We start from the raw sequence: 54,626 nt of genomic DNA on the forward strand, positions 1-54,626 counted from the left end.
CGCGGTCGATGGTCAGCGTGAGGCGCATGTGGTGGATGGCGCCGCCCGGCGGCACCGTCTTGAACAGCAGGTCCGTGCCGGTGGGCGTGATGTCCTGCATCTCGCCTTCGATGTCGATCAGGCCGTCGTCGCGCAGGAAGCCGGAGCAGGTGACCGTGCGGGTGTGGAGCGGGCGGCGGTGGATGGTGGGGGCGGTCGTCATGGTGTCTCCGGGCCGGCGGCGCGCGTGGTCGCGCTGGCCGGGTGGTTCAGGGTCGCGGGATGGGCCGGCTGCAGTGCCAGTCCCGCCCAGTTGCGGACGGAACGGGTCGCGATCATGCGGCGGTGCGCCGCCCAGAACAGCACGCGCAGCCCGAAGCCGAGGCCGCCGCTCATGGCCTGCCGGCACTGTTCGGCGGGCAGATCCACGGGCACGCCCAGCTCGGCGGCCGAGGCGTAGCAGACGATGCGCCCGTGCGGATCGTCGTCCTGCATGCGGCGGTGGACCAGGCTGTGGAGCGTCTCGCGGTAGGTATTCGGCCCGCAAGCCGGCGCGGCGCGGCGGGCGGACTGCTGGAGGTCGCGGCTGAACTGGCGGACTTCGTGCAGGAGATCCATCAATCCTTCCATCGGGGGGGCGGTGTGCTGCGGCATGGGGACGGCTACCTGCAATGGATCAGCTATCGGTGAGCAGCGCATTGCGCACGCCGCGCAGCACCGTCAGATAGGCTTCCTGGTTCTTCTTCATGCGCTCGGCGGGCCCGGCCAGCGACAGTCCCACCGGCTGGTCGCCCAGCCAGCCCGAGACGGCCAGGCCGTAGACCCCCTCGCTGCCTTCCTCGCGCGACTCCCACCAGCCACGCCCGCGGCCTTCGGCGACCTGGGCCATCAGTGCGTCCACGTCGAGCACGGTGTGCGAGGTCAGCGGGCGCAGCGCGTGCCGGGCCAGGCGGGCGCGGGCTTCGTCCTCGGGCAGCAGCGCCAGCAGCGCCTTGCCCAGCGCCGATGCGTGAAAGCTGGCGCGCGCGCCCACGTCGAGGATGTAGCGCAGGGGGAGCCGGCTCGGCTGCGTGGCGACCACCTTGACGCAGGTCGGGTCCGGCACGCCGACGAAGGCGCTCTCGTCGCTGCGGGCCCCGAGCTGCTCTGCCGCTTCCTGCGCGGCGATGGTCAGCGGGTCGTTCTCGGCGATCTGGCGAACGGTCTCCAGCATCCGACCGGTCGGATAGAAGCGGCGCGTGCGCGTCGTCCGCATCAGGTAGCCCAGCGAATGCAGGGTATGCAGCAGGTCGGAGGTGCTGCTTTCGGCCACCTGGAGCAGGCGGGCCATGTCCGAATTCGAAAGTTCGCGCTTTTCGCGCGCAAACACTTCGAAAACCGCCATGGCGCGGCTTGCGGCGGGGATCAGGGTGGGCATCGCGGTGCGGTCTCCGGAAGGGCGGAAATGGTTGCAAGGTGCGCGGTGCTGCACCTTCATCGTGTTCGGGGTGCGTCCCTGCGAAAGGGATCTGCCAATCGTCTGTCAATCGACCTGTGAATCGATCTGTGAATCGATCTGTCAATCAACTACGAAATATAGTAGCATTATCCTAGATTTCGTAGTCAAGGGAATTCGCGCAAACCGCGCCTCCCTTGAGGAGAGGGGCTGATCGGCCCCCAGAACGCCAGGAGACCGAAGAGATGTCGCAACCCACCGGAACGGCTGCCGCCGCTTCCCCTGCCGCCATGCCCCGCTACCGCGAAGCCGCCCTGCGCGTGTCGCCCGTTGCCCATGAGGTCCGGGCCGACGGCACCGTGCTCGTGCGCCCGGTGCAGGCGCCTGTGCCCGTGCCATACCTGACGTTCAGCGCCTGGGCCCGCCGCTGGGCCGACGAGCGCGGCAGGCAGACCGCGCTGGGCCAGCGCGATGCGTCCGGCGCCTGGCGCCTCGTCACCTGGGCGCAGTTCTACGAGCGCATGCGCAGCGTGGCGGCGGGCCTGCTGGAGATGGGCCTGTCGCGCGAACGGCCGCTGATGATCCTGTCGGGCAACTCGATCGAGCACGCCCTGCTGGTGGCGGCCGCCGAGTACGCGGGGATTCCCACGGCGGCGGTGTCGCCGGCCTATTCGCTGCAAAGCCAGGACTTCGCCCGCCTGCGCGGCATCCACGCGCTGCTGCGTCCGGCCGCGGTGTTCGTGCAGGCGGCCGAGCCGTTTGCGCGGGCCATCGAAGCGCTGGGCCTCCCGGCCGCAGCGGTGATCGTGGCCGAAGGGGCGACGGCAGGGCAGGTCGACTGGATGGCGCTGCAGGACGCGCCGCTCACGCCCGCGCGCGAGGACCGCGTGGAGTCGGCGCACGCCGGCATTTCTGCCGCGGATACGGCGCGCTACTTCTTCACCTCGGGCTCCACCGGCGCGCCCAAGGGCGTGACCATCACCTACGACAGCATCCAGGCGCTGATGGGCCAGTTCCTGTTCGCCCATGGCGCGCCGGAGTACCAGGGGACCGTGGTGCTCGACTGGCTGCCGTGGAATCACGTCTTCGGCGGCATCGGCAACCTCGGCCGCGCCTTCGTGCTGGGCGCCTCGTTCTATATCGACGACGGCCGCCCCACGCCGGCGCTGTTCGCCCGCACCGTGAAGAACCTGCGCGAGATCTCCCCGACCATGTTCGCCACCGTGCCGGCGGCGTGGGGCATGCTCGTGACCGAACTGGAGCGCGACGAGGCGCTGGCGCAGGCGTTCTTCTCGCGCCTGATGTTCGTCAGCTACGGCGGCGCCAGCCTGCCGGGCGACGTGCTGGCGCGCTTCCAGCGCGTGGCCGAGCGCGTGGCCGGCGCCCGCATTCTCTTTACCAGCGGCTTTGGCGCCACCGAAACCACGGCGATGGGCCTGAACTTCAGCCAGCCCGCCGACGACACCGGCAACCTCGGCATGCCGGTGCCGGGCGTGGAACTGAAGCTGGTGCCGCTCGATGGCGGCGACGGCCGCTACGAAGTGCGCATGCGCGGCCGCAACATCTTCTCCGGCTACCTGCAGCAGCCGGAACTGAGCGCCGCCGCCTTCGACGACGAAGGCTTCTACTGCATGGGCGACGCCGCCCGCATGGTCGACCCGGCGGTGCCGGGCGCCGGCTTGCGCTACGCCGGCCGCTGCGTGGAAGACTTCAAGCTCAGCAACGGCACCTGGGTGCGGACCGGCGCCGTGCGCGTGGCCCTGCTGGAGCAATGCGCGCCGCTGCTGGCCGATGCGGTCATCTGCGGCCATGACAGGGACTTCGTGGCCGCGCTGGCGTGGCCCAACGCGGTGGCTTGCCAGCGCCTGGCGTCGGAACTGACCGGATTGCCGGTCGAGCAGCTGGTGTCGCATCCCATCGTGGTGGCGGCCCTGTCCGAACGCCTGCGGGCGGTGACGGGCGCCGCGAGCCAGCACGCGCGGCGCGTGCTGCTGATGGCCGAGCCGCCGTCCATCGATGCCGGCGAGATCGCCGACAAGGGCTACATCAACCAGGCCACCACGCGCGAGCGCCGCGCCGGCCTGATCGGCGAACTGTACGCGGAGCCGCCCGCCGCGGTGGTCGCAAGGGCGGCCTGAGCGTGCGCCAGGGCGCCTGCCGCGCCCTGGCCATATACCGGAGCCGCCGGAGCCGCCGAAGCCGTCTTCCCGATCCGTCAACCCGAGGATCCATCATGCGCATTGCCCCACAAATTCTCCTGTCCGACCACGAGCGCGCCGACCTGCAAGCCGCCGCTGCCGCCGGTGCAACCCATCCGCGGCTTGCCCTGCGTGCCCGCATCATCCTGCTGGCTGCGGAGGGCATCCAGAACAAGGCGATCGCGGCCCATCTTGGCGTGGGCCGCGTGCAGGTGGCGCGCTGGCGCGACCGCTATGCGCAGGCGCGGCTGGCCGGCATCGAACACGACCTCCCGCGCGGCGCGCCGCCGGTCCGGATGGATGTGGGGCGGCTCGTGGAACTGGCCAGCGAGCCAGCCACCGCGCAGCTGAGCACCCGCAGCCTGGCGGTGGAGCTTGGGGTCAGCGCATCCAGCGTGTCGCGCCACTGGCGCTCGACGGGTTTGCCGGCACGGCAGGAGAACCAGGCCTTGCCGGGTCTCGATCTGGATGGCCGCGCAGTCGACGTCGTCGGCCTGTATGTGGCCCCGCGCGAGCACGCGCTGGTTGTGGCCTGCGGCATGGGGGGAAGGGAGGCGCAACCGGGGGCGCAACCCGCGCGGCCGGGCACGGCCATGCAGCGCCACCTCGCGACCTCGTTCATGACGGCGCTGCAACTGGTCGACGCCGATGCCTCCGATCTGCCGGCAGCCATGCCCGCGCCAGACGCGGCCCGGCCGGCCGACTGGCTCGACTTCCTCCGCGAGCTGGAAACCGGCACGCCGGATGGCATCACACTGCACCTCATCGCGGACAACCATGTCACCCAGCAGCATCCGGACGTCCGCGAATGGCTGGCCCGCCACCCGCGCCTCGTGGTGCATCCCGTGGCAGGCGCGGCGGCCTGGCGCCGCGCGGTGCAGCAGTTGCTGCGGGATGCGCCCTGGGGCTTTGCTGCCGGCATTCCCCAGGTGCTGGCGTTCCTGAGCGAGCCCGTCCGCTGGCCGTTGCGCTGGCTGCGTCAGGGCGACGCCGGACAGCCGGGCACCTTCCTGTCGCCAGTGACGCCGCGCCAGGCGGCACCGTGGGCGCGGGACCCGGCCCCTGACGAGCATAACGAACGTACCGGGTCTGTGTCCGCGTTCCTGCCGCGCTCCGCGGCCATCCCGTCGGCGGGCGTCATGGCGGGCCTGGAATGCGTGCGCGAGGCAGCGCAGCCGGTGGACAGCGCGAAGCTGTTGCCGCCGCGCCAGGGCGGACAGGCGATTGTCCGCGAGGCATTGATGGCGCGGCTGCAGGAGGCGCGGCGGCGCCGCTGCGTCGTCGTGCAGGGGCAGGCGGGCAGCGGCAAGACCAGTACGCTGGCGGCCTGGCGCAAGAGCCTGATCTCGCTCGGCTTCGATGTCTGCTGGCTGGCGCTTGGCGCCGAGGACAACGCGCCGGACCGCTTCTTCGATTGCCTGTCGGCCAGCCTCGACGCCGTCGATCCGTCCCTGACACGCGATGCCACGGCGCCAGGCGGCGAGTGCGATGCCCCGGCCATCGAGCACTGGGTCATCCAGCTGGTGCAGGCGCTCGGCCAGCGCCAGCGCGACCTGGTGCTGATCCTGGACGATCTCCACCACGTGACCTCGCCGCACATCGTCCAGGCGCTGCAGCGGCTGATCGACTATGCGCCGGCGCAGCTGCATCTCGCCTTCGCTTCGCGCAGCGCCCTGCCGCTGGCGCTCGAATGCCTGCGCGCCCAGGGCCTGGTCGCCGAGTTCGACATGCGCGACCTGTGCTTCACGGCCGAGGAGTCCGAGCGGTTCCTGCGCCAGCAACTGGGCGCCATCGATCCGCGCGACGCCGCTGCCATCCACGACCTGACCGACGGCTGGGTGGCCGGCCTGCAACTGTTCGCCGTCGACCTGCGCGCCCGGCGCGGCGCGGGCTATCCGGTCGTGCCGGTGCGCGATGCGCGCAGCTTCGTCGCGTACTTCGAGCGCGAGGTGGTGGTCCGGCTGGCCCCGGACGACCTCGACATGCTGGTGCGCATGGCGACCTGCCAGTCCTTCTGCGTGGCGCTGTGCGCGTCGATGCTCGGGAAGCACGAAGCCGACATCGGCGCGCGCCTGGCGCGGCTGGAGGCGGACAACCTCTTCCTGGCGCAGGTGGGCAGTCCCAATCACAGTTCCAATCGCGAGCCCTGGTATCGCATCCATCCGCTGCTGCGCGAGACGCTGCTGGAGCGGCACGGCCGGTTGCCGGAACCCGACCGCCAGGCGATGCATGCCGCTGCGTGGCGCTGGTTCGACGCGCGCGGGCGGCTCGACGATGCTGTATTCCACGCCGTGCGTGCGGGCGACGAAGCCGCGGCGGCGGCCATGGTCGAAGCCTGCGGCCAGGCCCTGCTGGCGCGCGGCGAGCTGAGCCAGCTTGCGGCCCTGCTGCGGCTGCTGCCGTCCGCGCAGGTGCGGCAGCGCCACGGCCTGCTGGTGGTGAACGGCTACCTGCAGCTCTATGCCCGCAATGTGGATGGGCTGCGGCACACCCTGGACGAACTCGCCGCGCATGACGCTGCCGACCCGCTTCGCACCTACACGCTCGGCCTGCTGCGCGCGGGCCTCGCGCTGCAACTCGACGATCCCGACACCGTGCTCGGCATGCTCCCGCAGTTGTGGGACATTCCGCCCGGCGCCGACGATCTCGCATGGTCGTCGCGCGGCAACGTGCTGTCGTGGCTGTTCCTGCAACGGGGCGAGTACGACGAGGTACGCCGCCTGCAGGACGACATCACCCTGCGCACCGGCGCGCCGCGCAGTTCGCTGTTCGGGCGCTACATCCGGGCCACCAGCCTCGCGCTGGAAGGGCAGGTGGAGCGCGCCGGCCAGCACGTGCGCGACGTGCTGCGCGAAGCCGAGCGGCAGGGGCCGGCCTTTGTCGGGCTCGCCTGCCTGGCCGCCGGGCTGCTGGCCGACATCCTCTATGAGGCCAACGATCCCGAGGCCGCCTGCCGGCTGCTGGAGCCGCGCATTGCCGGGCTGGAGCGCGTCTCGCTGCCGGATGTCGTGCTGCGCGTGCTGATGGTGCTGTCCAACGCGCACTGGCTGGCGGGCCGGCGCGTGCAGGCCAATGCCTGCCTGGACCGGCTGGAAGCCTATGCCGTGCGCTTCGGGCTGGACCGCGTGCTGGCCGAGGCGCTGGTGCTGCGCCTGCGCCGCCATCTGCAGGAAGGCGAGACCGAGCGCGCCAACACGGTATTGCAGTGCCTGGCCGCGCTGGCGGAGAAGCATCCCGGCGGGACACGGGGCGACCGGATCCGGCAGGCGGCCGCGCTCGGCCGCATCGAGATGGCGATGTCCACCCAGGACTTTGCCGGCGCCGCCGCCATGATCGACGCATTGCTGGCGTCGGCCGCAGCCGGCGGGTCCGGCGCGGCCAGCCTGACCCTGCAGCGCGCGATGGCGCAGCAGGCCCTGCATAACGAAGGCGCTGCGCGCGACGCCTTTGGCCGCGCCATCCGCATGGGCCACGGCGCCAGCCTGCTGCGTTCGCTGCTGGATGCGACGGCCAGCGCGCCCGAGGCGTTCGCCGCCCTCGCGCGAACGCCGCAGCACGAGCCGGTACTGGCGTTCTATGTCAAGCGCTTGCTCGCGGCGGCCGGGACCCGCGCGAGCGGCGTGTCGGCCGACGGCGCGGGCGGGCCGTCTTCCATGTCCGTGCTCAGCGAGCGCGAAGGCGAAATCCTCGGCCTGCTTGCGCAGGCGATGTCGAACAAGAAGATCGCGTCGGTGCTGAACCTGTCGCCGGAAACGGTGAAATGGCACCTGAAGAACATCTACGCCAAGCTCGGCGTCAACGGCCGCGGCAAGGCGGCGGCCCGGCTGCGCGATCTCGCGGCCGGCGAACTGGTCGCGCGGGCCGCCTGATGTGCGCCGCCGGTGCCGCGCGATGGACGCATAAGTTCCACCACCATCCTGCGCATAAGTTCCCTCCACGCGCTTCCACCCGCGTCGGGGAGTACCCCCCCGGCGGGCTGCCCGCGATGATGGCAATCATCCCGGCAGTCCTCCGCTCGCAGTCGCCATGTCATCCCCATCTTCTCCGACCTTTGCAAACTGGCCAGAAGGCATTCCGACTTGCGCGGACCTTGCCGGCGAGGCGCTGTTTGCCCGGCTCGCGGCGCGCGCGGCGGCGACGCCCGATGCCTGTGCATTTCCGGCGGGCGGCATGTCCTACGGTGAACTGCTCGACGCCTGCCAGATGCTCGCCGGCTACATGCAGCAGCGGCTGGGCGTGCGCAGTGGCGCCAGCGTGCTGTTGTCGCTGGATGACTGCCCGCAACGGGCGGTGGCCGTGTTCGCCATCGACCGGTGCGCCGCGCGGGCCGTCCCGCTCGAGCCGCTCGAGCCGCTCGATTCGCTCGATTCGCTCGATCCGGCCGCGCGCGTGCCCACTACCGCCGCGCGCGCAGCCATTGTCGCGCCTGCATCGCTGCCGGAACTCGCGCCGTTGCTCGACGACGGCACGCTCTACGGTTGCATTGTCTGCGGCAACGCGCCCGCGCGTCCGGGCCTGCACGACTTTGCCGGCGCGCTGTCGGCGGGCATCGCGCCGCTGCCCCTCATTCACCCCCTCGACACATGGAGTACGAAGCATGAGCTTGCTTGAAGGAAAGGTTGTCATCGTCACCGGCGCCGGTGCCGGCGTTGGCAAGGGCATCGCCCTGGAAGCCGCCCGCCAGGGCGCGCGCGTGATCGTCAACGATCTCGGCGTGAACATCGACGGTTCCGGCGGCAGCGCCGGTCCCGCCCAGCAGGCCGTCGACGAGATCAAGGCCTTCGGCGGCGAAGCCGCGGCCAACACCGACAGCGTGGCGGACTGGGGCTCGGCCCAGAAGATCATCCAGCAAGCCCTGGACCTGTACGGCCGCGTGGACGGCGTGGTCAACAACGCCGGCAACCTGCGCGACATCATCTTCCACAAGATGAGCGAGGACGACTTCGACGCCGTGATCCGCGTGCACCTGAAGGGCACCTGGAACATGTCGCGTGCGGCCGCGCCGCATTTCAAGGCCCAGGAAGGCGGCGCCTTCGTGCACATGACTTCCACCTCCGGCCTGATCGGCAACTTCGGCCAGGCCAACTACGCGGCGGCCAAGCTGGGCATCGTCGGGCTGTCGAAGTCCATCGCGGTCGACATGCAGAAGTTCAACGTGCGCTCGAACTGCATCGCGCCGTTCGCCTTCACGCGCATGGTCGGCAGCATCCCGACCAACACGCCGGAAGCCGCCGAACGCATGAAGATCAACATGCGCCTCGAAGCCGGCAAGATCGCCCCGTTCACGCTGGCGCTGCTGGCCGACAAGGCGAAGCACGTCACCGGCCAGATCTTCGGCGTGCGCAACAACGAGATCTACCTGTTCTCGCAGCCGCGCCCGATCCGCACCGCGCACAACTCCGATGGCTGGACCGTGGAGTCGTGCCTGGAGCGTGCCATCCCGATGTTCCAGCCGTCGCTCATCCCGCTCGAACTGTCGCGCGACGTGTTCGGCTGGGACCCGGTCTGACGCGGCCCTGGCAGCAGAGAAAGCCGGCGGGGCAGTATCCCGCCGGCATCAAGGAGACAAGACATGGATTTTCAGCCAGACCTCAGTCTGGAGGCATTCCGGGAGCAAGTGCGCGGGTTCCTGCGCGCAAAGCTGCCGGCCGGCCTGGCCGGGCGCCTGCGTATCGGCACGCGCTCGCCGCGCGAGGAACTCGCGCCGTGGCAGCGCATCCTGAACGAGAACGGCTGGGGCGCGCCGTACTGGCCCGAGGCCCATGGCGGCACCGGCTGGAATGTGCTGCAGCGGCTGGTCTTCGACGAGGAATGCACCGCCGCCGGCACGCCCACGCAGGACACCGGCGCGCAGAAGCTGCTCGGCCCCGTGCTGAACGCATTCGCCACGCCGGAGCAGAAGGCCGAACACCTGCCGCACATCTTCAACGGCACGCGCTTCTGGTGCCAGGGCTTCTCGGAACCGGGCTCGGGCTCGGACCTGGCCTCGCTGCGCACGCAGGCCGTGCGCGACGGTGACGCGTACGTCGTCAATGGCCAGAAGATCTGGACCAGCCACGCCCATCGCGCCGACTGGATCTTCCTGCTGGTGCGCACTGACACCGAGGTCAAGAAGCAGGCCGGCATCAGCTTCCTGCTGGTGGACATGAAGACGCCCGGCATCACCGTGCGCCCGATCCACACCATCGACGGCTGCCACCACCTGAACGAGACCTTCTTCGACAACGTCCGCGTGCCGGTTGCCAACCGCATCGGCGCCGAGGGCGACGGCTGGAAGATCACCAAGTTCCTGCTGAACAACGAGCACGCCACGGCCGCCGACCTGCCAATGCTGCGCAAGTACATGCGCCAGATCCGCATGCTCGCGCAACAGCGCGACGGCGAAGGCCGCGCGCTGATCGCGTGCCCGCAGTTCGCCCAGCAGGTCGCCCGCTTCGAGGCCGACCTGTCCGCCATCGCCATGCTGGTACAGCGCGTGGCCGCGCTGGAGCAGGCGCAGGACCACAGCGCCGCCGCGCATGCGCTCGGATCGATCCTGAAGGTGCGCGGCACGGAACTGCAGCAGCGCATGAGCAGCTTCATCGTGGAATCGCTGGGCGACTTCGGCCCGGTGGCCTTCGCGCCGCCTGAAGCCGACGCCGGCGATGCGCTGCCGATGGAGGACATCGCGCGCGGCCTGGCCAACGAGATGTTCTTCCGCCGCGCCTCCACCATCTACGGCGGTACCAGTGAGGTGCAGCGCGGCATCATCGCGCGCGCGCTGTTCCAGCTCTGAAGCCCCCCACGTCACACTGAGTCACACAGACCATGAACTTCAATCTCGACTCCGAGCAGCAGATGCTGCAGGACAGCGTGCGCCGCTTTGTCGACCGCGACTACGACTTCGAAGCGCGCACCGCGCTGATCAAGTCCGGCTCGCGCTGCAGCGCGAAGCACTGGGACACCTTCGCCAGCAACGGCTGGCTTGCCGCCGCGCTGCCGGAAGAGCAGGGCGGCCTGGGCGGCACGCTGCTCGACACCGTGCTGATCGCCGGCCAGCTTGGCCGCGGCCTGGTCATCGAGCCATACCTCGGCTGCGCCGTGCTTGCCGCGCAGACGCTGCTGGCCGCCGCCACGCCTGCCCAGCGCGACGCGCTGCTGCCGGCGCTGGCCGACGGCTCGCGCAAGCTCGCGCTCGCCTACAGCGAAGCCGGTGCGCGCGGCCTGCCGGCACCCATCGCCACGCATGCCGACGCCGCGCCCGGCGGCTACGTGCTGCGCGGCGTGAAGACGCTCGTGCTCGGCGGCACCGAAGCCGACGCCTTCCTCGTCACCGCCATGACCCCCATCGCGCAGCCGGTCAGCGCGCACGACGGCGCCGAACTGCGCCTGTTCGTGGTGCCGGCCGATGCGCCGGGCCTGTCGCGCCGCGCGCTGCCGCTGCACGACGGCAGCTGGGCGGCCGAAGTCACGCTCGACGGCGTATTCGTTCCCGCCGACGCCCTGCTGGGCGAGCCGGGCACCGGCCTGGCCGCGCTGGACCACGGCCTGCTGCATGGCACCGCGGCACTGTGCGCGGAACTGGTCGGCGCGATGGAGAAGACCATCGAGGTCACCGCCGAGTACCTGAAGGTGCGCAAGCAGTTCGGCGTGGCCATCGGCAGCTTCCAGTCGCTCCAGCACCGCATGTCTGACATGGCCGCCGAACTGGAAGTAGCGCGCTCGATGCTGTACGCGCTGCTGGCGACGGTGGAAAGCGGGTCGCCGGAGGAAGTGCGCAGCGTGGTGTCCCAGGCCAAGGCGCTGATCGGCCGCGCGGCCAAGTACGTCTGTGGGCAAGGCATCCAGCTTCACGGCGGCATTGGCATGACCGAGGAATACACGGTCGGCCACTACTTCAAGCGCGCCGTGGTGGCCGATGCCATCTTCGGCAACGCCGACCTGCACGAATCGCTGGTCGCGCGTTCATTGCAGCAATCCCTGTCCGAAACCGTAGTGGAGTGAATACGAGCATGAAAGTCTACGAAAAGATCAGCGATCTCCAGCCGCTCGTCGGCGAGATCATCGGCACCAGCGAGTGGGTGAGCATCGAGCAGGGCCGCATCAACCAGTTCGCCGACGCCACCGGCGACCACCAGTGGATTCACGTCGATCCCGTGCGTGCCAAGGACGGTCCCTTCGGCACGCCCATCGCCCACGGCTTCCTGACGCTGAGCCTGCTGCCGGAGTTCTCGAACGCGGCCTATCGCGTGGCGGAAAGCCGCACCGGTGTGAACTACGGCCTCGACAAGGTGCGCTTCCCGGCGCCGGTGCCGGTATGCAGCAAGCTGCGCGCGCACTTCAAGCTGCTGTCGTACGAGGCGCTGGAAGGCGGCGGCGCACAGACCAAGGTGGAGATGATCGTCGAGCGGGAAGGCGGCACCAAGCCGGTGTGCATCGCCGAGTCGATCACGCGTCGCTACCCCTGAGCATGGCGCGGAAGCCCTGCACACAAAGAAAAGGGGTACCGCGCGACACCGAAGTTGCAGGAACCAGCCGCGCCGGCATCGGCGCGGCTTTCTGACTTTGAGGAGACAAGCAATGAAGCACAGCCAACCGACGCGCCGGCGCGTCCTGCTCGCCGTCGCCTGCGGCGCACTGCTGGCCGGCGCCGGACCCGCGCACGCGGACAAGTATCCGGAGCGCCCGGTCCGTATCGTGTCCGTGGCGAGCCCCGGCACCGGCATCGACGACTACACCCGCCTGCTGGCAAAGTTCCTGGGCGAGCGGCTCGGCCAAAACGTGGTGGTGGAGAACCGGCCCGGCGCCAACATGATCCTGGCGAACGACGCGGTCGCCAAGTCGGCGCCGGACGGGTACACGCTGCTGCTCACGGCGTCCAGCGCGATGTCGGCCAATCCGTTCCTGTACCGCAAGCTGCCCTACAACCCCAACAAGGACTTTGTGCCGGTGGCGCGCATGTCCACGCTGCCGGTCGCGCTGGTGGTGCCGGAACAGTCGCCGTACAAGTCGATCTCGGACCTGGTGGCTGCCGCGCGGGCGAAGCCGGGTGCCATCAATGGCGGCTCCAGCAGCACGGGCTACCGCCTGATGTCGGCGGCCTTCAACGAGGCCGCGGGGATCAGGACGACGGACGTGCCCTACAAGTCCACGGCCGGCCTGCTGCCGGACCTCGCCGGCGGCCAGGTGGACTACAGCATGGTGGAGTTTGGCGGGGCCTATGCGCTGGTGCAGTCGAAAAAGCTGCGGGCGCTGGCGGTGCTCAGCCCGAAGCGGCTGCCGTTGCTGCCCGACGTGCCCACGCTGTCGGAAGCCGGGATGCTGAATCCGCAACTGATGGAGGCGGTGTCGCGCACCAACTGGAGCGGCCTGTTCGCCCCCGCCGGCACGCCCGCGCCGATGGTCGACCGGATCGGCAAGCTGACCATCGAATTCGTCAACTCGCCGGAGGCGCAGAAGCACTATGCGGCGCGAGGCAGCCTGGCGAATCCGGGGACGGGCGCGGAGCTGGGTGCGGCGGTGCGGGCCGACCAGCAGATCTGGCAGAAGATCATCGGCGTGGCGGGGATCCAGCCGGAGTAAGCCGCGACGCCGGCTGCCTGCTCCCCGCTCCCGTTGGCACGGGAGCGGGGAGCGGCCTCGTCAGAACCCGAACAGCGATTTCGCCACGATGCCGCGCTGGATCTCGCTGGTCCCGCCGTAGATCGTGGTGGCGCGCCGGAAGAACATCTCGGCGGCGATGTCGCGCATCACGTCCTGGCGCGGCAGCGGCTCGTGCCGGGGGCCGTCATGGCTGGACGGATAGGAGACGGGGGCGTAGTCGCCCAGGCTCTCCACGAGGAACTGCCCCATCTGCTGCTGCAGCTCGGTGCCACGGATCTTGAGCATCGAACCCATCGCATGTGCCGCCGGGCTGTGGTCTTCCTCCAGCGCGGCCACCCGCTGCACCATCACCGAGATGGCCTGCAGTTCGGCCTCGCAGCGCGCCAGGCGCAGCGAGAACTGGTGGTGGTCCCCCAGCGTGCGCTTGCCCGCGGACGATGCCGCCATGGCGCGCAACTGGCGTTGCAGGCGGCGCAGCGTGGGCAGGTCGGCGGTGGTGGCGTGCTCGTTGTTCAGCAGGAACTTGGTCACCTTCCAGCCGCTGCCTTCCTCGCTGACGAGGTTGGCAACCGGCACGCGGACGTTGTCGAAGAAGGTCTCGTTCAGGTGGTGGCAGCCGTCGATGCTGATGATCGGGCGCACGGTGATGCCGGGCGTCTTCATGTCCACCAGCAGGAAGCTGATGCCGGCCTGCTTCTTCGCCGACGTATCGGTGCGTACCAGCAGGAAGATCCAGTCGGCGTGGTGGGCATAGCTGGTCCAGATCTTCTGGCCATTGATGACGTACGCGTCGCCGTCGCGCACGGCCTGCGTGCGCAGCGAGGCGAGATCGGAGCCCGAGCCGGGTTCCGAGAAGCCCTGGCACCACAGGCGCTCGCCGCGCAGGATGGCGCCGACGTGCTCCGCCTTCTGCGCGGGCGTGCCGAAGTGGTTGATCACCGGGCCGACCAGCTTCTGCGCGAACGCATCCTGCGACGGCACGCCGGCGGCGGCGCACTCCTCGTCGAAGGCCAGGCGTTGCGACACCGTCCAGCCGGTGCCGCCGTGTTCCTTCTGCCAGTAGGGGGCGCCCCAGCCGTGCGCGTTCAGCACGCGTTGCCACTGCATGACGGTCTCGCGGGGCGAGCGCATGCCGTGCGCGCGGTGGGGCAGGTCCGCGGGAACCTGGTGTTTCAGGAAGTGGCGCACTTCCTGGCGGAATTCGTCAAGGGTGGGGTCGGGGCGGAAGTCCATCTGAATGCTCTCCATGTCACGGCCGCGCGGGCCGCCGCTGCGGACCGTCGCGATGCTGACATCTTGGCGCAGAGCCGGGCGTGCATCGCCCCCCACCACTGGTGGTCATACCACCCGATAAGCACCTTCATGACCGGGACAGGCGCCTCGTTGCGGACCATCCGGCTCTTGTGCGGGATCCCGCAACCCCGCACCCCGCCTTGTCCCCCCATGTCGAGTGGGACCGCTGCCGCCCCCGGGACGGGACACTGTGTCACGCAGTGACAGAGCAGTGGAAGTCGACGTTGCAGAAGCCGGACCGTTCCCATCTTCGAAGGAAGGACCATGCACTCCAGGCAATACCCGCTACGCCATGCCACCCTCGCCATCTCGGAGGGCATTGCCGAATTTACCCACCAGCGGCCGCAGGCGCGCAACGCGCTCTCGCTGGAACTGCGGCAGGACTATGCCGACATGATCGACATCGTCGAGGCCGAGCGCGAGGTGCGGGCGCTGATCCTCACCGGCTCGGGGGGCAGCTTCTGCGCGGGCGGCGACCTGCGGTCCGTCCGCGACCTGCTGGAGGACCCTGACCCCAGCGTGCGCGAGCCCGCCGCCATGCGCCGCCGGCTGACCGGGATCCACGGCTGGCTGCGCCGCCTGCACGACCTCGAATTGCCCGTGATCGCGGCCGTCGATGGCGCCGCCGCGGGTGCCGGCTTCTCGCTGGCGCTGGCGGCGGATTTCGTGCTGGCGTCGGAGCGCGCCTCGTTCTCGATGGCCTTCGTCAAGATCGGGCTGGTGCCCGACATGGGTGCGATGTATTCGCTGCCGCGCGCGGTCGGCATGGGACTGGCGAAGGAACTGATGTACACGGGCCGGCGCATGGATGCGCAGGAGGCGCGCGAGCGCGGCATCGTCCAGGCGATCCACGGTACAGACGCGTTGCCAGCAGCGGCGCGCCAGTTCGCCGCGCGCTTCCTCGACGCCCCGCGCGACGCGGTGGCCCTGACCAAGCGCGCGCTCAACAGCACCTTCGAGTCGTCCTACGAGACCATGTTCGCGCTGGAGGGGCAGGCGCAGGGCCTGGCCGCCTCGACGCAGTTCTACCGGGATGCCATCGGGGGCTTCCTGCGCGGCGAAGGGCTGCGGTTCGACTGGGACCGCGCGGCGCGCGAAGTGTAAGGGCTGCTTGCGGATGCCGACCCTGCTCCCGATAAGTTCGCCCAGGCCTGCAACAGCCGGCTCCGGCCCTGCACCGATGGGCCGCAGGACGCACGCGCGAAGGCGTTCGATCGCTTCCGTTGCACACCTCGTTGCGCACCTGACGGGACATGGGCATCGGGGTTGCGCGGGATCTCGCGAAATCTCCACCTCGCAGTCCGCTCTGGCTGCGGGTCTCTCTGCTCCGGCCCCGTGCCGGAGCATTTTTTTTACACGTGTTGCCTGCGCCTGCATGCCCCCCGACCCGGGTGGCCATGTGGGTAGGCACAACGCCTCGGGACAGGTAGGGATGAGACTGCCCGCCCCGTGGTCTGCTTCCGTCTGCGCATGCCCGGAGGAGTGTGCGTGCTGGAAAACCTTCACCTGCCGGCCGCATCGGGGGTGGAGCCAATAATCATATGGAGAAGACAGGAAATGAAGAAATCGCTTTTTGCGCTGGCTGCACTGCTGGCCGTGGCAGGCACTGCCCAGGCCCAGACCAGCGTGACGCTGTATGGCGTGATTGACGGGAGCATCGAGTATGTGAACCGCGTGGGAACGGCGCCGGCCAATCCGGTCGCGTCCGGCACGCCGACCGCGCCGGTCGGCCCGCGCTTCGACATGCCGCGCGCCGGCGGCCTGTCGGCCTCGCGCTGGGGTTTGCGTGGCACGGAGGACCTGGGCACCGGCTGGTCGGCCCTGTTCAACCTGGAGTCGGGCTTCGACTGGGACACCGGCAACCTGACCACCGCGCCGCTGTTCAACCGGACCGCGATCGTCGGCCTCAGCAACGCGGAATACGGCAAGGTGACGTTTGGTCGCCAGTACACGGCGATGACCGACGGCCTGATCAACTTCTCGCCGCTGCGCTTCGCGGCCACCTACGAACCGGGCGTCTGGTGGCTGGGTGTCAACTACCGCCAGTCGAACATGGCCAAGTACACGGGCAACTTCGGTGGGCTGCAAGCCGTTGCACACTATTCCTTCGGCACGGCATCGTCGGTGCAGGCGGCAGGTACCGGGCAGGCGCTGGGAGGCGGCGAGACGCCTGGCAGCATCAAGGACAACAATGCCTGGGGCGCCTCGCTGGCGTACTTCGGCAGCGGGGTTGGCGTGGGCATCGCCTATGACGAGTGGCATCCGGCCCCGTCCACGACGCCGGGCAACACCGGCCGCGAGCGCAAGGCGGGCATCGGCGTGAGCTACACGACCGGCCCGCTGAAGGTGATGGGCGGCTACCGCTACCGCGACAGCGCGTTCAACACCGGCGCCACGCTGATCCGCGACGACTACTGGTTCGCGGGCGTGAACTACCAGGCCACTGCCGCGCTCGGCCTGCAACTGGGCTACTACTACTCGAACGTCAAGCAGTTCCGCCAGACCCCGACGGGCGTGTCGACCAATCCGGCGAACCCGCAGCAGGTGGCGTTCGTGGCCGACTACAACCTGAGCAAGCGCACCGACGTCTACATCGCCACCGGCTTCGCCCACAACGGCAGCCTGATCAACGACGGCCAGTTCACGGCCTTCCTGTTCGGCTATCCGCAGGCGCCGGGCCAGAAGAACATGGTCGGCGTGACCACGGGCATCCGCCACATCTTCTGATCGACGCCGTACTGGCGTCCATACTGACGTCCGTATTGGCGTCCGTATTGGCGGGACCCGTCCCCGGATAAGTTCCGCCAATACAGCCGGTGTATCGCTCGACATACCGAAAGTATTTTTCCGATGTCTCCCCGAAACGTACGATGGCTTCACACGTTTCGAGGAGACAGCATGAGCCCCGCAGCACTGCAGCAACAGGGATGCCGAGCATGACAGGCCCCCTGCAAGGCGTTCGCATCATCGACATGACCACGGTCCTGATGGGACCGTACGCCACCCAGATCCTCGGCGACCTTGGCGCCGACGTCGTCAAGGTCGAGCCGCCCACCGGCGACACCGTGCGCGACGTGGGCCCGCGCCGCCACGACGGCATGGCCGGCATCTTCCTGCACGTCAACCGCAGCAAGCGCAGCGTCGTGCTGGACCTGAAGAAGCCCGCCGGGCGCGAGGCGCTGCTGCGCCTCGCCGCCGATGCCGACGTGCTGATCTACAACGTCCGCCCGCAGGCAATGGCGCGGCTGAACCTCGGCTACGAGGAAATCGCCAGGGTCAATCCGCGCATCCTGTACGTGGGCGTGTACGGCTACGGCCAGGGCGGCCCGTACGCCGCCAAGTCCGCCTATGACGACCTGATCCAGGGCGCGGTGGCCATCCCGTCGCTGGCCAAGACGGCCGGGGCCGACGTGCCACGCTACGCACCGAGCGCCATCGCCGACCGCATCGTCGCGCTCGCCGCCGCCAATGCCGTGACGGCCGGGCTGTTCCACCGCCTGCGCACCGGCGAGGGCCAGGCCATCGACGTGCCGATGTTCGAGACCATGGCGCAGTTCGTGCTGGGCGACCACATGGGCGGCCTGACCTTCGACCCGCCGATCGGCCCGAGCGGCTATGCGCGCATTCTCGACCATAACCGCCGCCCGTACCGCACGAAGGACGGCTATGTCTGCGTGCTCGTCTACAACGACAAGCAGTGGCGCAAGTTCTTCGACATGATCGGCAGGCCGGGCCTGATGGACAACGACCCGCGCTTCGCCACGATCGGCGAGCGCACCAGGCACATCAACGAGCTCTACCAGATGGTGGCCGAGGTGATGCCCACGCGCACCTCCGCCGAGTGGATCGCATTGCTCGAAGCCGCCGACATGCCGGTGATGCAGCTCCACACCATCGACTCGCTGCTGGCCGACCCGCACCTCGGTGCCGTGGGTTTCTTCGATGTGGTGGAGCACCCCACCGAAGGCGCGATCCGCTCGATGGCGATCCCGTCGCAATGGTCGAAGACGCCGCCGCAGGTCGCACGCCAGGCCCCGCGCCTGGGCGAGCACAGCGCCGAAGTGCTGGCCGAGGCCGGCTATAGCGCCGCCGACATCCACAAGCTGGCCGAAGAGGGCGCCACCGTGCTCGCTCCGGCCGCGCAGTAACGTCATATCCGGAGCTTTACCTTGACCACAAGCCTCGAATCCCTGCCGCTCGTCGCCATTCCGCCCACGGATGAGGCGCTGCGCGCCCCCATCCGCGCGTTCCTCGAAGAGAAGCTGGCCAACGTGCCGACGCATGTCCGCGCCCGCACCTGGATGGGCTACGACGCCGACTTCAGCCGCGCCCTCGCGCAACAGGGCTGGCTCGGCCTCGCCCTCCCGAAAGAATACGGCGGCGCCGGCCGCAGCGCCTTCGCCCGCTTCGTGCTGGTGGAGGAACTGATCGCCGCCGGCGCGCCGGTGTCGGCCCACTGGTTCGCCGACCGCCAGACCGCGCCGCTGATCCTCAAGTTCGGCACGCCCGCGCAGCGCGCGTACTTCGTCCCGCGCATGGTGCGCGGCGAGATCTTCATGTGCATCGGCATGAGCGAGCCCGACACCGGCTCCGACCTCTCCAGCGTGCGCACCCGCGCCGTGCGCACCGGAACTGGTCCCAGCAGTGGCTGGCGCCTGAACGGCCGCAAGATCTGGACGACCAACGCGCACCGCACCCAGTACATGTGCGCGCTGGTGCGCACCTCCGGCCAGCACGGCGACCGCCACAAGGGCCTGTCGCAGGTGCTGATCGACCTGAGCCTGCCGGGCATCAGCTACCGCCCCATCAAGGACCTGGCCGGCGACGCGCACTTCTGCGAAGTGGTCTTCGAGGACGTGGACCTGCCGGCCGACGCCATCGTCGGCGAGGAAGGCTCCGGCTGGAAGCAGGTGACCGCCGAGCTGGCCTTCGAGCGCAGCGGCCCGGAACGCATCCTGACCAGCCTGCTGCTGGCCGAGACCTGGCTCGCCGAAGTGCGCGCCTCGGGCCTCCCTGTGCCGGAGGCGGTGACAGCCATCGCCGGCCGCATCGCCGGCCGCCTTGCCGCGCTGCGTGCCATGTCGCTCGCCGTGGCCGACCTGCTCGACAAGGGGCAGAACCCCGAGACCGATGCGGCCTACGTCAAGGACCTCGGCACCGAGTTCGAGCAGACCGTACCGGGCTGGATCGCCTCGGCCATCGAGCAGATGCCGGACTTCCAGCCGTCGGAGCCGCTGCAGCGCGCTATCGCCTATATCACGCAGCTTTGCCCGAGCTTTTCGCTGCGCGGCGGCACGCGCCAGATCCTGCGCGGCATCATCGCCCGCTCGCTCGGGCTTCGCTAAGACATATCCGGATACCTGCCATGACTGATTCCCTCCTGGAAGGCTTCGAGCGCGCGCTCGCCGACCTGTGTGCCGACGACGCGGTGCGCCGCAGCGAAGCGGGCGAAGGCGCCGCCGCGCAGTGGGCCGCGATCGACGCCCTCGGCTACACCGACGCCCTCGTGCCCGCCGAATGCGGCGGCGCCGGGCTCTCGCTCGCAGAAGCTTTTCCTCTCTTCCTCGCCGCCGGCCGCGCCGGCCTGAGCCACCCGTTCGCCGAGACCGCCATGGCCCGCGCCTTGCTGGCGAAGGCGGGGCGCGAGAGCAGGGGCGAATGCATTGCCATCGCTCCCGCCGCCGCTGGCGGCCAGCGCATCGTCTGCCGCAACGTGCCGGGCGCCGCGCTCGCCGATCTGGTGCTGACGCAGTGGCGCGGCGAATGGCTGCTGTTGCCGGTGAGCGCCGCGATGCGCACGCCGGGCATCTACCGCCCGCAGGCATCGGCCTCGCTGCAATGGCAGTCGGCGGAGGCGGCCGTGTTCCGCTTCCGTGAAGACGGTGCCGACATCGTCGCCCTGTGCAACGCCGCCCACGCCACCGGCATGGCCGGCGCGATGCAGCGCGTGCTGGCGATGAGCGTCGCCTACGTCAACGACCGCCAGCAGTTCGGCCGCGCCATCAGCCAGTTCCAGGCCATGCAGCAGGAACTGAGCGTGATGGCCGAGCAGGCCAGTTCGGCGGTGTTCGCCGCCCGCCTGGGCTGCGCGGCCGACGGCTATCTCCCCGATCCGCTGCGCGCGGCGTCGGCCAAGCTGCGCGCCTGCGAGGCGGGCGAGCGCGTGGCGGCCATCGCCCATGCGGTGCATGGCGCCATCGGCATCACCGAGGAACTGGCGCTGGGCCTCTTTACCCGCCGCCTGCACGAGGGGCGCAGCGTGGCCGGCGGCGAGTCGTATTGCGCGACGCTGCTGGGCAACGCGCTGTTCGCGCAGGACGGTGCGTCGAGCCAGGTCATTCTCGATTTCGCGCGCAAGCAGCTTGCCTTTAACGCCTGAAGACACCATGCAGAACACCAAGGAATCCATCGTCATCGTCGGCGCGAAGCGCACGCCCATCGGGGCGTTCAACGGCTCGCTGGCAGCGTTCAGGGCGCCGGAGCTGGGCGCCATCGCCATCCGTGCCGCCGTGGCGCAGGCGGGCGTCGATCCGGCGTCGGTCGACGAAGCCATCATGGGCCTGTGCCTGTTCGCCAACGTGGGCCAGGCGCCGGCGCGGCAGGCCGTGCTCGGCGCGGGTCTGCCCGCGTCGACGCCGGCGACCACCATCAGCAAGATGTGCGGCTCCGGCATGAAGTCGGTGATGCTGGCGCATGACCTGCTGCTCGCCGGCACCTGCAATGTGGCGGTGGCGGGGGGCATGGAGTCGATGACCAACGCGCCGTATGTCGTGCCGCGCGGCCGCCAGGGGTACCGCCTCGGGCACGGCCAGTTCCTCGACCACATGTACTGCGACGGACTGGAGGATGCCTACGAGGGCCACCTCATGGGCTACTACGCCGACCTCGCCGCCGAAGCGCGCGGCATCGGCCGCGAAGCCCAGGACGCCTATGCGCGCGAGAGCCTGCTGCGGGCGCAGGCTGCAGTGGCCGAAGGCCGCTTCCGCGACGAGATCGCGCCGGTCGCCCTCAAGCGCGGCGGCGAGTTCGCCGCGGACGAGACGCCGGGCCAGTGCGACGCCGCCAGGCTGCCGAAGCTCAAGGCCGTCTTCCGCGACGGCGGCTCGGTGACGGCCGGCAACGCCTCGTCGATCTCCGACGGCGCCGCCGCGCTCGTGCTGATGCGCGAGAGCGACGCGATCCGCCAGGGCCGCACGCCGCTGGCCCGCATCGTCGCCCACGCCACCCACGCCAACCCGCCGCAGCAGTTCGCCGACGCCCCCGTGCTGGCCGCGCGCCGCGTGTTCGACAAGGCCGGCTGGACCGCGCGCGACGTCGATCTCTACGAAGTCAACGAGGCCTTCGCCGTGGTGACGATGATCGCGCTGGACGAACTGGGCATCGGCCACGACCGGCTGAACGTCAACGGCGGCGCCTGCGCGCTCGGCCATCCGGTCGGGGCCACCGGCGCCCGCCTGCTGGTGACGCTGGTCCATGCGCTGCAGCGGCGCGGCCTGAAGCGCGGTCTCGCCAGCCTGTGCCTGGGCGGCGGCGAGGCGACCGCCGTTGGCCTGGAACTGTGCTGAGGAGGGTGGCATGAGTCTTCAGCATCGCATCGAGAACGCGGTCGGCTGGCTGGTCATGGACCGCGCGGCCGCCATGAACAGCCTGAACCGCGAGATGGCCGCCGCCATGACCGCGCAGCTCAATGCGTGGCGCGACGATCCCGCCGTGCGCGTGGTGGTGCTGACCGGCAGCGGCCGCGCCTTCTGCGCCGGGGCCGACCTGAAGGAAGTGGCCGAGCCTCCTGTCACCGGCGAGCCCGACTTCCTCGACCTGGTCGTCGGCTTCGTCGATACGCTGCGCGCCTTCCCGAAGCCGGTGATCGCCGCCGTGAACGGGCTGGCGCTGGCGGGCGGGCTCGAAACGGTAATGGCCTGCGACCTCGTCCTCGCCGCCGAGAGCGCGAAGCTGGGCGACGCCCATTCCAACTTCGGCGTCTTCCCCGGCGCGGGCGGCGCGGCCGTGCTGCCGCGCAAGCTGCCGGTCAACGTGGCGCGCTGGCTGCTGTTCACCGGCGCCAGTTTCACCGCCGCGCAAATGGAGCATTACGGGCTGGTCAACGAAGTCGTGGCCGACGCCGGACTCGCGGCCCGCGCGCAGGCCGTGGGCGAACTGCTCGCGGCCAAGAGCCCGCTGGTGCTGGCCCGCATGAAGCGCGTGGCCGCCGAGGCCGCCGACAAGACCCTGGCCGATGCCCTGCGCCACGAACTGCTGGAACTGCGCCATCACCAGCGCTCCCACGACATGAAGGAAGGCCTGCGGGCCTTCGCCGAGAAGCGGCAGCCCGCCTTCAAGGGCTGCTGAACGAAAGAGAACTGACATGGACCTGTTTTACTCCGAGGCGCACAAGGCGTTCCGGCAGGAAGTGCGCGACTTCATCGCCGCCAACCTGCCCGACGACATGCGCCAGCGCCTGCGCGCCGGCGGTTTCGCCTCCAAGGCCGACACCGAACTCTGGCAACGCGCGCTGAACCGGCGCGGCTGGGGCGCGCCCGCCTGGCCGAAGGCCTTCGGCGGCGCTGGCTGGGATGCCGCCGAACAGCAGATCTTCGCCGACGAGTGTGCCGCCGCCCCGGCGCCGCCGCCGCACATCTTCAACATCACGATGCTCGGGCCGGTCATCATCCATTTCGGCTCCGATGCCCAGCGCGAGTACTTCCTGCCGAAGCTGCTGAACGCCGACATCCAGGTCTGCCAGGGTTTTTCGGAACCGGGCTCCGGCTCCGATCTCGCCTCGCTCAAGACCGCCGCCGTGCGCGAGGGCGACGCGTACGTGGTCAACGGCCAGAAGATCTGGACCAGCCAGGCGCATTACTCCGACTGGGTGTTCTGCCTGGTCCGCACCGATCCCAACGCGGTGAAGAAGCAGGCCGGCATCTCGTTCCTGCTGATCGACCTGAAGACGCCGGGCGTGACCGTGCGCCCGATCATCAGCATCGACGGCCGCCACAGCCTGAACGAAGTGTTTTTCGACAACGTGCGGGTGCCCGCCGCCAACCTCGTCGGCGAAGAGAACAAGGGCTGGGACTACGCCAAGTTCCTGCTCGGCCACGAGCGCGCGTACATCGCCGGCATCGGCCGCAACAAGGAGCGCGTGGCCTGCGCGAAGGCCCTGCTGGCGAAGCTGGCAGGGGAAGGGCATCCGGCGTCGACGCTGGCGGCGTACCGGGGCCAGATCGCGCTGATCGAGGCCGATCTGCACGCGCTGGAGGTCACGCAGTTCCGCATGCACGGCGGCCACGCCGACATGAAGCTGTCGCCGATGCTCAAGGCGCGCGGCAGCGAGATCTTCCAGGCCATCACCGACGTGATCTGCCGCATGACCGCCCCGGCCTCGCTGCGGGCGGACACCGGATCGCTCACCAAGTCATACCTGTACTCGCGCGCCGTCTCCATCTTCGGCGGCAGCACCGAAGTGCAGAAGAACATCCTTTCCGCCACCGTGCTCGACCTGTCATGAACCTGCAACTGAACGACGTCCAGCAGCAACTGCAGGACAGCCTGGCGCGGCTGCTGGCCCGCGAATACGATTTCGGCCATCGCCAGCAATACGTGGCGGCCGAAGCCGGCCACTCGCCCGAGGTGTGGGCGCAACTGGCCGAACTCGGCGTGACCGCCGCCGCGACGCCCGAGGCGCATGGCGGCTTCGGCGGCGATGCCGTGGACCACATGGTGGTCTCCGAGGCGCTGGGCAAGTGCCTGTCGCTGGAGCCGTATCACGGCACCGTGGTCATGGCGGCCACGGCCATTGAACGGCTCGGCTCGCCGACGCAGCAGTCCAGCCTGTTGCCACGGATCGCGCGGGGCGAACTGCAGGTGGCGTGGGCGCATGGCGAAGCGGTGCCCGGCCGCGTCGCCACGCATTCCGCCCATGGCATCGATGGCTGGCGCCTGTATGGCACCAAGCCCTGCGTGCTGCATGGGTCCGGAGCGGATTACTTCCTGGTGACCGCGCTGGCACCGAATGAAGGCGTCCAGCTGTTCCTGGTCAATGCCCGCACCACGGGCGTGGCCATTGCCGGCGGCCGCCTGATCGACGGTACGTCAGCGGCGGACGTGACGCTGGACGACGCCGAGGGCGAGCGGCTTGGCACGCTCACCCCGGCGCTGCTGCAACGCGTGCTTGACACCGGCATCAGCGCGGCCTGTGCCGAGATGGTCGGCGCGATGGACGCGGCGTACACCCTGACCGTCGCCTACCTGAAGACCCGCAAGCAGTTCGGCCGCCTGATCGGCGCGAACCAGGCGCTCCAGCACCGTGCCGTCGACATGCTGGTGGCGCTGGAGCAAAGCCGCAGCCTGTCGGTTTCCCTGGCCCTCGCGCTGGCCGGCCGCAACGACCTGACCGGTGCCGACGTGCCCGCGCACGCCGCCAAGGTGTTCATCACCCGCCATGCGCGACAGGTCTGCCAGGAAGCCATCCAGATGCATGGCGGCATCGGCATGACCGAAGAGTACGCGGTGGGCCACTACCTGCGCCGCATCCTCGTGCTCGACCAGCTGCATGGCGACATGCAATACCACCTGGGTCGCCTCGAAGGGCGTCCCGAATAGCCCCTGCATAACCCCCGCGAAACCCGCGAAACCCGCGCAACCTACGAATAACTCGACAACTTCGAGAGGAGATCCACCATGTCCGACAACAACCTCATGTCCCTGGCCGGCAAGGTCATCATCGTCACCGGCGCCGCGCAGGGCGTGGGCCGTGCCACCGCCGAACTCGCGCTCAATTTGGGCGCCAAGGTCTGCGTGGTGGACCTGAAGGGCGAGCCCCTCCAGGCCCTCGCCGCCGAGCATCCCGACCACGTGCAGGCGTACGTGGGCAACGTGGCCGACCCCGACTTCGTCTCGGCCTCGGTCGAGCACGCCGTGTCGCGCTTCGGCAAGGTGGACGGACTCGTCAACTGCGCCGGCATCGTGCGCGCCGCGATGATCGAGAACATGACGCTGAAGACCTGGAACGAAGTGATCGACTGCCACCTGACCGGCGCCTTCCTGTGGCTCCAGGCAGTGGGCTCGCGCCTCGTCGAGCGCGCGAAGAACGGCGAGAAGGTCAGCGGCTCGATCGTCAACATCTCGTCCGAGGCGGGCCGTCGCGGCTCCATCGGCCAGATCAACTACGCCTCGGCCAAGGCCGGCATGCTGGGCATGACCATGGCCGCCGCCCGCGAGTGGGGCAAGTACGGCGTGCGCACCAACACCATCTGCCTGGGCATGGTCGAGACGCCGATGACCGAGACCATCCGCAGCGACCGCTTCCGCGACCAGTACCTGGCCATGATCCCGATGGGCCGCTGGGCACAGCCGGAAGAAGTGGCGAGCCCGATCGCCTTCCTGCTGTCGGACGCTGCCGGCTACGTGCTCGGCCAGCACCTCGGCGTGAACGGCGGCTTCCACCTGGCGAGCTGAGGCGGGCATGTCGTCACGCAAGCTGTTTACCCATGATGAGCTGCGCCGCACCTTCCATCCGCGATCGATCGCGGTGGTCGGGGCGACGCCCAACGAGAAGGCCTTCGCCGGCCGCTCGATGACGAACCTGCGGCAATTCGACGGCAAGGTGCTGCTGGTCAACCCGCGCTACGAGGAAATCAACGGGGAACGCTGCTACCCGTCGCTCTCCGCGCTGCCGGAGGTGCCGGACTGCGTGCTGATCGCCACCGGGCGCGACACGGTCGAGCCGATCGTGCGCGAGTGCGCCACGCTGGGCGTGGGCGGCGTGGTGCTGTTCGCGTCGGGCTACGCCGAGACCGGCAACCCGGAGAAGGCCGCCGACCAGGAGCGGCTGGTGGCAATCGCCCGGGAAAGCGGCGTGCGCCTGCTCGGCCCCAATACCATCGGCTACGCCAACTACATCAACAACGCGATGGTGTCGTTCACGGCGCTGCCGGCCCGCGAGGGCGCGCTGCCGCGGCATGCCATCGGGCTGGTGAGCCAGTCCGGCGCGCTGGCGTTCGCGCTGGAACAGGCGGCCAACCACGGCACGGCGTTCAGCCACGTGTTCTCGTGCGGCAACGCATGTGACATCGACGTGGCCGACCAGATCGCTTACATGGCCGGCGATCCGGCGTGCGCGGCGATCGCGTGCGTGTTCGAGGGGCTGTCCGACGCCAGCCGCATCATCCGCGCCGCCGAGTTGTGTGCAGAAGCCGGCAAGCCGCTGGTCGTCTACAAGATGGCGCGCGGCGAAGCGGGGGCGGCGGCTGCCATGTCGCATACCGGCTCGATGGCCGGGTCCGACCGCGCCTACAGCACGGCGCTGCGCGAGGCCGGCGTGGTGCAGGTCGACACCATTGAGCAACTGGTGCCGACCACGGTGTTCTTCGCCAAGGCGCCGCGTCCGGTGGCGACCGGTGTGGCGATCGTCTCCGGCTCGGGCGGCGCGGGCATCGTCGCCGCCGACGAAGCCGAACGGTTCAACGTGCCGCTGCCGCAGCCGGGCGACGCCACCCGGGCGGTGCTCGAATCCCACATCCCGGACTTCGGCGCCGCGCGCAATCCGTGCGACCTGACGGCCCAGGCTGCCAACAACTTCGACTCGTTCGTCCAGTGCGGCGACGCGGTGTTCGCGGACCCGGCCTATGGTGCGGCGGTCGTGCCGCTGGTGGTGACAGGCGAGGGCAATGGCCGCCGCTTCGAGGTCTTCAACGACCTCGCGGTGAAGCACGGCAAGATGACCTGCGGCCTGTGGATGTCGAACTGGATGGAAGGGCCGGAATCGCGCGAGGCCGAGGCGCTGCCGCGGCTGGCGCTGTTCCGCTCGGTGTCGCACTGCTTCGCGGCGCTGGCGGCGTGGCACCAGCGCGAGCAGTGGCTGCTGTCGCGCCAGCCGGCGAAGGCGCCGCGGCTGACGCACCCGTCGGTAGCGGCCGACGCGCGCGCCCGCATCCTGGCGGCGCCATCGGCCACGCTGACCGAGCGCGAGGCGAAGGACGTGCTGGCGCTGTACGGCGTGCCGGTGGTGGGCGAATCGCTGGCCGCCAGCGAGGAGGCCGCCGTGCGGGCCGCCGGGACATGCGGCTATCCGGTGGTGCTGAAGGTCGAAAGTCCGGCCATCCCGCACAAGTCGGAAGCCGGCGTGATTCGCCTCGGCCTGACGTCGGCGCAGGAAGTCGCCGTCGCTTACCGCGAGGTGATGGCCAACGCCCGCAAGGTGACGACGGACGACCGCATCAACGGCGTGCTGGTGCAGAGCCAGGTGCCGGCCGGCGTCGAGATCCTGGTCGGCGCCCGCGTCGATCCGCACCTCGGCGCGCTGCTGGTGGTCGGCCTGGGCGGCGTGATGGTCGAACTGATGCAGGACACGGTGGCCACGATCGCGCCGTGCTCGGCGCAGCAGGCGCGCGAGATGCTGGCGCGCTTGCGCGGCGTGGCGCTGCTCAACGGCTTCCGGGGCGCAGCCGGCGTGGACATGGAGCGTCTGGCGGAGGTCATCGCCAGCCTGTCCGAGTTCGCGGCCGACCAGCGCGACGTGATCGCCGAGTTCGACGTGAATCCGCTGATCTGCACGCCGGACCGCATCGTGGCCGTGGACGCGCTGATTGAACGGAAGGGCTGACGGCCGGTCTGGCAAGGGAGGGCCGCGCTCCTGGGGAGTGCGGCCACCCCGCCCCGCGGGTTGCTTCCAGACCGCGCTCATGCCAAGAAATATGCTCGTCTGCCTGTTTGCTGCCCGCACCCCGGGCATCCGGTCCAACATGAACAAGGAGAGCATCCAATGATTGTTTACGGCACCAGGGCGCGCGCGGAAGCCACGCGACGCGCCATTCCACTGCGTTTCGAGGGTGGCGAGCCATACGTCTTCCACAAGTCGGAATGGATGGACACGGGCAAGGACCCGCAGCTCTCGCCCACCATATTCCTCGTCGAACAGCCGCCGCACTCGGTCGCCCCCGCGCACTTCCACCGGCAGAACCAGTTCCAGCTCTTTTTCGACGGCGACGGGTCGATCGGACGGCACGCGCTCGCGCCGCTGACCGTGCACTACGCGGGCGCCTATACCGGCTACGGGCCGCTGGTCGCCGGCAGCGCCGGGCTCAAGTACTTCACGATCCGGCCAGTCTTCGAGAGCGGGCTTGTTCCGGTCACTGAACGCGAGCAGATGATCCGGGGACCGAAGCGGCATGCGCACGTCGGCCCCATTGCCACGGATGCGCCCGACCACCTGCGCACCTTGCCGACGGCCACCTGCGAGGACGTCTTTCCGCTCGCGGAGGACGGGCTCGGCGTCACGGTCGCGCGTCTTCCGGCCGGCGCGGCGCTGGTTCCCGCGCGGCCGCCTCATGCAGGCGACTTGTTCCGGCCGCCTCATGCAGGCGACCTGTTCCTCGTCGTGCTGTCGGGCTCGTTGCGCGGCGACGGGCAGGAACTGGGCCCGTGGGAAAGCGCATTCGTCTCCGCCGGCGACGCGCTGCCAGGCTTCACGGCCGGCAACGACGGCGCGCAGGTCGTGCTGCTGTACACGCCGCGCAAGGCGGATGCCTATGCGTGAGCGGACGTTGACCGACCGGTGCGCCTGACGCGCCAGAAGCCGAGAGGGCAGGTTGCCCAATTTTGGGGGATGAAGCTGCCCGGCGGTGGCGCTGGCAATAGTCGGGCGCGCAGACAGGAGCCCGAGAGGCTGCTTCCGGGACGGCGTGGCGCTGGCCGGAACTGGGCTACCGTGGCAGCCATCTGTTCATTGCGGGAGGTTCGGCATCACGCCGATCCTGAGCATGATCCGGAGGTACATCGAAAGAAGTCTGGATGACTTGACCCTCGAAGCCGAACCACTCAGTGGGTCGAGATCGGCCAGGTGACCTGCTTCCAGTACGCATCCTTTGACAGAATCCGCCCGTTGGCAACGCGAAACATGTCAAGTCCCATTGCATCCACAGGCTGGCCATCTTCAGCCGTCCCGCGGACGCGATAGCGCAGAATCACCAGGTCGCCGAACACCTCCATGCGGGTGTCCGAAAAGGTCACGCCGTTACCGCCGTCTTGCTGTTGGGAGAATCGCTCGCGCAAGTAGCGCAGCGTAGCGTCACGGCCTTGCAGGACCTGGCCGCGCGGATCGCCGTTGCCGGCAGGTAACTGCCACGTAAAGTCGTCGGCAAGACAGGCGCCGGCCGCGTCTGCATCGCCTGCACGGAAGGCGGCGCCAAAGGTGGCCATCAGCGTTTTCACTTCAGATTCAGTCATCGGAATCTCCATTCAGGATATGGTCGGGGCACGGGAACGATCGAGGCTGCGTCGATTCGAATGCCCTGGCGGCGCGCAGGACGAGCGCATCGGCGTGCGCGGCACCGATAATCTGGAGCGCCACGGGGAGGCCGGCCTGAGTGAAACCGCAAGGCACGCTGGCCGCGGGTTGCTGGGTGAGATTGAAAGGCAGGCAGAATGGCGCCGACCACGTCGTGCTGACTTTCGGGGCCGCGGCAGCCAGGGTGGGGGTAAGCAGAAGGTCATAGCGCTCGTGGAACTTGGCCAGTGTGGCGCCGAGTTCCCGGCGGCGGTCCATGGCCTCGAGGTAGGCACTGACGTCGAGGCTGCGGGCGCGTGCGTCGGACTCGTGCAGTGCGGCGTCGAGCAACGACAGGCGATCCGCGGGGATGCTGCGCATCAGTCGCGCAACGCCTGCATCCCACAGCGTCCGGAAGATCGGAGTGGGGTTGTCGAAGCCGGGATCTGTGTCCTCCACAGTGGCGCCGAGGCTGGCAAAGCGTCGCGCGGCCTGGTCGCAGATGGCGCCCACCTCCGGGTCCACCGGGAGGTAGCCGAGTGTCCGGCTGTACGCCACGCGTAAGCCGGCGACGCCGCCGTCCAGGCCCGCGCGCCAGTCACGATCCTCGTGTGGCAGTGCATGCCAATCGCGGACGTCGCGTCCGCCAATGACATTCAGCAACAGCGCAGCATCGGTCACGCTGCGCGCCATGGGGCCCAGGTGAAACAGCGTGCCGGAGTGAGCGGGCGGGTAGCAAGGCACACGTCCGAAGCTTGGCTTGAAGCCGAACACGCCGCAGGCCGCTGCCGGACCCCGAATCGAGCCGCCGCCATCACTGGCAACATGCAGGGCCGCCATGCCCAGTGCCGTGGCGACGGCCGCGCCGCCGCTACTCCCGCCTGGTGTGTGCGTCGTCAGCCAGGGATTGCGCGTAATGCCGGCGAGCCTGCTTTCGGTGAGGCCCTTCGCGCCAAACTCGGAAGTATTGGTCTTGCCCAGCAACACGGCCCCCTGCTCGCGCAGGCGAGCCGCCGCCGGGCAATCTTCTGCCTGCGGGCGGTCGCTGGTGGCGAGGCTTCCCATGCGGGTGGGCCAGCCGCGCACGTGGAGCAGGTCCTTGAAAGCCACCGGCACGCCGTCGAGCAGCCCGCGGGGCCTGTTGCGCAGCCAGCGTGCTTCGGATGCGCGCGCCTGCTCGCGGGCGCCGTTCGTGTCGACGAAGCGGAAGGCGTTGACCACCGGCTCAAGCTGCGCCACGCGTGCGAGTACGGCGTCCAGCACCTCCACTGGTGACAGGTCGCGGTTGGCGTAGCTTTGCAGCAGATCGGTGGCAGAAAGGTCAGCGAGATGCGTCATGATGTTCATGGACTCCAGTGAGACAAGCCATACCACCCCGCCACCGCAATCAGGCAAAGCGACGTTCCCAGGCGCAAAGCCCGCCCAGGCAGCCGCCGCATGACAAGCCGTCCGGTCCATGCACCGGCCAGCAAGATCACACCGGTCTGCACGCCTAATGCCACCGGCAGTTGCCCGGCGAGCATGTGCGCCGCGCTGGCGGCGACGGCAACCGGAAGCTGGATGGCCATTGCGGCCGCGACCGCGGTGACGGTTGGCGCGCGCCACAGTATCAGCAGTGGCAGGAGCAGCACAGGGCCGCCCGTGCCGGACAAGGCCGAGGCGAATCCCACCCCCAGCCCCAGCGCGAACAGGGCGGCCTGGCCGGGCATCGGGCGCTCGGGCGCTGTCGATGCCGCTGCCGCTGCCGATACCGATGCCGATGCCGATGCCGATGCCAGACCATAGAGCCCGGATGCCGCCGTCAGCAACGCCAGCCCGATGCGCGCTGCGCCGGGCGGAAGGGAATGAACCGCCGTGGCGCCCGCCAGCGCTCCGATCAGCGCCGCTATGTGCAACGGCCATGACTTGTGCCACACCTTTGCCTCCCGGCAGGCGACGCACCAGCCAAGCAGTCCCGTCGGCAGGAACGCGAGGCTGGAGGCGGCAATGGCTTGCGGCAGCGTCACGCCGCCTATGCCGGACAAGACCGGTACCACGGCCACGCCGCCAATCGATGTGGCGCCGATCGCCATGCCGGCAAGCAGGATCAGGCCATCGGCCGGCCAGTTTGACATCCCGCGCCCCGCCTCAGTCGCTGCGCGCGCCGGAGAGCCGGATCAGCCGTTCGGTCACGGGGGCGGTGGCGTCGAAATCGCGCCGGAACTCGGCTGAACTGGTGCCAAGGGCGTACATTCCGTAGACCTGGAAGCGCGCCTTCATCGTCGTGGTCTGCACGGCGGCGCGGACTTCCTCTTCCAGGCGATTCAGCACGGCAGGCGGCACGTTCGCCGGCGCCAGCATCGCGGCCCATCCGACGGGCTTGTACTCTTGCTGCGGAAATCCCGATTCGGCCATGGTCGGCACATTCGGGAGTTCGGCGGGCCTGCGGTCGCCCATGACGGCCAACGCGCGCAGGCGGCCATTCTGGAAGTGTGGCGCCATCACGCCGAGCGTGCCGATGCCCCAGTCGACTTGTCCACCGATCATGTCCTGCACCATCAACGATTCGCCCTTGTACGGGGCATGTGTCATGTCAAGCTTGTTCGACGTACTGAAGTACGACCCCATCAGGTGCGAGGCCGAGCCCACGCCGTAAGAGCCATAGGCAAGTGTGCCGTTGTGCTGCCGCGCCCAGGCGACGAACTCGTGGATCGTCTTCACTGGCACCTTTTTCGGATTCACCGCAAGCACGAGCTCCCCGGTACAGATCTGCGACACGAACGACAGGTCACGCTTTACGTCATATGGCACCTTCGCGAACATGAAGGGCGCATTGAGGAGCGGCGCGGACGTCGTGACCAGGACCGTGTAGCCGTCAGGTGCGGCGCGGGCGACATACTGTGTGCCGAGCATGCCGCTGGCGCCGGGCTTGTTGTCGACGATGATGGGTTGTCCCATCCGCTTGCTCATGACTTCTGCCAGCGTGCGTGCGATGGCGTCCATGGCGCCGCCGGGGGCGCTGGGAACCACAAATGTGATCGGCCGGCCAGGATAGTTGTCGGCCCGGGCTGCCCCGCTACAAACGAGCGCGGCGGCGCTGAGGAGCGCTCTCCATTTCATGTGTCTGCCTCCTGCTCTCGCGTATGGTCGGCTCAGAACGGACGATCGCCGATGATGGTCGCCCGCATCATGCGGCGCACGGCGGGAAAGTAGTCCTGGATCGCGTAGTGCTGGGTCGAGCGGTTGTCCCAGAAAGCGATGGTGTTGGGGCGCCAGCGCAGTCGCATTTGGTACTCGAGGATGGCGGGCTGCCGGAGAAGATAATCGAGCAGGTCCTGCTTCTCGGAATGCGATTCGAATGCGCCGCGCACCGGATTGCGCGTCTTGAAGTTGACGAAGTGGGTAACGAAGCCGCCATTGACGTAGAGGATCTTCTCGCCGCTCTCTGGGTGGGTCCGCACCACCGGATGCGTGGCGGGAGGGAATTCCCGCTGCTGTTCCGGTGTCATCCTGTCGCCAAAGGCAGGGCGAATGTCGTGCACGGCCAGCAGCCCGTCGATTTGCCGCTTGCGGGATTCAGGCAACCGCTCGTAGGCCAGCGCCATGTTGACCCACACGGTATCGCCGCCGATCTCGGGGCACTGCACGCAACGCAGCATCGATGCCATCGACGGAATCTCACGCCACGACACATCGCTGTGGTACCCGTTCTCCATGGCGGGCCGCTTGTCGTCACCGCCCAGCATGACAAGCTCGGGGAACTCCGCATGGTGCGGGAAGGTGGGATGAACTTCGAGTTCCCCGAAGCGGCGCGCCAGCGTCACGTGCTGCACCGGCGTAATGTCCTGATCGCGAAACACCAGCACCTTGTGCTCCACCAGTGCGCTGCGCAGTGCAGCAATGGTGTCGTCGTCGACCTGCGCCGTCAGGTCAATATTGCCGATCTCCGCACCAAGCGCCGGCGAGATTCGGGTAACCGTGAAGGACGATTGCAGGGCGCAAGGACGAACCACTGCCGGGGCGACCATCGGGATTTCAGCAGCGTTGACAGGACTCATCGCTCATCTCCAATTTATAATCTTGGCTATATTTTTGGCCTATCCCGAGACCCGATGCAACAAGCAGATCGGGGGGGCGGGAAAACCACGACAAGACATAAGGTGCCGGGAAGTCATGACAAGAGCAAAGGTGCTGGCAGCGCTGGATGGCCAGCCTGGATTCGTCCCTCCGCGATATACCCGTGCAGGGCGGACAACGGACGCCCTGTTGCGCGCGGGGCGTGAACTGCTATCCGAGCGGGCACTGGACAGCGTAACCATCCAGGAGATATGCGCGGCAGCCTGCGTGACGACCGGGGCCTTCTACGGCAGGTTCGACAGCAAGGAATCGTTCTTCCGCGCAATGCAGGCCGTGGCGGAGGAGGACGCGCGTAGCGCGATGCAAGCGCGGCTGGCGGCGCTGAAGGAGGGGGAGTGGACGTTGGAGACCGGGATCCACGCGCTGCTGGCCGAGTTGCGGCGCGTCGTACGGCGCCACCAGGGCGTGCTGCGAGCAACGATCCTGGAAGCCCGCGGCACTACATGGCCGCGCATGAAGGCAGGGCGGTATGCCTTCATCGAGGAGGCGGTGCCTGTACTGCTGCGCCTGTATGAAGGCGCCGACCCACAGCTGGTGGAGCGGCGTATCCATGTCGCCTTCCAGTTCGCCATTGGGAGCATCGTCAATGCGATGCTCAACAATCCCGGGCCGCTGCGACTGGAGAGCCGGGAGTTCGACGAAGAACTGGCGCGGGCGTTCCGCGCTTACCTGAGCGCCTGAATTGCCTGGGGAGGGCGGGAAAGTCGGTTCAGAAGCTGGCAGTATTCCGCCAGTCCTGGCGAAAATCCCTTGCACAGATGAGGGGTAGCGATCGAACAGTCGGGCAATCTGCGCAAGGTGTCACCTTTGCGCCAGCGCTCCCACATTAGTGCTTTTTGAGTCTCGGTGTAGTAGATCCGCCGTCTTTGTTTCATTTGCAGCACCCATCAGGCACGAGGATAGGCCCGACCAGGCGTCTTGCCCCTCGAAACAAGAGGGGCAAGACGCTCGTTCATCAGCGGTGGCCGTCGCGGTCCCACAAGCGCGCGAGATTTGCCTCCGCACGCTGGCGCAGCTTGTACTTCTCCACCTTGTTGGTCAGGGTCAGTGGCAGTTCGTCGACGAATTCCACGAAGCGGGGGACCATGAACTTGCTCATGTTGGCGCTGCAGTATTTGATCAGCGCTTCGCAAGACAGCGTCTGGCCCTCGTGCAGGATCACCGTGGCGGCGACTTCGTCCTCCGTGAACTCGGAGCGCACGGGATAGACCGCTACCTGCCGGATCGCCGGGTGAGTCTGCATGATCGTCTCCACCTCGTAGGCGGAAATGTTCTCGCCCCGCCGGCGGATGGCGTCCTTCTTGCGATCCGTGAAGTAGAGATAGCCATCCGCGTCGAAATAGCCCCGGTCGCCGGTATGGAACCAGCCATTCAGGTGGGCGGCGACCGTCGCTTCCGGCATCTTGTAGTAGCCCAGCGGAGTCGCCCAGGGCTGCTCGACGCGCAGCAGGATCTCGCCCGGGGAGCCCGCGGGCACGTCGAAGTCGTCATCGTCCACCACGCGCACGTTCACGGTGTCGCGCGGCAGGCCGGCGCTGAAATACTTTTCCGGTGGGGTGTCCAGCGGCCTCCAGGTCGCGGCGCAGTAGTCGCTCAGCGCGTAGCCGCTCAGTACCCGGAGTCCGAACCGCGCTTCGAAGTCGTGGACGAATGCAGGCACCGGCGCCAGCGTACAGACGCGGACCTGGTGGTCGCGGTCGCCGGGGCCGGGAGGCTGTGCATACAGGAAATTGGCGACGGCGCCGATCGAGCTGAACCGCGTGACGCCCGCGGCGCGCACATCGCTCCAGAACCGGCCGGCGGAGAAGCGGCGCGCGAGCGCGACGGTCGTACCGGCCATCAGCGCGGTCGTCACGCCTATCAGCAGGGCATTGGCGTGAAAGAGCGGCAGGTAGACATAGTCGACGTCGCCCGCCTGCACATGCCGGAACCGTATGGTCTGCTCGCCCCAGAAATGCGTGCAGGCATGGGTGAGCATGATCGCTTTAGACGGGCCAGTCGTTCCCGAGGTGTATAGCAGGTAGGCGAGGTCGTTGAACCGGGCGGGGCTGTCGAAGGGGGCGTCGGAGGCGCAATCGCGCGGGAATGCCTGGACGTCGATCCCGGTTCCTGCAAGACGCGCGCGCGTGGGCTGCGCGTCGCCGAGGATGATGAGACGGCTGAGCCCGGGCAGATCGCCTGCCACTTGCACGATTTCCTCCGCCAGTGCCTCGGATACGACCACCGACGAGCAGTCGGCATGGTCGAGGTAGTAGCGCAGCAGCTGACCCTTCGCGGCGGTGTTGATGGGCACCGAGACGGCCCCGGCCTTGCCGAGCGCGAAGTAGCTGAGGACCTGTTCCGGGCAGTTCTCGAACATCACTGCGACGTGGTCGCGGTACCCGATCCCCATGTCGCGGAATGCATGCGCGAGGCCATTGGTTTCGCGCTCCAGTTCGCCGTATGTATAGCTGCGACCATCGGGCATGTCGCGCAGGAATAGCTTGTCGGCGGACAGCGCTGCCCGCCGTGCAAGGATTGCAGACATTGTCCAGTCCTGGATCTCCCCGAACACCGTGCCGATGTCGATAGTCGCCTGCATAGCTTCCTCCGCTGTTTGTCTGACGCACGATTGTCTCGGCGGAGAGGGCGTTTGCGACTAGCCGGATCGGCTAGTGACGGGTGATGGGGGACAACATTGGCCGAGCCTTCAACGTTCCGTCTAGATTGAAATGAGAGATTTTCCACCCCCCCCACGACAGGGGGCGGGCAGCGGGGCGGCGGCGGACAATGATGAAAGGTCCCTCTGCCACGCGCAGCGCATCGAGTCAGGATTCCGTGTCCCATAGCGATGTATCCGCCGCAGTGCCGGCGCAGTCCATCGGCCGCGCCATCGAGGCCGTGCCCAGCACCAAGCTGGTTCCCCCGCGCCCTGCGCGCCGGCTGGTCCCGCGCGATGCCTTGCAGGAGCGCCTGCTGGCCGTGCGACGCCAGCGTTGCGTGATCGTGCAGGGCCCGGCCGGCAGTGGCAAGACCTCCACGCTCGTTGCGTGGCGCCAAAGACTGCTTGCGCTGGACTTCGACGTGGCGTGGCTGACCGTCGCCGCCGAGGACAATGAGCTGACTCGCTTCTTCGGCGCCTTGCTGGCCTCGTTCGCGATGGTCGATGCCACCGTGGTGCGCGAGGCGGCCCTGCTGGTCGGTCGCGATCACAGCAAGGCGGTGTTGGAGCGCTGCATCATCACGGTGGTCCACGCCATCGCGGGCCGCGCGCGCGACTTCGTGCTGATGATCGACGACGCGCACTGCCTCGAGGAACCGCGCAGCCACCAGGTGCTGCAATGGCTGGTCGACTACGCGCCGCCCAATCTTCACCTCGTCTTCGCCATCCGCAGCGTGCTCCCGCTGTCGCTTGCGCGGCTGCGGGCGCAGGGCCAGGTGAGCGAGTTCGACCTCAGGGACCTGCGCTTCTCCCCTGAGGAATCCGAGCGCTTCCTGCGCGATCACCTCGGTCGCATCGACCGCAGCGATGCGGAGATGCTCCACCAGCTGACCGACGGCTGGGTGGCCGGCCTGCAGCTTTTTGCGGTCGACCTGAAGACGCGCAGTGGCACGCGCTATCCGCGCGTCCAGGTGCGCGACGCGACCGCCTTCGCCAGCTACTTCGAGCGCGAAGTCCTGGTGAACCTCGCGCCGGACGATCTCGACCTGCTCAGCCGCGCTGCCATCTGCAACCGCTTCTGCGCCTCGCTGTGCGCCACGCTGATGCAGCAGCCGCACGCCGTAGCGAGCATGACCTCGCGGCTGGCGCGGCTCGACAGCGATAGCCTCTTCATCAGCCAGATCAGCGGCGCCAACCAGGAGGCGTGGTACAGGCTCCATCCCCTGCTGCGCGAGGTGCTGCTGGGCAGGCCCGGCCATCACGACGCGGGCACACGGCAGGCGCTGCACAAGGCGGCGTGGCGCTGGTTCGAGCTGCGCGGCCACCTCGACGAGGCGGTGCGCCATGCGGTGCAGGCAGGCGAGGCGCATGCCGCTGCGGAAGTATTGGAGGGCTGCGCCATCGACCTGATGGGACAGGGCGAACTGGTCCAGCTTGCCGGCATCATGCGCCAGTTGCCGGAAGAGGAAGTGCGGCCGCGCATCCAGTTGCGCATGGTGACCGCCTACCTGTGCATGTATGCGCGCGACCTCGACGCGCTCCAAGTGGCGCTGGCGAGCCTGGAGGCGGATCAGGACACCATGCCGGCGCGCGAACGCTTCGCCGTCTGCCTGCTGCGGGGCGCGTCCGCCATGCAGCGCGACGACACCGAGACCGTGCGCGCGATGCGGCCCGACATCGAAGTCATTCCGCACGACGCGCAGGGCTTTGCCTTTGCGGGCCGCGCTCACCTGCTGGCCTGGTCGCACATGTACGACGGCCACTTCGAGCGCGCGCGCGCGATTCTGCGCGAAGCCGCCCCCCACAACGTCACCTCGGCGCGCCGCCTGGTCAGCCTTGCCCTGGAAGGAATGAGCCTGACGCTGGAAGGCCACATGATTCGCGCCGGGCACCTGCTGCGCGAAGTGCAGCGAGGATGCGCGCTGCAGGGCGCGGCCTCGGTGGACGCTGCGGGGCTGGCGGACGGCCTGCTCGGCGAGACGCTGTACGAAGCCAACGAGCGCGAAGCCGTCTGCCAGTTGCTGGAGCCCCGCCTCGATGTGCTGGAGCGCATCTCGGGCCCCGACGCCGCGTTGCGCGCCCTGGTCGCGCTGTTCCAGGCCCACTGGACGCTCGGCCGCCGCACCGAGGCGCTGGCCTGCCTCGCGCGGCTGGAAGCCTATGCCACTCGCAACGGGCAGGAACGCGCGCAGGCTCATGCGCTGGCGCTGCGCCTGCGCGTCCATCATGCGCGGGGCGAGACGACGCAGGCCATGGCCGTGCTGGAACGGCTGGTGGCGCTGGGCACCCTCCACGCCCGTGCGCGGCAGGGCGCCCCCGCCGAGATCCGCCGGGTCTGCGAACAGGCGCGGGTCGAAGCCTGCCTTCACTGGCAGGACTTCGATGGCGCCGTGTCGCGTTGCCTGCCGCTGTTGGTGCTCACGGCCTCGGTGGGCCGCTGGGCCGGCGTGGCAACGCTGCACATGATGCTAGCAGTGGCCGAAGCCGGGCGCGGCGACCGCAAGGCAGCGCGACGGCAGGCATTCAAGGGCCTGCGCCTGGGCCACCGGCTCGGACTGGCCCGCAGCCTGCTTGACGCGTCAGCGGGCGTCGCGACGTTGCTGGAAGACCTGCTCGACGACGGCGCGCCGGACCCGGTGCTGGCGTTCTATATCCGACGTCTGCTCGACGCGCGCATGAGGGAGGCACCTCCGTTGCGCCCGGCCTGCGGGGAAGACCGAGCCGACCTGCTCAATGCGCGCGAGCGGCAAGTGCTGGAACTCGTTGCCCAGGCCATGCCGAACAAGAAGATCGCCCGCGTGCTCGGCCTCACGACGCACACAGTCAAGTGGCACCTGCGCAAGATCTACGGAAAGCTCGGAGTCTCGGAGCGGGACGAAGCGGTGGCCCGCATGCGTGATCTCGCGTTGTCCGCACAGCCGACCTCGCCAATCCGGCTAGTGAACTGAGCGTCCCGGGGGACCAAGATGTGTTATCCGGCACGGCCCCGCATGGGCGCTGTGCGCCGGAGAGTCCGACACATCGACAAGGAGCCTGCCAGTGGACGTCATCCGCAACGTCTTTCGTGAAGACCATGAAATGCTTCGCCCCACCGCGCGGCGATTCTTCGAACGTGAGTGCGCGCCGCGCCAGGCCGAGTGGGACCAGGCCGGCCGGACCGACCGCGAGACCTGGCTGAAGGCTGGCCGCGAGGGTCTGCTGTGCGTCTCGGTGCCCGCCGAATATGGTGGCGGCGGTGGCGACTTCGGCCACTCGGCCATCGTCATGGAGGAGATGCACCGCGCCGGCATCTCCGGCGCGGGGTTCTCCATCCACTCCGACATCATCGCGCCGTACATTGCCCGGCTTGGCACCGAGGCGCAGAAGCACCGCTGGCTGCCGTCGATCTGCGCGGGAGAGACGATCATGGCGGTCGGCATCACCGAGCCCGGCTGCGGCTCCGACGTGAAGGCCTGCCGTACGACCGCCGTGCGCGACGGCGACGAGTACGTCATCAACGGCAGCAAGACCTTTATCAGCAACGGGCTGAACTGCGACATGATCATGCTGGTCACCAAGACCGACCAGTCCGCCGGCGCGAAGGGGGTGAGCCTGATCATGGTCGAAGCCGACCGCCCGGGCTTCCGGCGTGGCCGCAAGCTGGAAAAGATCGGCCAGCCCGGTGCCGACACCGCCGAACTGTTCTTCGACAACGTCCGCGTGCCGGTGGAAAACCTGCTCGGCGAGGAGAACATGGGCTTCTCGTACCTGATGCAGGAATTGCCGCAGGAGCGCCTCCTGATCGCGCTGTACTCGGCCATCGCCATCGAGCGGCTACTACAGGTCACGGTGGACTACGTCAAGGACCGCAAGGCGTTCGGTGGCACGGTGTGGGATTTCCAGAACACCAAGTTCAAGCTCGCCGACATCAAGGCGCAAGCCGTCGCGGTCCGCACGATGGTCGACTACTACATCGGCGAGCACATGAAGCGCCGCCTGACCGTGCAGGAAGCCGCCATTGCAAAGCTGTTCGCCACCGAGACCATGGGGAAGTGCATCGACGAAATGGTGCAGATGCATGGCGGATACGGCTATATGCGCGACTACGCGATCGGGCGCGCGTTCACCGACTATCGGGTCTCGCGCATTGCGGGTGGCGCAAGCGAAGTCATGCGCGACCTGATCGCGCGCAAGCTGTAATCCATCACTCCACACACGGAACATCATGAGCGAAAAGACATTAGTCGCGGGCGTGGGCATGACACCCTTCGTCAAGCCGGGCACGAGCCAGCCATATTTCGAGATGGGCGCAGACGCCGTGCGCGCGGCGCTGGCCGATGCCGGGATTGGCTACGACCAGATTCAGGAAGCCTATGCCGGCTACGTCTACGGCGACTCCACATGCGGCCAGACCACGCTCTACGAGGTCGGCATGACGGGCATCCCGGTGGTCAATGTGAACAACAACTGCTCGACGGGCTCGACGGCGCTGTATCTGGCGCGCAAGGCGGTCATGTCGGACGAGGTGGATTGCGCGCTGGCGGTCGGCTTCGAGCAGATGCAGCCAGGTGCGCTGAAGATGCACTGGGACGACCGCCCGCCGCCGCGCGTGCGTTTCATGCCGGTATTGCATTCGCTGACGCCAGGTCTCGAGCACCTCGGCCAGTCGCTGCGTACCTTCGGCGGCGCGGGGCGTGAGCACATGGAGAAATACGGCACGCGAATGGAGACCTTCGCCCGCGTGCGCGCGAAGGCGAGCCGGCATGCCGTCAACAATCCACTGGCAATCTTCCGCCGGCCCTTGTCGGTGGAGGAAATCATGGCCGACACCGTGATCGTTCCGGGCGTGATGACGCGATGGATGGCCTGCCCGCCGACGTGCGGGGCGGCCGCGGCGGTGATCGTGTCGGAGAAGTTCGCCCGCCGGCACGGCCTGCGCACCGACGTGCAGATCCTGGCGCAGGCGCTCACTACCGACCCGCCGGAGGCATTCGATCCGCCGTCGATGCTGAGCTGGGTCGGCTCGCACATGACGCGCGCGGCCGTCAGGCAGGTCTGGGAGAAGGCCGGCGTCGGCCCCGATGACATCGACGTCTGCGAGCTGCATGACTGCTTCGCGCAGAACGAGGTCATCCTGTATGAGTCGCTCGGCTTCTGTCCGGAGGGTGGGGCCGAGAAATTTGTGCAGGACGGCGACAACACCTATGGCGGCAAGGTCGTGACCAATCCATCGGGCGGGCTCCTGTCCAAGGGCCATCCGCCGGGCGCGACGGGCCTCGCGCAATGCTACGAGCTGACCAACCAGCTCCGTGGCAACGCCGACAAGCGACAGGTGGAGGGCGCGCGGCTGGCGCTGGCGCACAACCTGGGGCTGGGCGGGGCCTGCGTGGTGACGCTGTACGGCAAGCACTGACCGGCCCCCCGGCAAGCCGGGACCAGCCATCGTGACACGAGGTCCCGGCGATACAACACTTCCAATACAGGAGGAGACACCCATGACACGTCGTTCCCGCATTCGCCTGCTGGCGCTCGCGCTGGCCGTCTCGCTACCCGGCTGGGCTGACGGCTGGATTCCCGGCGTTGGCGCGGCCCATGCCGAGATCTGGCCTTCACGGCCGATACGCTTCCTCGTGCCGCTCGGCCCGGGCAGCAGCTCCGACTCCAGCGCGCGGCTCCTTGCCAGGTTTGCCGGAGAAGAACTGGGGCAACCCGTCGTCGTGGAGAACAGGCCCGGCGCGGACTCCCTTGTAGCGGTGCAGGCGCTGCTGTCCGCACCGGCGGACGGGTACAGCATCCTGATGATCTCGCCGAGTTCGATGATCATCAACCCGCTGATCAACGCCTCCCTGTCCTATGAGCCGCTGCGCGACCTGCGCCCGGTGGCCGGCATGATGCGCGTCGGGGCCCTGCTCGTGACCGGGGGCCAGTCCCGCTTCCACACGTTGGCCGACGTGCTGGCCGAGGCGAAGCAGGCGCCGGGGGCGGTCAGCATGGGCAGCTACAGTGCCTACTACCGGCTCGGGGCATTGCGCATGCAGCAGATAGCGCAGGTGACGTTCAACCAGGTGACCTACAAGACCGCGGCACCGCTGCAGGCCGACGTGATCGGCGGGGCGGTGGATGTGGCGCTGGTCGATATCGGCGGGGCGATGCCGCTGATCGCTTCCGGCAAGCTGCGTCCGCTGGCGGTGGCCAGCAAGGCACGAAGCCGCGCGCTGCCCGCCGTGCCGACGGTTGCCGAAGCCGGACTGAAGCAGTTCGAGATGTCCGGGTGGACCGCCATCGGCGTGGCCGCGAAGACACCGGAGAATGTCGCGCAGTCACTCGAAGCTGCCGTGACCAAGGCGATGAAGCGGCCGGAGTACATCAGGTTCCTGACGGAGAACATGGGGGCTGACGTGTTTGCCGCATCGGGGAAAGAGGTCGGGGCGCTGGTCGAAGCGGAAATCACGCACTATCGGCCGTTTGCCCAGCAGTTGCAGGCGGCGCAGCGCTAAGCGGGTGGCCGGTCTCCGAGGCATTGGGGGCCGGAGACCGCCGGTCGGTCGCGCGGGTTTCCCCGCAAGAGCGGGGGCCCGATTCCCGGGAGGCGGCTGGCCAACGCCCGCCTTTCCCTGCCACCATCAGCGCGGCGCCATGCGGATCCCGCCGTCCAGGCGGATGCTTTCGTCCGTTGAAGCAGGCGGTCGTCACCACATTTCGGCCGCGGCGGCAAACTCGCAGGATTGCTGACGCGCTTCCGAAACGGCACGGAGGCGGCCAGCGCTGCGCGGACATCCTCCGGAGCGCCGGCCATGAGCGGTGAGTTACCGGCACGGCCCGGCCCGGCCGCCCACACGGACCACAATCCGGCGCGGGCGGGGGCGTCGTAGTGCGGGAAGGTCATCGACGGGCGGACTGATCTCAGGAAGTGGACAACGCCTTCCGCTCCTCTCTGTCCTGCTCCTCCTGCAACACCCGCCACAGGATCTTCCCGGTCGCCGTCTTGGGCAGTGCCTCGACGATTTCCACGATCCGGGGCACCTTGTACGCGGCAATCTGCTCGCGGGCCCATGCGATCAGGTCGTCGGCCTTCACCGTCCCGCGCGCCGCCGGACGCAGCACGATCAACGCCTTGGGCGTCTCGCCCCGGTGCGGATCGCGCGCCGAGATCACGCACGCTTCCTGCACGGCGGGATGACCGTAGAGTGCCAATTCAATCTCCGCCGGCCACACCTTCAGGCCGGAACTGTTGATCATCCGCTTGAGGCGGTCGGTCACGTAGAAATAGCCGTCGTCGTCCTGATATCCCAGGTCGCCGCTGCGCAGGAAGCGCTTGCCGTCGATCTCGATATGCGTCTCGGCCGTTGCCTCGGGCTTGTTCAGGTAGCCCGCGAACAGCGTGGGGCCATGCATGACGATCTCGCCCGGCTGGTCCGGCCCGAGTTCTTCGAGCGTCACGGGATCGATGATGCGCACGTCGCAGTTGATCACCGGCACGCCGGCGCACTGCCGTCGCGCAGCCTGTGGCGGATTGCTGAGCGCGAGACCGCAGAACTCGGTCATGCCATAGCTTTCCAGGAAGACGAGACCGAGCCGCTCCTGGATTTCACGGGCGAGGGCGTCCGGCATGGCCGCTGCGCCGCCGTACAGCCGCATCAGGGAAGAGAGCGCGTGCGCCGCGTCGTCGGCGGCGCCGAGCACTTCCGACAGCATCGTCGGCACGGTCGGCCAGGAGCGGATGCGCAGGCGATGGATCAACTCGACGGCAGCCTTCGCATCCCACCTGGCGAGCATCACCAGCGTGCGGCCGATCCGGCCGGCCTGCAGCATCACCCGCATGCCGGCGAGATGGCTGGCCGGAAGGGCCAGCAGTTCGTCCTCGTCCTCCCTGTCGTCCTGCCAGTGCGCGCGGTGCGCGAGCGTATAGCAGAAGTTCCGGTGGGACAGCATCGCGCCCTTTGGCTTGCCGGTGGTGCCGGAGGTGTACCCGATCACGGCAAGGTCCTCCCCCTTCGCCTGCGCCGGCGCCGGCTGAGCGCCGGCAGCCAGCGCGGCGGCCATGTCGTGGCAGCGGGGATGCGGCATGGCCCGTCGCGGCTCGCGCACGATGGCGGGAAGTTCAAGCCAGGGGGACGCCTCCGGCGGGGCCGCGAAGTCCGACAGCGCGCCGACGACACAGGCATCCAGCGTCCCGTCGTCCATCAGCGTTACCGCGCGGCCAGCCACGTCCTGTGTGGCCACCAGCACGCGGGCGCCCGAGTCGGCGGCGAAGTAGGCGATTTCGTCCGGCGTGCTCATCGGGTTCAGCGCCACCACGACCGCGTCGCAACGCATCACGGCGTAGAACGAGGCATAGAACTGAGGACAGGTCTGCATCAGCAACAGCACGCGGTCACCGCGCCGCACGCCAAGGCGTTGCTGCAGGTAGCCCGCCAGTGCCACCGCAGCCGCCTGCATCTCGCGGAACGTGGTCGGCTTGCCGTAGAAGATTGCGGCTGGCTTGTCCGGCAGCCGCGCCGCCGAATCTTCGAGGTGGGAGAACAGATTGCAGTCTGCTACATCCAGCGTGCGCGGGGCCCCGGGGGGCCAGTGCGCAAAATGTCGGGTCAGTCGGGGCATGGGCGGGTGTGTGCAGTGGTTGAGATCAGGCGATGGCGACGATCGCCTCGCCGACAATCTTCTGTTCGCCGTTCTGGTTTGCGCAGACCATCTCGACGCGCAGTCGCGCTTCGCCGTTCTCCTCGAATCGCTCGCTGACCCGGCCCGTGCAATGGGGCGCGTCACGCAGGTGCGTGATGCCAGTGAAGCGCATCTTCAGGGAGCGCAGGCGATCCTGTCCCGCCCAGTTTGTCACCAGGCGGCCCAGATAGGCGGCGGACAGCATGCCGTGGGCAAATACGTCGCCAAGGCCCGCCTCGCGCGCATAGTCGGAATCGATATGCAGCGGGTGGTGGTCGCCGGAAGCGCCGGCATAGATGGCGAGAGTGCGCCGGCTGATGGGGGAGACCCGCAGTTCGGGGATGTCGTCGCCCGGCTGCAGTTCGGCCAGCGTTGCGTGATGGGCGAGATTCGTCGTGGTCGTCATGAGGTCTCCGTCAGATCTGGCGCTGGACGAGCACAGAGCGCGCATCGGCCACGTGCGTGCCGTCCTGGTTGATGATGCGGGTGCCCTTGACAAGGAATTCGAGGGCGCCGCCCTTCTTGTCGTAGACATCGACGATGCGGGGTTCGTAGGTCAGGGTATCGCCTGCGTGGATGGGTGCGTGAAAGTCGTATTGCTGCTCGGCGTGCAGCACACGCGAGGGCTCCACGCGGGCCAGTGCGAGCAGGTCGAAGGTATTGAACAGCCAGCCTTCCATGCAGGAGACGAAGGTCGGCGGGACGCGCAGCGAGGGGAGCCCCGCCGCGCGGGCGGCGGCGAGGTCGTGGTAGGACGGGTCGGTCTCGCCGATGGCCCGCGCGTACCAGCGCACGGCCCATTCCTCCACCTTGATGCTGCGCTGCCCGAAGCTGTGGCCGATCAGGTTCTTGTCGAGCATGACATGTCTCCGGTCAGTCAGGCGGCGGCGGGGATGACGCCATCGAGCGTGGCGTTCGGCGTGGCGCGACGCACGAGGTCCGGCACCAGCGCGCCCAGTTCGGCCACCTCCCACCGGCCAGGCTTCTCGATGTGCGGACCCGCGTGCCAGCCTTCGGCGACCGTGATGCGGCCACCACGGCTGCCGAACACGCGGCCGGTGACGTCTGCGGATTCGGTGCTGCCGAGCCAGACCACCAGCGGCGCGACGTTGGCCGGGTCGAGGGCCTCGAAGCCAGTCACGGCATTGACGACGGGGTTAAGCCGGCCGCTCTTGATCAGGTGCTCGGTGTGGCGGGTCGTGCCGCTCGGGTAGATGGTGTTGACCGTGACGCCATAGCGGCCCAGTTCCGTCGCCGCGACGTTCGACATGCAGGCGATGCCCGCCTTCGCGGCGCCGTAGCAGGTCTGGCCTACGTTGCCGAACAGGCCGGCCGAGGACGAGGTGTTGATCACGCGGGCCGCGCGCTGACGGCCGGCCTTGGATTCGTCGCGCCACCAGGCGGCGGCGTGGCGCATCGGCGCGAAGGTGCCGCGCAGGTGCACCCGGATCACGGCGTCCCAGTCCTCCACCTCCATATTGACCAGCATGCGGTCACGGATGATCGCGGCATTGTTGACCAGCACGTCAATGCTGCCGAAGTTCTCGATGGCCGACTGGATCATGCGCTTCGCGCCGTCCCAGTCGGCCACGTCGTCGTTATTGGCCACGGCCGTGCCACCCATGGCGCGGATCTCTTCGACGACCTGCTGCGCGGGTCCTGCGGCAATCTCGCTGCCATCCGGTGATGCGCCGAGATCGTTGACGACCACTTTCGCACCGTGGCGAGCGAATTCCAGGGCATATTCGCGGCCGAGGCCACGGCCGGCGCCAGTGATGACGACCACGCGGTCCTTGCAGAGTTGTTGCATCGATACTCCTTTCGAAACAGATGTTGGATAAAAGCGGTCCAGTCGAATCGGGACGGACGGTTCGATTATTTCGGGAGGGGGCGCGGTTGCCACTAGCCGGATAGGGCAGTGCGCAACCGGGCGTGCCGCGTGGCGGGGTGAGGCTCCCCTCGAATGCGACACGCGGCCACTAACGCCCCGCGTGTCCTCCCTCGCGACCATCTCTGCGGGGGGCGGTGGCCAGCCTGTGCTGGAGCAGGCATTCGGGGTCATCGCTGAGGATGATGTCCAGACCGTCGACGTCGGTGCGGGAGATGCAAGCTCCTCGGTGTCCCGTATTGTCAAATGACCGTCCCAAAAGATCAAATGCAGGACGGCGTATTCGTCAATACTTCCTTGCAAGCCTCCCCCCAGTGAATGATTCGCCTGCCCAGTGCGCCGTAGTACCGCCGGTGCAGGCGTCAGTGAAGCCTGAAAGGCCTTCCACAGCGCGGGAGCCCCGGACCCTTCGTAGATGCTCTTCCTGTCGATACCATGAACTTTCTTGACGGACACCTGTTCCCCGAAAACCAGCAACCGCTGATCATCACGGCTGCGCCTTACGCTCCCTCGTGGATGCCGTCGGACTTTCCCGAGGACATCGCCGTCACCATGGAGGAGCAAATCCAGAAGGCGGTGGATTGCTACAACGCGGGTGCCACCGTACTGCACCTGCATGTACGGGAGCTCGATGGCAAAGGCTCCAAGCGTCTGTCCAAGTTCAATGAGCTGATCGCTGGCGTGCGGGCCCGGGTACCGGAGATGATCATCCAGGTCGGCGGCTCGATCAGCTTTGCTCCGGAAACGGAAGGCGCGGCTGCAAAGTGGCTCTCGGACGACACGCGCCACATGCTGGCCGAACTCGACCCGAAGCCCGACCAGGTTACGGTTACCGTCAATACGTCGCAGATGAACATCCTCGAGCAGTTTGATCATCGCGACATCGTGGGCAGTTCAATGGAAGACCCGGTGGTCTTCAATGCCTACAAAGAGATGACTGTGCCGGCGCAGCCGGGCTGGGTCGAGGAGCACGTCCGTCGGCTGAGCGCGGCAGGGATCCAGAGCGCGTTCCAGTGCTACAACATCAACAGCTTCGAGTCTGTGGAACGACTGATGCGCCGCGGGATCTACAAGGGACCGCTGGTCCTGAACTGGGTCGCGATTGGCGGGGGCATGGACTCACCGAGTATCTACAGCCTGGCCAACTTCGTGCGCGCCGTGCCGGATGGCGCTGTGTTGACGGTGGAAAGCTCGGTACTCAACGTGCTCCCGGTGAACACGTTTGGGATTGCGATGGGGCTGCATGTTCGCTGCGGCACCGAAGACACGCTCTGGAACCAGACCCGTACCGAGAAAATGGGTACGGTGGCCCAGATCGAGCAACTGGTGCGTATCTCGCGAGAGATGAGTCGCCCGATCGCGACCGCCCAGCAAGCGCGCGAAATGTGCAAGATCGGCGTGTTCTATGACACGGTGGAGGAAACACTGCAGGAAAACGGCTTCGCGCCCAATCGCAAGGGCGCGCAACAAGGCTTCCTGAAGAAGGTGGCCTGACCCAGCGTCAGTCCTGGGGAGGCTTCGCCTCCCCAAAGCACAGTTCTCGCGCACCAGTCGCGCGATCTTCCGGACGGGCCATGCTGGCGACCGTCCGGCTTCGGCGTGGCATTTCAGGTAATGGAACCATGAACAACCCAGAGACTCTTTCCCTTGTCATTGGCGGCGAGCAGACGGTGATCCGCATGTATCACGCCCTCGACCGACGAGACTATCCTGGTACATCCGAGTGCTTCATGCCGGATGGCATTTGGGATCATGGCACTCATGCACTGCTCGGGCCAGAACAGATCCTTGCTTCCCTGAGCAAGCGGTCCGCAACGCTGTTCACTCGACACTATGTCAGCAATTTTATTGTCCTGGAGCATGGCGGATCAGTGGCCAAGGTGGCCTTCGGCCTGACCGTCTATCGCTCCGACACGGGGGCAGCGCCAACGCTCCCCGTGGACAAGGTGGTGCCGGCCCTGCTGGCTGACGTGGAATGCGAGCTGGCATGCAATGACCGTGGAGATTGGCTCATCAACCGCCTCGCACCTCGGATCACCTTCGCCGCGCGCGCCGCGTCCTGACGCCCGGCGTAGGCGGCCACACGAGCTTGTCCATCGTGACCAGCGCCGCGCGCCTGCGCGAGCGCACCGAACGTTTGTCCGCGCGACCATCGGTGCGCGGCATGCCCGTTCGAGCGGCGTTTCCGGTGCTATGCGCTGCAAACCTGTGCCTCACGAGCAGATCGTCGCAAGCCCACGCCGACTGATGTTAGCTGGCGCCGGCGTTCAGATCGTCCGCCTGGTCGGCGGGAAATCTCTCGAGCGTCACGAGCCTTGAGGTGTCGACCACATCACCGTTGAATGCATCGGAAGTCAAAGTTTCCGACGCTTGCTGGCGATGTACGTCGTGTGTCACGAAGCCGATGTCGCGGCTTGGAATGGCAAACCAGTCGGGGTTGCCAAGCGAGCGGCGGATGTCCTCCAGCCCGCCCTCCCAATGCTCGCCAAGCGTGTCGGTGCTGAACTCGTAGTCCTTGTAGTGTCCCTCGAAGGCCTTGTTCTTGTAGATCAGGTGGACCACATTGACCGCACGGCCACCCGCGACTTCCCGCGCCTTGCGCATGAGCGGATGGCTCTGGCGCACTTCCTCCGGCACGTGTTCCAGTAGCTGCTTGATGAGACCGGCGTGCCTCTGCTCTGCTTCGAGAAAGGTGGTAATCGCCCGGGTCCGGCTCGAGTACTGGATATCCTTGGTCCGCTCCGAGATGTCAAGGAAGTTGCCCGGCAGCCTGCCACGCGAGCTCCACAGATCCACCTGGAATATCAGTGTGTCCTTGTGCTGCGATTCCCTGACGATCTCAGTGAGCGGCGTGTTCGAGACGAGGCCGCCGTCCCAATAGTATTCGCCATCGATTTCAACTGCGGGGAACCCCGGCGGCAGCGCGCCCGATGCCATGAAGTGCTCCGGCTTCAGGCGCATCTTGGTATTGTCGAAATAGATCAGGTTCCCTGTGCGGACATTGACCGCCCCCACGGAAACCCGAATATCGCCGTCGTTGATACGATCGAAGTCGGCGTACTTGAGCAGCGTGGCGCGCAAGGCGGCCGTATCGTAAAAGCTCACCTGGCTTGGCTCTTTAGGTATCAGCCCCGCGCCATGCAGGAGCGAGCGCGGCGTAAAGAACCCCTTCTGGCCTTCCGCCAGCGCGCGGCTGGCGGCCCACATGCTCGACCACTTGCGCGCAATATCCTTGAAACCCAATGTCGCCGGCCACCAGGCGCCCACGTGACCGATCAGGTCCGCAGGCTGGCAAATGGTGTTCCAGAAGCCGCTCAATGCTTCCACGCCGTCTTCAGGCGCGTTGCCTGCGATGATGGCCGTATTCAATGCACCAATCGAAATTCCCGAGATCCAGGTGGGCCTGATGCCAGCTTCGGCCAGACCTTGATAAACGCCTGCCTGATAGGAGCCGAGTGCGCCGCCTCCCTGCAGGACCAATCCGATTTCGTCATAGGGGGGCAACTCTAGCTGATGGTCGCGATTGATTCTGCTGGTTCCGCTGCGGCGCACGTCTGACTCCTTGTATTTATTGCATGAACCAGCCGTGACTCACCACGACCGACTGCCCCGTCAACGCCGCCGACTCGAATCCGGCCAGGAAGGCAACCGTTCTGGCCACGTCAGCCACAGTCGTGAATTCCCCGTCCACGGTCTCCTTGAGCATCACGTTCTTGACGACTTCCGCTTCCGAGATTCCGAGGGCCTTGGCCTGCTCTGGAATCTGCTTGTCGACCAACGGCGTGCGGACAAAGCCCGGACACACCACGTTGGCGCGCACGCCGCGCGGGCCGCCTTCCTTCGCGACAACGCGGGCAAGGCCAAGGAGCCCGTGCTTAGCTGTCACATAGGCCGACTTCAGCTTCGATGCCTCATGTGAGTGAACCGAACCCATGTAGATAATGGAACCACCCTTGCCTGCCGCGTACATATGCCGGATGGCAGCTTTCGTCGTCAGGAAAGCGCCGTCCAGGTGAATGGCCAGCATTTTCTTCCAGTCCGAGAATTCGTAGTCTTCAATCGGATTGACAATCTGGATGCCGGCATTCGACACCAGCACATCGATGCTGCCGAGCTTGCTGACCGTTTCCTCGATGCCGGCGTTGACCGCGGCTTCGCTCGTCACGTCCATCGACACAGCAATTGCCTTGCCGCCCTCAGCGACGATCGCATCCGCGACTTTCTGCGCATTCTGCAGATTCAGGTCGGCGATGACGACGGCGGCGCCATCCTGAGCCAGCTGGCGTGCGCATTGTTCACCAATACCACTTGCTGCGCCGGTAACGAGTGCGACTTTTCCTTGCAATGACATGGTTGCTCCTTGCGGGGTTACTGGTTGACGACAAGCCTCGGGGCCTGTGCAGGCGCGAGGTAATCAAACGCGACTTCGCCGATATCAAGCGTGAGATTGGTAATGACATGCCTCGCGCCAATGATCTTCCTGACCGGAAGCTCGGCAACGGGCGCCAGCGCGTGCGGGTGGAGTTCCAGCGCGGCGGGTCCTTCCCAGGCGCCGAGCACCGTCACGTCCTTCAGATAGAAACGGACCAGTTCGCAGATCCGCGGCGAGCCATCGACGTGCGGGATCACCTTGAGCAGGTAGTTCGGCGTATCCGCCAGCTTCCGGCGTTCGGCCTCGATATCGAGCGGGCGGAATTTATAACCCATGGTGCCGGTCGCGATCCGCTGCGTCCCATAGTCAACGGTGCCAAGCAGCGTATCGTTACCATCAATGGTCAGGCGGGGCGAGGCGAGCTTCTTCGGAAACCCCCAGATTTCACGGCCGCCGGCGATCGGTCCTTCATCATCCAGGTACATCGAATGCGTGTAGTTGCCCTTCTGGCCCGAGTCATCGATGACGGAAATCACCTGGCCGCTCTCCGTGTAGTCACCGAATCCGGAGGAGTCCGGCATGCGGATGAACTCGTAGTGGACCAGCGCCGAATCGACCGTCAAGGGCTCGGGCACGACCGCTCGCAGGGCATCCAGGTCAGTTTCGTAGGTAATGATCAGGTATTCGCGATTGAGGAATCGGAAAGGCGGACGCGGATACGAGGGGCTATGCAGAGGCATTGCAAAAGCGTTCTTACGGATGTCATCTATTTTCACGAGGATCCCTGTAAGTTGTGGAGTCATCACAGTTCGATAACTTGATTGCCTCAGCCAGACATGGGGCTGATTCCTGCGCAGGCATCGCTCAGTGGCGGACTGCCTTGCCTGGCTTTGCGCGGCGACGTTGCTGTGACGAATACAGCAGATTTGTCGCAGCGCAGCATCCAGTTGGACGATCCTACGGGTTTTCCATTAGCAATGAAAGTGCGCAGAGCGGAATGGATTGTTTCACCAGAAGGACAAAGGACATGCGACATGAGGCACACCAGAGTGAACGACCGGGCGGCGCTGGGCGGCATCTTGTTCGTATTGCAGGCCGGGATTGCGTGGCAAGACTTGCCGCAGGAACCAGGCTTCGGCAGTGGCATGGCTCGCTGGCGTTGCCTTCACGATTGGCAGGCCGACGGCAGTCGTGACCGGTGCCTATCGGCACGACTCGGTGGTCCTCAAAGACCTGGTCGATGCAATACCAGCGGTGCCTGATCTGCGCGACCGCGAAGCAGGGCAGGTCGATCTGGTTCGCGCGGCGGTCGAGCGCGAGGCGGTGGTTGTGGTCGGCCGCAATGCGCGCTATTGGCGCACGGGACTCGGCCATAGCCGCCTATGCTGCCACGGTCGGGGCGCTTGCTCTGATGCGTCTCGTCGACGACGAGGCGTTGCGAGTGAAACTCGAGACGCGGTCGCCAATGCAATGCCTTCCCCTCCTGAGAAACAGATGACGGCTGGCGCTATGGAGCCGCCGCTGTCACAGGCGTGATGGCGAAGCCGAGGTCAGCGGCGCGGCGGCGCAAAGCGGCGATGGAGCGGTGGCGCTGCTGCTCCTCGTACTTCTGCTGACCTTGATCGACGAAGGCCTCGCCGCGCGTGAGCATGAAGTACACCATGCGGGCGAGCTTGTGGGCGACGGCGGTATTGGCGCGCGGCTTGTCCATGCGCGCGCACAGGCGCCGGTAAAAGGCGCCCAGCGCCGAACGATTGCGCGAGAGACTCATGGCCGCGAGTTTCAGCGCCTGGCGCACCCGGTTGGTCGAGCGTCGCGTGCGCGCCGACAGGACCTTGCCACCGCTGATCTTGGTGCCCGGACATAGTCCCAGCCAGGAACAGAAGTGCTTGACGTTGGCGAAGCGGCGCAGGTCCGGCCCGATCTCCGACAGCACCGTCAGCACGGAGGTGATCGCCAGGCCGTTGATGCGCGTCAGGTCCACGCCGGCCCAGCGCGCCAGCGCGGTACGCAAGTCGAAGGCCGGAGTGTTTTTGCCGGCACGCTTGCCCGGCCCGCTGAGATTGGCCTCGTGGGATCCTAACGGCGCCAGCAGCGCCTGGAGCTTGGCATCGCATTCGGCCATGCGTTGTGCGAGGCTGTCGTACATGGCCAGCGACTGCGCCAGCACGAAGAGGTGCTCCTCACGCCAGTTTCCCGTCAGTGCGCGCTGGATGTCGACCACGCTGGCCTTGACGCGGCTATGGCGGTGCTGCGCCAGGACCGCGGGGTCGCGCTGGCCGGCCACGATGTCGCGGATGATGGCTTGCCCGGTCATGCCCATCACGTCGGTAAGCACTTCGGTGAGCTGAAGGTTCATCTGCACTAGCGCCTTTTGCATGCGCTGCACCCAGCAAGCTTGCTCGGTGAGCAGCACTTCGCGCTGGCGCACCACCGCGCGCACGACACACACCTCGTCGTCGGGGCGGAACGCGCCGCGCAGCAGCCCCAGGCTCATCAGCTTTTGCAACCACTGGCAGTCGAGCACGTCGCTCTTGCGCCCGGGCACGTACTTGAGCTGCCGCGCATCGACCAGCCAGACCGTCAGGCCGCGCTGCTCCAGCACCTCATACACGGGGATCCAGTAGACCCCGGTGGATTCCAGCGCCACGGTGTCCACGCCGCACGCCAGCAGCCAGTCAGCCAGCGCGTGCAGATCGTCGGTCATCGCGCCGAACTCACACACCGGCTCGCAGCCGGCATGTTCGGCCAGATGCCGCGGCACCGCCGCCCAGTGGCTCGACGCGCCCACGTCGATCCCTGCCGCATTGGGAAACACGACCTCGTCGTCTCGCTTGCGTATGGTCATGGCTTGCTCCACCATCGTTGATGAACGGCAGCGCCATGGGAAGCGTCGAGAATCGACTCGATCTCCTGAACGGGATGCGCATCGCTGCGCTCACCACTGTCGGCGACGATTCCCGGACCAGGCTCTTAAGCGGGCTCGCTCCACGGCATGCCACGCCGTGGGTGCGCACCATTGGTGCGTCGGTCATCGCAGCGCTGCCGTTCACTGGTATAGCCAATCCCCGTTTCTCCGCCCACGGCGGGCCCGGCCAAGGGACCTCAAAGGCTCTCAAGAAACAGAAGTGAAGGTGGTTGTGTTCATGTGGCCACCTCTATCGGATTGACCTGGAACCCGAGGGCCGTGGCCCGGCGTTTGAGCGCGGCAATACTGCGCTGG

General features: G+C 67.7%; 46 protein-coding genes and 2 pseudogenes (1 of these 48 cut by a window edge). 29 read left to right on the top strand and 19 right to left on the bottom strand.

The features are described 5' to 3' along the window. The 3 genes in view from KHO22_RS26150 to KHO22_RS26160 are tightly spaced (at most 58 nt apart) and all read right to left on the bottom strand, a layout consistent with a single transcriptional unit that may run on beyond the window. On the bottom strand, positions 1 to 202 hold the beginning of the coding sequence (locus tag KHO22_RS26150; RefSeq protein WP_211950076.1) for a DUF2889 domain-containing protein. It extends 392 nt beyond the left edge of the window; the window shows 202 of its 594 coding nt (coding positions 1-202); its start codon is at positions 200 to 202; its stop codon lies off the left edge, out of view. Further along, positions 199 to 597 (bottom strand): hypothetical protein, encoded by a 399-nt coding sequence (locus KHO22_RS26155; protein WP_211950077.1) that lies wholly within the window; start codon positions 595 to 597, stop codon positions 199 to 201. Before KHO22_RS26155 ends, KHO22_RS26150 begins: the two co-directional genes overlap by 4 nt. A 58-nt stretch (positions 598 to 655) precedes the next feature. Then, complete coding sequence (locus KHO22_RS26160) at positions 656 to 1,396, bottom strand: IclR family transcriptional regulator (protein ID WP_211950078.1); 741 nt, start codon at positions 1,394 to 1,396, stop codon at positions 656 to 658. 263 nt (positions 1,397 to 1,659) lie between these two features. Between KHO22_RS26160 and KHO22_RS26165 the strand changes: the two genes are divergently transcribed. The 8 genes from KHO22_RS26165 (at position 1,660) to KHO22_RS26200 (ending at position 13,173) form a co-directional block, all read left to right on the top strand. Further along, positions 1,660 to 3,552 carry an AMP-binding protein gene (locus KHO22_RS26165; protein WP_211950079.1) on the top strand — a complete coding sequence of 631 codons (1,893 nt, stop codon included), beginning with the start codon at positions 1,660 to 1,662 and terminating at the stop codon, positions 3,550 to 3,552. Between the two features lie 95 nt (positions 3,553 to 3,647). Beyond that, positions 3,648 to 7,481, top strand: coding sequence for a LuxR C-terminal-related transcriptional regulator (locus KHO22_RS26170; RefSeq protein WP_211950080.1), 3,834 nt, complete (start codon positions 3,648 to 3,650; stop codon positions 7,479 to 7,481). A gap of 157 nt (positions 7,482 to 7,638) precedes the next feature. Then, a complete protein-coding gene (locus tag KHO22_RS26175) occupies positions 7,639 to 8,223 on the top strand; it encodes an AMP-binding protein (RefSeq protein WP_211950081.1) in 585 nt (194 codons plus the stop codon). Continuing rightward, the gene (locus tag KHO22_RS26180) at positions 8,210 to 9,121 is read left to right on the top strand and encodes an SDR family NAD(P)-dependent oxidoreductase (RefSeq protein ID WP_211950082.1); all 912 of its coding nucleotides are present in this window, start codon (positions 8,210 to 8,212) and stop codon (positions 9,119 to 9,121) included. The genes KHO22_RS26175 and KHO22_RS26180 overlap by 14 nt, the downstream gene beginning before the upstream one ends. 63 nt (positions 9,122 to 9,184) lie before the next feature. Next, positions 9,185 to 10,387, top strand: coding sequence for an acyl-CoA dehydrogenase family protein (locus tag KHO22_RS26185; RefSeq protein WP_211950083.1), 1,203 nt, complete (start codon positions 9,185 to 9,187; stop codon positions 10,385 to 10,387). Positions 10,388 to 10,419: 32 nt separating this feature from the next. Next, complete coding sequence (locus tag KHO22_RS26190; protein ID WP_211950084.1) at positions 10,420 to 11,595, top strand: acyl-CoA dehydrogenase family protein; 1,176 nt, start codon at positions 10,420 to 10,422, stop codon at positions 11,593 to 11,595. A gap of 8 nt (positions 11,596 to 11,603) precedes the next feature. Further along, entirely contained in the window at positions 11,604 to 12,059 is a 456-nt protein-coding gene (locus KHO22_RS26195; RefSeq protein ID WP_211950085.1) for a MaoC family dehydratase, read from the top strand. 112 nt (positions 12,060 to 12,171) lie between these two features. Next, on the top strand, positions 12,172 to 13,173 hold the full coding sequence (locus KHO22_RS26200; RefSeq protein WP_211950086.1) for a Bug family tripartite tricarboxylate transporter substrate binding protein: 1,002 nt from the start codon (positions 12,172 to 12,174) through the stop codon (positions 13,171 to 13,173). A gap of 60 nt (positions 13,174 to 13,233) precedes the next feature. Here KHO22_RS26200 and KHO22_RS26205 read toward each other — a convergent pair whose 3' ends face one another. Then, a complete protein-coding gene (locus KHO22_RS26205) occupies positions 13,234 to 14,427 on the bottom strand; it encodes an acyl-CoA dehydrogenase (RefSeq protein WP_211950087.1) in 1,194 nt (397 codons plus the stop codon). Positions 14,428 to 14,751: 324 nt separating this feature from the next. Here KHO22_RS26205 and KHO22_RS26210 point away from each other — a divergent pair, with 324 nt between their 5' ends. The 12 genes from KHO22_RS26210 to KHO22_RS26265 all read left to right on the top strand — a co-directional run bounded on the left by KHO22_RS26210 (position 14,752) and on the right by KHO22_RS26265 (position 29,017). Beyond that, complete coding sequence (locus KHO22_RS26210; RefSeq protein WP_211950088.1) at positions 14,752 to 15,591, top strand: enoyl-CoA hydratase/isomerase family protein; 840 nt, start codon at positions 14,752 to 14,754, stop codon at positions 15,589 to 15,591. A 453-nt stretch (positions 15,592 to 16,044) separates the two neighbouring features. Beyond that, positions 16,045 to 17,214 carry a porin gene (locus KHO22_RS26215; protein ID WP_211950089.1) on the top strand — a complete coding sequence of 390 codons (1,170 nt, stop codon included), beginning with the start codon at positions 16,045 to 16,047 and terminating at the stop codon, positions 17,212 to 17,214. Positions 17,215 to 17,423: 209 nt separating this feature from the next. Next, the gene (locus KHO22_RS26220; RefSeq protein WP_211950090.1) at positions 17,424 to 18,635 is read left to right on the top strand and encodes a CaiB/BaiF CoA transferase family protein; all 1,212 of its coding nucleotides are present in this window, start codon (positions 17,424 to 17,426) and stop codon (positions 18,633 to 18,635) included. Positions 18,636 to 18,656: 21 nt separating this feature from the next. Beyond that, positions 18,657 to 19,832, top strand: a complete 1,176-nt coding sequence (locus KHO22_RS26225; protein WP_211950091.1) for an acyl-CoA dehydrogenase family protein — start codon at positions 18,657 to 18,659, stop codon at positions 19,830 to 19,832. A gap of 20 nt (positions 19,833 to 19,852) precedes the next feature. Further along, entirely contained in the window at positions 19,853 to 20,866 is a 1,014-nt protein-coding gene (locus KHO22_RS26230; protein WP_211950092.1) for an acyl-CoA dehydrogenase family protein, read from the top strand. 7 nt (positions 20,867 to 20,873) lie between these two features. Then, a complete protein-coding gene (locus KHO22_RS26235) occupies positions 20,874 to 22,052 on the top strand; it encodes a thiolase family protein (RefSeq protein WP_211950093.1) in 1,179 nt (392 codons plus the stop codon). 10 nt (positions 22,053 to 22,062) lie between these two features. Beyond that, the gene (locus tag KHO22_RS26240; protein WP_211950094.1) at positions 22,063 to 22,833 is read left to right on the top strand and encodes an enoyl-CoA hydratase/isomerase family protein; all 771 of its coding nucleotides are present in this window, start codon (positions 22,063 to 22,065) and stop codon (positions 22,831 to 22,833) included. A 16-nt stretch (positions 22,834 to 22,849) separates the two neighbouring features. Next, entirely contained in the window at positions 22,850 to 23,989 is a 1,140-nt protein-coding gene (locus KHO22_RS26245; protein ID WP_211950095.1) for an acyl-CoA dehydrogenase family protein, read from the top strand. After that, positions 23,986 to 25,083 (top strand): acyl-CoA dehydrogenase family protein, encoded by a 1,098-nt coding sequence (locus KHO22_RS26250; protein ID WP_211950096.1) that lies wholly within the window; start codon positions 23,986 to 23,988, stop codon positions 25,081 to 25,083. Before KHO22_RS26245 ends, KHO22_RS26250 begins: the two co-directional genes overlap by 4 nt. A 78-nt stretch (positions 25,084 to 25,161) precedes the next feature. After that, a complete protein-coding gene (locus KHO22_RS26255; RefSeq protein WP_211950097.1) occupies positions 25,162 to 25,938 on the top strand; it encodes an SDR family NAD(P)-dependent oxidoreductase in 777 nt (258 codons plus the stop codon). A gap of 7 nt (positions 25,939 to 25,945) precedes the next feature. Continuing rightward, a complete protein-coding gene (locus KHO22_RS26260; RefSeq protein ID WP_211950098.1) occupies positions 25,946 to 28,084 on the top strand; it encodes an acetate--CoA ligase family protein in 2,139 nt (712 codons plus the stop codon). Between the two features lie 159 nt (positions 28,085 to 28,243). Beyond that, entirely contained in the window at positions 28,244 to 29,017 is a 774-nt protein-coding gene (locus KHO22_RS26265) for a hypothetical protein (RefSeq protein WP_211950099.1), read from the top strand. Between the two features lie 281 nt (positions 29,018 to 29,298). Here KHO22_RS26265 and KHO22_RS26270 read toward each other — a convergent pair whose 3' ends face one another. The 5 genes from KHO22_RS26270 to KHO22_RS26290 form a co-directional block, all read right to left on the bottom strand. Then, complete coding sequence (locus tag KHO22_RS26270) at positions 29,299 to 29,706, bottom strand: nuclear transport factor 2 family protein (RefSeq protein ID WP_211950100.1); 408 nt, start codon at positions 29,704 to 29,706, stop codon at positions 29,299 to 29,301. Further along, positions 29,699 to 31,093, bottom strand: a complete 1,395-nt coding sequence (locus tag KHO22_RS26275) for an amidase (protein WP_211950101.1) — start codon at positions 31,091 to 31,093, stop codon at positions 29,699 to 29,701. Before KHO22_RS26275 ends, KHO22_RS26270 begins: the two co-directional genes overlap by 8 nt. Further along, positions 31,090 to 31,860 carry a sulfite exporter TauE/SafE family protein gene (locus tag KHO22_RS26280; RefSeq protein WP_211950102.1) on the bottom strand — a complete coding sequence of 257 codons (771 nt, stop codon included), beginning with the start codon at positions 31,858 to 31,860 and terminating at the stop codon, positions 31,090 to 31,092. Before KHO22_RS26280 ends, KHO22_RS26275 begins: the two co-directional genes overlap by 4 nt. Before the next feature lie 13 nt (positions 31,861 to 31,873). Beyond that, positions 31,874 to 32,728, bottom strand: a complete 855-nt coding sequence (locus tag KHO22_RS26285; protein ID WP_338031373.1) for a Bug family tripartite tricarboxylate transporter substrate binding protein — start codon at positions 32,726 to 32,728, stop codon at positions 31,874 to 31,876. A gap of 149 nt (positions 32,729 to 32,877) precedes the next feature. Beyond that, positions 32,878 to 33,753 (bottom strand): TauD/TfdA dioxygenase family protein, encoded by an 876-nt coding sequence (locus tag KHO22_RS26290; protein ID WP_230427031.1) that lies wholly within the window; start codon positions 33,751 to 33,753, stop codon positions 32,878 to 32,880. 145 nt (positions 33,754 to 33,898) lie between these two features. Here KHO22_RS26290 and KHO22_RS26295 point away from each other — a divergent pair, with 145 nt between their 5' ends. Then, a complete protein-coding gene (locus tag KHO22_RS26295; RefSeq protein WP_211950105.1) occupies positions 33,899 to 34,543 on the top strand; it encodes a TetR/AcrR family transcriptional regulator in 645 nt (214 codons plus the stop codon). On the opposite strand, the pseudogene KHO22_RS32640 reads toward KHO22_RS26295, so the two are convergent. Both KHO22_RS32640 and KHO22_RS26300 read right to left on the bottom strand, forming a co-directional pair. Further along, positions 34,517 to 34,737, bottom strand: a pseudogene (locus KHO22_RS32640) (IS30 family transposase); the annotation flags it as partial. The gene KHO22_RS26295 and the pseudogene KHO22_RS32640 overlap by 27 nt on opposite strands. Before the next feature lie 80 nt (positions 34,738 to 34,817). Next, the gene (locus tag KHO22_RS26300) at positions 34,818 to 36,443 is read right to left on the bottom strand and encodes an ATP-dependent acyl-CoA ligase (RefSeq protein ID WP_211950106.1); all 1,626 of its coding nucleotides are present in this window, start codon (positions 36,441 to 36,443) and stop codon (positions 34,818 to 34,820) included. A 236-nt stretch (positions 36,444 to 36,679) separates the two neighbouring features. On the opposite strand from KHO22_RS26300, the gene KHO22_RS26305 reads away from it, so the two are divergent. The 4 genes from KHO22_RS26305 (at position 36,680) to KHO22_RS26320 (ending at position 42,979) form a co-directional block, all read left to right on the top strand. Further along, on the top strand, positions 36,680 to 39,451 hold the full coding sequence (locus KHO22_RS26305) for a winged helix-turn-helix domain-containing protein (protein ID WP_230427029.1): 2,772 nt from the start codon (positions 36,680 to 36,682) through the stop codon (positions 39,449 to 39,451). Between the two features lie 91 nt (positions 39,452 to 39,542). Then, positions 39,543 to 40,682 carry an acyl-CoA dehydrogenase family protein gene (locus KHO22_RS26310; protein ID WP_211950107.1) on the top strand — a complete coding sequence of 380 codons (1,140 nt, stop codon included), beginning with the start codon at positions 39,543 to 39,545 and terminating at the stop codon, positions 40,680 to 40,682. Positions 40,683 to 40,707: 25 nt separating this feature from the next. Then, positions 40,708 to 41,895, top strand: a complete 1,188-nt coding sequence (locus KHO22_RS26315) for a lipid-transfer protein (RefSeq protein ID WP_211950108.1) — start codon at positions 40,708 to 40,710, stop codon at positions 41,893 to 41,895. A gap of 82 nt (positions 41,896 to 41,977) precedes the next feature. Then, positions 41,978 to 42,979, top strand: coding sequence for a tripartite tricarboxylate transporter substrate binding protein (locus tag KHO22_RS26320; RefSeq protein WP_211950109.1), 1,002 nt, complete (start codon positions 41,978 to 41,980; stop codon positions 42,977 to 42,979). A 406-nt stretch (positions 42,980 to 43,385) separates the two neighbouring features. Here KHO22_RS26320 and KHO22_RS26325 read toward each other — a convergent pair whose 3' ends face one another. Genes KHO22_RS26325 through KHO22_RS26340 form a run of 4 tightly spaced genes read right to left on the bottom strand, consistent with a single transcriptional unit; the run spans position 43,386 to position 46,953 of the window. Further along, positions 43,386 to 45,083: an AMP-binding protein gene (locus KHO22_RS26325; protein WP_211950110.1), complete on the bottom strand. Its 1,698-nt coding sequence runs from the start codon at positions 45,081 to 45,083 to the stop codon at positions 43,386 to 43,388. Between the two features lie 25 nt (positions 45,084 to 45,108). Beyond that, positions 45,109 to 45,549 (bottom strand): MaoC family dehydratase, encoded by a 441-nt coding sequence (locus KHO22_RS26330; protein WP_115216407.1) that lies wholly within the window; start codon positions 45,547 to 45,549, stop codon positions 45,109 to 45,111. 10 nt (positions 45,550 to 45,559) lie between these two features. Next, on the bottom strand, positions 45,560 to 46,003 hold the full coding sequence (locus tag KHO22_RS26335) for a MaoC family dehydratase N-terminal domain-containing protein (RefSeq protein WP_211950111.1): 444 nt from the start codon (positions 46,001 to 46,003) through the stop codon (positions 45,560 to 45,562). 17 nt (positions 46,004 to 46,020) lie between these two features. Further along, complete coding sequence (locus tag KHO22_RS26340; protein WP_211950112.1) at positions 46,021 to 46,953, bottom strand: SDR family oxidoreductase; 933 nt, start codon at positions 46,951 to 46,953, stop codon at positions 46,021 to 46,023. 513 nt (positions 46,954 to 47,466) lie between these two features. Between KHO22_RS26340 and KHO22_RS26345 the strand changes: the two genes are divergently transcribed. Next, positions 47,467 to 48,525, top strand: a complete 1,059-nt coding sequence (locus tag KHO22_RS26345) for a beta-keto acid cleavage family enzyme (RefSeq protein WP_211950113.1) — start codon at positions 47,467 to 47,469, stop codon at positions 48,523 to 48,525. A 128-nt stretch (positions 48,526 to 48,653) separates the two neighbouring features. Then, positions 48,654 to 49,094: a nuclear transport factor 2 family protein gene (locus tag KHO22_RS26350; protein WP_230427030.1), complete on the top strand. Its 441-nt coding sequence runs from the start codon at positions 48,654 to 48,656 to the stop codon at positions 49,092 to 49,094. 187 nt (positions 49,095 to 49,281) lie between these two features. Here KHO22_RS26350 and KHO22_RS26355 read toward each other — a convergent pair whose 3' ends face one another. The 3 genes from KHO22_RS26355 to KHO22_RS26365 are packed head-to-tail and all read right to left on the bottom strand — an operon-like array spanning position 49,282 to position 52,179. Next, positions 49,282 to 50,583, bottom strand: a complete 1,302-nt coding sequence (locus KHO22_RS26355) for a DUF3734 domain-containing protein (protein WP_211950115.1) — start codon at positions 50,581 to 50,583, stop codon at positions 49,282 to 49,284. A 16-nt stretch (positions 50,584 to 50,599) separates the two neighbouring features. Further along, a complete protein-coding gene (locus KHO22_RS26360) occupies positions 50,600 to 51,382 on the bottom strand; it encodes a 3-hydroxybutyrate dehydrogenase (RefSeq protein WP_211950116.1) in 783 nt (260 codons plus the stop codon). 17 nt (positions 51,383 to 51,399) lie between these two features. Then, positions 51,400 to 52,179 carry an acetoacetate decarboxylase gene (locus tag KHO22_RS26365; protein WP_211950127.1) on the bottom strand — a complete coding sequence of 260 codons (780 nt, stop codon included), beginning with the start codon at positions 52,177 to 52,179 and terminating at the stop codon, positions 51,400 to 51,402. Between the two features lie 270 nt (positions 52,180 to 52,449). Here KHO22_RS26365 and KHO22_RS32645 point away from each other — a divergent pair. Continuing rightward, positions 52,450 to 52,602 (top strand): annotated as a pseudogene (locus tag KHO22_RS32645) (transposase); the annotation flags it as partial. Between the two features lie 308 nt (positions 52,603 to 52,910). Here the strand turns inward: KHO22_RS32645 and KHO22_RS26375 are convergent. Further along, positions 52,911 to 54,251: an IS110 family RNA-guided transposase gene (locus KHO22_RS26375; protein WP_211950117.1), complete on the bottom strand. Its 1,341-nt coding sequence runs from the start codon at positions 54,249 to 54,251 to the stop codon at positions 52,911 to 52,913. Positions 54,252 to 54,271: 20 nt separating this feature from the next. Here KHO22_RS26375 and KHO22_RS26380 point away from each other — a divergent pair, with 20 nt between their 5' ends. Further along, a complete protein-coding gene (locus KHO22_RS26380) occupies positions 54,272 to 54,535 on the top strand; it encodes a hypothetical protein (RefSeq protein WP_211950118.1) in 264 nt (87 codons plus the stop codon). Positions 54,536 to 54,626: the final 91 nt, after the last annotated feature.

Source organism: Cupriavidus yeoncheonensis, from assembly GCF_905397275.1.
Classification (GTDB): domain Bacteria; phylum Pseudomonadota; class Gammaproteobacteria; order Burkholderiales; family Burkholderiaceae; genus Cupriavidus; species Cupriavidus yeoncheonensis.

Bases quoted from the DNA above. Each gene is read 5' to 3' on its own strand.
- KHO22_RS26155 (WP_211950077.1), bottom strand. From the start codon at position 597: ATGGATCTCCTGCACGAAGTCCGCCAGTTCAGCCGCGACCTCCAGCAG.
- KHO22_RS26160 (WP_211950078.1), bottom strand. From the start codon at position 1,396: ATGCCCACCCTGATCCCCGCCGCAAGCCGCGCCATGGCGGTTTTCGAA.
- KHO22_RS26165 (WP_211950079.1), top strand. From the start codon at position 1,660: ATGTCGCAACCCACCGGAACGGCTGCCGCCGCTTCCCCTGCCGCCATG.
- KHO22_RS26170 (WP_211950080.1), top strand. From the start codon at position 3,648: ATGCGCATTGCCCCACAAATTCTCCTGTCCGACCACGAGCGCGCCGAC.
- KHO22_RS26175 (WP_211950081.1), top strand. From the start codon at position 7,639: ATGTCATCCCCATCTTCTCCGACCTTTGCAAACTGGCCAGAAGGCATT.
- KHO22_RS26180 (WP_211950082.1), top strand. From the start codon at position 8,210: ATGAGCTTGCTTGAAGGAAAGGTTGTCATCGTCACCGGCGCCGGTGCC.
- KHO22_RS26185 (WP_211950083.1), top strand. From the start codon at position 9,185: ATGGATTTTCAGCCAGACCTCAGTCTGGAGGCATTCCGGGAGCAAGTG.
- KHO22_RS26190 (WP_211950084.1), top strand. From the start codon at position 10,420: ATGAACTTCAATCTCGACTCCGAGCAGCAGATGCTGCAGGACAGCGTG.
- KHO22_RS26195 (WP_211950085.1), top strand. From the start codon at position 11,604: ATGAAAGTCTACGAAAAGATCAGCGATCTCCAGCCGCTCGTCGGCGAG.
- KHO22_RS26200 (WP_211950086.1), top strand. From the start codon at position 12,172: ATGAAGCACAGCCAACCGACGCGCCGGCGCGTCCTGCTCGCCGTCGCC.
- KHO22_RS26205 (WP_211950087.1), bottom strand. From the start codon at position 14,427: ATGGACTTCCGCCCCGACCCCACCCTTGACGAATTCCGCCAGGAAGTG.
- KHO22_RS26210 (WP_211950088.1), top strand. From the start codon at position 14,752: ATGCACTCCAGGCAATACCCGCTACGCCATGCCACCCTCGCCATCTCG.
- KHO22_RS26215 (WP_211950089.1), top strand. From the start codon at position 16,045: ATGAAGAAATCGCTTTTTGCGCTGGCTGCACTGCTGGCCGTGGCAGGC.
- KHO22_RS26220 (WP_211950090.1), top strand. From the start codon at position 17,424: ATGACAGGCCCCCTGCAAGGCGTTCGCATCATCGACATGACCACGGTC.
- KHO22_RS26230 (WP_211950092.1), top strand. From the start codon at position 19,853: ATGACTGATTCCCTCCTGGAAGGCTTCGAGCGCGCGCTCGCCGACCTG.
- KHO22_RS26235 (WP_211950093.1), top strand. From the start codon at position 20,874: ATGCAGAACACCAAGGAATCCATCGTCATCGTCGGCGCGAAGCGCACG.
- KHO22_RS26240 (WP_211950094.1), top strand. From the start codon at position 22,063: ATGAGTCTTCAGCATCGCATCGAGAACGCGGTCGGCTGGCTGGTCATG.
- KHO22_RS26245 (WP_211950095.1), top strand. From the start codon at position 22,850: ATGGACCTGTTTTACTCCGAGGCGCACAAGGCGTTCCGGCAGGAAGTG.
- KHO22_RS26250 (WP_211950096.1), top strand. From the start codon at position 23,986: ATGAACCTGCAACTGAACGACGTCCAGCAGCAACTGCAGGACAGCCTG.
- KHO22_RS26255 (WP_211950097.1), top strand. From the start codon at position 25,162: ATGTCCGACAACAACCTCATGTCCCTGGCCGGCAAGGTCATCATCGTC.
- KHO22_RS26260 (WP_211950098.1), top strand. From the start codon at position 25,946: ATGTCGTCACGCAAGCTGTTTACCCATGATGAGCTGCGCCGCACCTTC.
- KHO22_RS26265 (WP_211950099.1), top strand. From the start codon at position 28,244: ATGATTGTTTACGGCACCAGGGCGCGCGCGGAAGCCACGCGACGCGCC.
- KHO22_RS26270 (WP_211950100.1), bottom strand. From the start codon at position 29,706: ATGACTGAATCTGAAGTGAAAACGCTGATGGCCACCTTTGGCGCCGCC.
- KHO22_RS26275 (WP_211950101.1), bottom strand. From the start codon at position 31,093: ATGAACATCATGACGCATCTCGCTGACCTTTCTGCCACCGATCTGCTG.
- KHO22_RS26280 (WP_211950102.1), bottom strand. From the start codon at position 31,860: ATGTCAAACTGGCCGGCCGATGGCCTGATCCTGCTTGCCGGCATGGCG.
- KHO22_RS26285 (WP_338031373.1), bottom strand. From the start codon at position 32,728: ATGGACGCCATCGCACGCACGCTGGCAGAAGTCATGAGCAAGCGGATG.
- KHO22_RS26290 (WP_230427031.1), bottom strand. From the start codon at position 33,753: ATGGTCGCCCCGGCAGTGGTTCGTCCTTGCGCCCTGCAATCGTCCTTC.
- KHO22_RS26295 (WP_211950105.1), top strand. From the start codon at position 33,899: ATGACAAGAGCAAAGGTGCTGGCAGCGCTGGATGGCCAGCCTGGATTC.
- KHO22_RS26300 (WP_211950106.1), bottom strand. From the start codon at position 36,443: ATGCAGGCGACTATCGACATCGGCACGGTGTTCGGGGAGATCCAGGAC.
- KHO22_RS26315 (WP_211950108.1), top strand. From the start codon at position 40,708: ATGAGCGAAAAGACATTAGTCGCGGGCGTGGGCATGACACCCTTCGTC.
- KHO22_RS26320 (WP_211950109.1), top strand. From the start codon at position 41,978: ATGACACGTCGTTCCCGCATTCGCCTGCTGGCGCTCGCGCTGGCCGTC.
- KHO22_RS26325 (WP_211950110.1), bottom strand. From the start codon at position 45,083: ATGCCCCGACTGACCCGACATTTTGCGCACTGGCCCCCCGGGGCCCCG.
- KHO22_RS26330 (WP_115216407.1), bottom strand. From the start codon at position 45,549: ATGACGACCACGACGAATCTCGCCCATCACGCAACGCTGGCCGAACTG.
- KHO22_RS26335 (WP_211950111.1), bottom strand. From the start codon at position 46,003: ATGCTCGACAAGAACCTGATCGGCCACAGCTTCGGGCAGCGCAGCATC.
- KHO22_RS26340 (WP_211950112.1), bottom strand. From the start codon at position 46,953: ATGCAACAACTCTGCAAGGACCGCGTGGTCGTCATCACTGGCGCCGGC.
- KHO22_RS26345 (WP_211950113.1), top strand. From the start codon at position 47,467: ATGAACTTTCTTGACGGACACCTGTTCCCCGAAAACCAGCAACCGCTG.
- KHO22_RS26350 (WP_230427030.1), top strand. From the start codon at position 48,654: ATGAACAACCCAGAGACTCTTTCCCTTGTCATTGGCGGCGAGCAGACG.
- KHO22_RS26360 (WP_211950116.1), bottom strand. From the start codon at position 51,382: ATGTCATTGCAAGGAAAAGTCGCACTCGTTACCGGCGCAGCAAGTGGT.
- KHO22_RS26375 (WP_211950117.1), bottom strand. From the start codon at position 54,251: ATGACCATACGCAAGCGAGACGACGAGGTCGTGTTTCCCAATGCGGCA.
- KHO22_RS26380 (WP_211950118.1), top strand. From the start codon at position 54,272: ATGAACGGCAGCGCCATGGGAAGCGTCGAGAATCGACTCGATCTCCTG.